Origin of the sequence: Tistrella mobilis KA081020-065 (genome assembly GCF_000264455.2) — a bacterium.
GTDB classification, from domain to species: Bacteria; Pseudomonadota; Alphaproteobacteria; order Tistrellales; family Tistrellaceae; genus Tistrella; species Tistrella mobilis.
The window spans coordinates 625,001-682,671 of sequence record NC_017958.1 but is presented as its reverse complement, the minus strand read 5'-3'; the positions used below and the strand labels follow the sequence as shown (position 1 = coordinate 682,671).

Annotated in this window: 45 protein-coding genes and 2 tRNA genes (2 of these 47 running past the window's edge); 21 read left to right on the top strand and 26 right to left on the bottom strand. The window is 68.5% G+C overall.

The features are described from left to right. Positions 1-1,363, bottom strand: the 5' portion of a protein-coding gene (locus TMO_RS26820) for an SDR family NAD(P)-dependent oxidoreductase (RefSeq protein ID WP_014748202.1). Its footprint begins 4,028 nt before the window's first position; the window shows 1,363 of its 5,391 coding nt (coding positions 1-1,363); the start codon lies at positions 1,361-1,363; its stop codon lies off the left edge, out of view. Continuing rightward, on the bottom strand, positions 1,360-7,731 hold the full coding sequence (locus TMO_RS26815) for a non-ribosomal peptide synthetase (protein WP_014748201.1): 6,372 nt from the start codon (positions 7,729-7,731) through the stop codon (positions 1,360-1,362). Before TMO_RS26815 ends, TMO_RS26820 begins: the two co-directional genes overlap by 4 nt. Positions 7,732-8,071: 340 nt before the next feature. Between TMO_RS26815 and TMO_RS26810 the strand changes: the two genes are divergently transcribed. From TMO_RS26810 to TMO_RS30050, 7 genes are all read left to right on the top strand, one after another. Then, positions 8,072-9,205 carry an efflux RND transporter periplasmic adaptor subunit gene (locus TMO_RS26810; protein ID WP_014748200.1) on the top strand — a complete coding sequence of 378 codons (1,134 nt, stop codon included), beginning with the start codon at positions 8,072-8,074 and terminating at the stop codon, positions 9,203-9,205. Next, the gene (locus TMO_RS32725) at positions 9,205-9,357 is read left to right on the top strand and encodes an efflux RND transporter permease subunit (protein WP_145978463.1); all 153 of its coding nucleotides are present in this window, start codon (positions 9,205-9,207) and stop codon (positions 9,355-9,357) included. The genes TMO_RS26810 and TMO_RS32725 overlap by 1 nt, the downstream gene beginning before the upstream one ends. Beyond that, positions 9,335-12,298 (top strand): efflux RND transporter permease subunit, encoded by a 2,964-nt coding sequence (locus tag TMO_RS26805; protein ID WP_014748199.1) that lies wholly within the window; start codon positions 9,335-9,337, stop codon positions 12,296-12,298. The genes TMO_RS32725 and TMO_RS26805 overlap by 23 nt, the downstream gene beginning before the upstream one ends. A 250-nt stretch (positions 12,299-12,548) precedes the next feature. Beyond that, positions 12,549-13,121, top strand: coding sequence for a YcjF family protein (locus TMO_RS26800; protein ID WP_014748198.1), 573 nt, complete (start codon positions 12,549-12,551; stop codon positions 13,119-13,121). A 123-nt stretch (positions 13,122-13,244) separates the two neighbouring features. Next, on the top strand, positions 13,245-13,457 hold the full coding sequence (locus tag TMO_RS26795) for a hypothetical protein (RefSeq protein ID WP_014748197.1): 213 nt from the start codon (positions 13,245-13,247) through the stop codon (positions 13,455-13,457). A 109-nt stretch (positions 13,458-13,566) separates the two neighbouring features. After that, a complete protein-coding gene (locus TMO_RS26790; RefSeq protein WP_014748196.1) occupies positions 13,567-15,249 on the top strand; it encodes a cyclic peptide export ABC transporter in 1,683 nt (560 codons plus the stop codon). Then, positions 15,246-16,697, top strand: coding sequence for a prohibitin family protein (locus tag TMO_RS30050; protein WP_014748195.1), 1,452 nt, complete (start codon positions 15,246-15,248; stop codon positions 16,695-16,697). Before TMO_RS26790 ends, TMO_RS30050 begins: the two co-directional genes overlap by 4 nt. A gap of 3 nt (positions 16,698-16,700) precedes the next feature. On the opposite strand, the gene TMO_RS26780 is transcribed toward TMO_RS30050, so the two are convergent. The 3 genes from TMO_RS26780 to TMO_RS26770 form a co-directional block, all read right to left on the bottom strand. Beyond that, positions 16,701-17,486, bottom strand: a complete 786-nt coding sequence (locus tag TMO_RS26780; protein WP_014748194.1) for a thioesterase II family protein — start codon at positions 17,484-17,486, stop codon at positions 16,701-16,703. Between the two features lie 82 nt (positions 17,487-17,568). Then, positions 17,569-19,905, bottom strand: a complete 2,337-nt coding sequence (secD, locus tag TMO_RS26775) for a protein translocase subunit SecD (RefSeq protein ID WP_014748193.1) — start codon at positions 19,903-19,905, stop codon at positions 17,569-17,571. Positions 19,906-20,042: 137 nt separating this feature from the next. After that, the gene (locus TMO_RS26770; protein ID WP_014748192.1) at positions 20,043-20,474 is read right to left on the bottom strand and encodes a hypothetical protein; all 432 of its coding nucleotides are present in this window, start codon (positions 20,472-20,474) and stop codon (positions 20,043-20,045) included. Positions 20,475-20,711: 237 nt separating this feature from the next. On the opposite strand from TMO_RS26770, the gene ybaL reads away from it, so the two are divergent. Next, positions 20,712-22,445, top strand: coding sequence for a YbaL family putative K(+) efflux transporter (ybaL, locus tag TMO_RS26765; protein WP_014748191.1), 1,734 nt, complete (start codon positions 20,712-20,714; stop codon positions 22,443-22,445). On the opposite strand, the gene TMO_RS30045 is transcribed toward ybaL, so the two are convergent. From TMO_RS30045 to TMO_RS26750, 3 genes are read right to left on the bottom strand one after another with little or no spacing between them, the layout of a single operon-like run. Continuing rightward, complete coding sequence (locus TMO_RS30045; RefSeq protein WP_051045633.1) at positions 22,363-23,223, bottom strand: 4'-phosphopantetheinyl transferase family protein; 861 nt, start codon at positions 23,221-23,223, stop codon at positions 22,363-22,365. The two genes, ybaL and TMO_RS30045, sit on opposite strands and share 83 nt — an antisense overlap. Continuing rightward, positions 23,210-26,308: an efflux RND transporter permease subunit gene (locus TMO_RS26755; protein WP_014748190.1), complete on the bottom strand. Its 3,099-nt coding sequence runs from the start codon at positions 26,306-26,308 to the stop codon at positions 23,210-23,212. The genes TMO_RS30045 and TMO_RS26755 overlap by 14 nt, the downstream gene beginning before the upstream one ends. 21 nt (positions 26,309-26,329) lie before the next feature. After that, positions 26,330-27,502: an efflux RND transporter periplasmic adaptor subunit gene (locus TMO_RS26750; protein ID WP_014748189.1), complete on the bottom strand. Its 1,173-nt coding sequence runs from the start codon at positions 27,500-27,502 to the stop codon at positions 26,330-26,332. A 307-nt stretch (positions 27,503-27,809) separates the two neighbouring features. Here TMO_RS26750 and TMO_RS26745 point away from each other — a divergent pair, with 307 nt between their 5' ends. The 5 genes from TMO_RS26745 to TMO_RS30040 all read left to right on the top strand — a co-directional run bounded on the left by TMO_RS26745 (position 27,810) and on the right by TMO_RS30040 (position 31,537). Further along, positions 27,810-28,142, top strand: coding sequence for a HesB/IscA family protein (locus TMO_RS26745; protein WP_014748188.1), 333 nt, complete (start codon positions 27,810-27,812; stop codon positions 28,140-28,142). Positions 28,143-28,392: 250 nt separating this feature from the next. Then, positions 28,393-28,725 carry a ferredoxin family 2Fe-2S iron-sulfur cluster binding protein gene (locus TMO_RS26740; protein ID WP_014748187.1) on the top strand — a complete coding sequence of 111 codons (333 nt, stop codon included), beginning with the start codon at positions 28,393-28,395 and terminating at the stop codon, positions 28,723-28,725. 163 nt (positions 28,726-28,888) lie between these two features. Then, entirely contained in the window at positions 28,889-29,611 is a 723-nt protein-coding gene (gene tenA / locus TMO_RS26735) for a thiaminase II (protein WP_014748186.1), read from the top strand. Positions 29,612-29,665: 54 nt separating this feature from the next. After that, entirely contained in the window at positions 29,666-30,820 is a 1,155-nt protein-coding gene (gene mnmA, locus TMO_RS26730; RefSeq protein WP_014748185.1) for a tRNA 2-thiouridine(34) synthase MnmA, read from the top strand. A 138-nt stretch (positions 30,821-30,958) separates the two neighbouring features. Further along, the gene (locus tag TMO_RS30040) at positions 30,959-31,537 is read left to right on the top strand and encodes a DUF2799 domain-containing protein (RefSeq protein ID WP_014748184.1); all 579 of its coding nucleotides are present in this window, start codon (positions 30,959-30,961) and stop codon (positions 31,535-31,537) included. Between the two features lie 4 nt (positions 31,538-31,541). Here the strand turns inward: TMO_RS30040 and TMO_RS26720 are convergent, their stop codons facing one another. The 4 genes from TMO_RS26720 to TMO_RS26705 form a co-directional block, all read right to left on the bottom strand. Continuing rightward, a complete protein-coding gene (locus tag TMO_RS26720) occupies positions 31,542-33,035 on the bottom strand; it encodes a tripartite tricarboxylate transporter permease (protein ID WP_014748183.1) in 1,494 nt (497 codons plus the stop codon). A gap of 15 nt (positions 33,036-33,050) precedes the next feature. After that, positions 33,051-33,488 carry a tripartite tricarboxylate transporter TctB family protein gene (locus TMO_RS26715; protein ID WP_014748182.1) on the bottom strand — a complete coding sequence of 146 codons (438 nt, stop codon included), beginning with the start codon at positions 33,486-33,488 and terminating at the stop codon, positions 33,051-33,053. Position 33,489: 1 nt separating this feature from the next. After that, on the bottom strand, positions 33,490-34,446 hold the full coding sequence (locus tag TMO_RS26710) for a Bug family tripartite tricarboxylate transporter substrate binding protein (RefSeq protein ID WP_014748181.1): 957 nt from the start codon (positions 34,444-34,446) through the stop codon (positions 33,490-33,492). Positions 34,447-34,560: 114 nt separating this feature from the next. After that, on the bottom strand, positions 34,561-35,292 hold the full coding sequence (locus tag TMO_RS26705; protein WP_014748180.1) for a GntR family transcriptional regulator: 732 nt from the start codon (positions 35,290-35,292) through the stop codon (positions 34,561-34,563). A gap of 87 nt (positions 35,293-35,379) precedes the next feature. Between TMO_RS26705 and TMO_RS26700 the strand changes: the two genes are divergently transcribed. Then, positions 35,380-36,198: an amidohydrolase family protein gene (locus TMO_RS26700; protein ID WP_014748179.1), complete on the top strand. Its 819-nt coding sequence runs from the start codon at positions 35,380-35,382 to the stop codon at positions 36,196-36,198. A gap of 76 nt (positions 36,199-36,274) precedes the next feature. After that, positions 36,275-36,349 (top strand) — tRNA-Met (locus tag TMO_RS26695). A gap of 211 nt (positions 36,350-36,560) precedes the next feature. On the opposite strand, the gene TMO_RS26690 is transcribed toward TMO_RS26695, so the two are convergent. The 4 genes from TMO_RS26690 to TMO_RS26675 form a co-directional block, all read right to left on the bottom strand. Beyond that, positions 36,561-36,893, bottom strand: coding sequence for a helix-turn-helix domain-containing protein (locus TMO_RS26690; RefSeq protein WP_228382372.1), 333 nt, complete (start codon positions 36,891-36,893; stop codon positions 36,561-36,563). 5 nt (positions 36,894-36,898) lie between these two features. Then, on the bottom strand, positions 36,899-37,168 hold the full coding sequence (locus tag TMO_RS26685; RefSeq protein WP_014748177.1) for a BrnT family toxin: 270 nt from the start codon (positions 37,166-37,168) through the stop codon (positions 36,899-36,901). Between the two features lie 338 nt (positions 37,169-37,506). Continuing rightward, a complete protein-coding gene (locus TMO_RS26680) occupies positions 37,507-37,839 on the bottom strand; it encodes a four-helix bundle copper-binding protein (protein WP_014748176.1) in 333 nt (110 codons plus the stop codon). Between the two features lie 81 nt (positions 37,840-37,920). Further along, the gene (locus tag TMO_RS26675) at positions 37,921-38,433 is read right to left on the bottom strand and encodes a MarR family winged helix-turn-helix transcriptional regulator (protein ID WP_014748175.1); all 513 of its coding nucleotides are present in this window, start codon (positions 38,431-38,433) and stop codon (positions 37,921-37,923) included. A gap of 215 nt (positions 38,434-38,648) precedes the next feature. On the opposite strand from TMO_RS26675, the gene TMO_RS26670 reads away from it, so the two are divergent. The 4 genes from TMO_RS26670 (at position 38,649) to TMO_RS26655 (ending at position 43,729) form a co-directional block, all read left to right on the top strand. Next, on the top strand, positions 38,649-39,881 hold the full coding sequence (locus TMO_RS26670; protein ID WP_014748174.1) for an ABC transporter substrate-binding protein: 1,233 nt from the start codon (positions 38,649-38,651) through the stop codon (positions 39,879-39,881). After that, positions 39,878-40,855 carry a hydrolase/carboxylic esterase gene (locus TMO_RS26665; protein ID WP_228382371.1) on the top strand — a complete coding sequence of 326 codons (978 nt, stop codon included), beginning with the start codon at positions 39,878-39,880 and terminating at the stop codon, positions 40,853-40,855. The genes TMO_RS26670 and TMO_RS26665 overlap by 4 nt, the downstream gene beginning before the upstream one ends. Before the next feature lie 324 nt (positions 40,856-41,179). Beyond that, entirely contained in the window at positions 41,180-42,883 is a 1,704-nt protein-coding gene (locus TMO_RS26660; protein WP_041607632.1) for an MFS transporter, read from the top strand. Between the two features lie 192 nt (positions 42,884-43,075). After that, the gene (locus TMO_RS26655) at positions 43,076-43,729 is read left to right on the top strand and encodes a response regulator transcription factor (RefSeq protein WP_014748171.1); all 654 of its coding nucleotides are present in this window, start codon (positions 43,076-43,078) and stop codon (positions 43,727-43,729) included. A gap of 18 nt (positions 43,730-43,747) precedes the next feature. On the opposite strand, the gene TMO_RS26650 is transcribed toward TMO_RS26655, so the two are convergent. Both TMO_RS26650 and TMO_RS26645 read right to left on the bottom strand, forming a co-directional pair. Continuing rightward, complete coding sequence (locus TMO_RS26650) at positions 43,748-47,245, bottom strand: PAS-domain containing protein (protein WP_041607630.1); 3,498 nt, start codon at positions 47,243-47,245, stop codon at positions 43,748-43,750. Positions 47,246-47,349: 104 nt separating this feature from the next. Next, positions 47,350-47,589 (bottom strand): diguanylate cyclase domain-containing protein, encoded by a 240-nt coding sequence (locus TMO_RS26645; protein WP_041607629.1) that lies wholly within the window; start codon positions 47,587-47,589, stop codon positions 47,350-47,352. A 104-nt stretch (positions 47,590-47,693) separates the two neighbouring features. Here TMO_RS26645 and TMO_RS26640 point away from each other — a divergent pair, with 104 nt between their 5' ends. Then, the gene (locus TMO_RS26640) at positions 47,694-48,440 is read left to right on the top strand and encodes an SDR family NAD(P)-dependent oxidoreductase (RefSeq protein WP_014748168.1); all 747 of its coding nucleotides are present in this window, start codon (positions 47,694-47,696) and stop codon (positions 48,438-48,440) included. Between the two features lie 15 nt (positions 48,441-48,455). On the opposite strand, the gene TMO_RS26635 is transcribed toward TMO_RS26640, so the two are convergent. The 7 genes from TMO_RS26635 to TMO_RS26605 form a co-directional block, all read right to left on the bottom strand. Continuing rightward, on the bottom strand, positions 48,456-48,953 hold the full coding sequence (locus tag TMO_RS26635; protein ID WP_014748167.1) for a cupin domain-containing protein: 498 nt from the start codon (positions 48,951-48,953) through the stop codon (positions 48,456-48,458). A 42-nt stretch (positions 48,954-48,995) separates the two neighbouring features. Then, entirely contained in the window at positions 48,996-50,297 is a 1,302-nt protein-coding gene (locus tag TMO_RS26630) for a DUF2254 domain-containing protein (RefSeq protein ID WP_187297878.1), read from the bottom strand. Beyond that, complete coding sequence (locus tag TMO_RS26625) at positions 50,294-50,764, bottom strand: DUF1850 domain-containing protein (protein ID WP_014748165.1); 471 nt, start codon at positions 50,762-50,764, stop codon at positions 50,294-50,296. The genes TMO_RS26630 and TMO_RS26625 overlap by 4 nt, the downstream gene beginning before the upstream one ends. Next, the gene (locus tag TMO_RS26620; protein WP_014748164.1) at positions 50,761-52,893 is read right to left on the bottom strand and encodes a TRAP transporter permease; all 2,133 of its coding nucleotides are present in this window, start codon (positions 52,891-52,893) and stop codon (positions 50,761-50,763) included. Before TMO_RS26620 ends, TMO_RS26625 begins: the two co-directional genes overlap by 4 nt. 100 nt (positions 52,894-52,993) lie before the next feature. Then, the gene (locus TMO_RS26615; RefSeq protein WP_041607627.1) at positions 52,994-53,971 is read right to left on the bottom strand and encodes a TAXI family TRAP transporter solute-binding subunit; all 978 of its coding nucleotides are present in this window, start codon (positions 53,969-53,971) and stop codon (positions 52,994-52,996) included. A 184-nt stretch (positions 53,972-54,155) separates the two neighbouring features. Continuing rightward, the gene (gene purU / locus TMO_RS26610) at positions 54,156-55,013 is read right to left on the bottom strand and encodes a formyltetrahydrofolate deformylase (RefSeq protein ID WP_014748162.1); all 858 of its coding nucleotides are present in this window, start codon (positions 55,011-55,013) and stop codon (positions 54,156-54,158) included. Between the two features lie 116 nt (positions 55,014-55,129). Continuing rightward, positions 55,130-55,205, bottom strand: a tRNA-Ala gene (locus tag TMO_RS26605). Between the two features lie 173 nt (positions 55,206-55,378). Here TMO_RS26605 and TMO_RS26600 point away from each other — a divergent pair. After that, positions 55,379-56,812, top strand: coding sequence for a sensor histidine kinase (locus TMO_RS26600; RefSeq protein WP_014748161.1), 1,434 nt, complete (start codon positions 55,379-55,381; stop codon positions 56,810-56,812). Between the two features lie 12 nt (positions 56,813-56,824). Here the strand turns inward: TMO_RS26600 and TMO_RS30035 are convergent, their stop codons facing one another. After that, a protein-coding gene (locus TMO_RS30035) for a sensor histidine kinase (protein ID WP_014748160.1) crosses the window boundary here: on the bottom strand, positions 56,825-57,671 show its end. It continues 980 nt past the right edge of the window; only the last 847 of its 1,827 coding nucleotides appear in the window; its start codon lies beyond the right edge, outside the window — the gene reads right to left on this strand; the stop codon is at positions 56,825-56,827.

Here is a 57,671-nt window from a genome sequence, read left to right as displayed (position 1 = left end):
CAGGCCGGAAGCCCAGCGATCCCGCCAGTCCGCCGGCAGGATCTTCGTGCGCCGTCAGATAGAGTGCGAAATCCAGCCGGTCGGCCGGCAGTGGCAGCGGCCGGAAGCGCAGGCCATGGGCGTCGGCCGCAGGCGCCGGCACGTTCAGGAAGCTGAAGGCGGCATCGATCGCCGGCCGGGCCCCGGCGCCATGGCGGCGGTCGATCGCTTCCATGATCTGGGCGAGGGTGATGCCGTCATGGGCCTGGGCGTCGATCACCGCGTCGCGGGTGCGGGTGAGCAGGGCGTCCACGCCCGGATCGTCGGCGGTGGCGAGCCGCAGCACCACCAGATCGGCGAATTCGCCGATCGTGCGGTCGAGCGCCGGATCGGGGCGGTTGGCGACCGCGACCGCGATCGTGGTGTCGCCCTGATCGGTGAACCGGCCGAGCACCGCGCCCCAGGCGGCGAGCAGGGCGGTGAAGACCGTGGCACCGGGCACGCGCCGGCTGAGACCGGCCAGGGCTTCGGCCTGGGCGGGGTTGATCCGGAAGGGCAGATGCCGGGCGGGGCCCGGCTCTCCCGGTCCGCCATCCAGCATCAGCCGTCGCGGTGCACCGGCCAGACGGTCGACCCATTGGTCGAGACGGCGGCGATGCGCTTCCCCGGCTGCCAGATCGGCCAGACGCCGGGCTTCGTCGAAGGCGGAACGCGCGGGCGGCGGTGCCGGCGGCCGGCCGGCCATCCGCCGGGCATAGGCGTCCTGGATCAGGGCGAGGCAAAGCCCGGCCGACCAGCCATCGGCCACGATGTGGTGCAGCACCACCCCCAGCCCATGCAGATCCGGCGCACAGCGAAACAGGCGGAAGCGGGCGAGTGGGCCGACGGCGAGATCGAAGCTTTCGTGGCCGAGGGCGAGGCCCGCCGCAACCAGGGCGGCATCGGCATCCTCCGCCGGTGCGATCTGGACGACCGGCAGTGCTTCGGCCGGTGCGGGGGCGGGCAGCACCTCCTGCACCGGGGCCCGGGCGGTTTTCAGGATCCGGCAGCGCAGCGCCGCCTGGGCGGTGACGATGTCCGAGACCGCCGCCGCCAGCCGGTCGGCATCGAGCGGACCATCGATGCGCAGCATCAGCGACATGGCCTGGGCATCGCCGGCCTCGTCTTCGGCCAGGAACAGAAAGCGCATCTGGGCGGGGGAAAGCGGGGCTTGTGCGCCGACCTCGGGCCATGTCTCCGCAGCGACGGCCGTTGCAGGTGCTGCCGGAGCCCCGTCGCGGGCCGCCAGACGCTGCTTCAGCGCCGCGCGCTGGGCGGGGCTGAGGGCGGCCATGCGGTCAAGCAGGCTGCGGCCGGCAGGCGTATCGGGCGGGAGCGTGCTCATTGGGCGGCGGTATCCGGAAAGGTTTCGGCCTCGGGCCCATCTGTCCCGGGCCCATCTACCTCGGGCCCCTCTGCCCCGGTCAGGGCCTCGATTTCGGCCAGCAGGGCGGCGAGATCGTCATCTCCGGCCAGTGCCGCATCGGTCAGGGCGCCCAGGGCGGCGGCAAGCGTCGCCACGGTCGGGTTCTCGAACACGGTGCGCAGCGGCACCTCCACCGGCAGCGCCTCGTTCAGCCGGGCGAGCATGCGCACGGCCTTGAGCGAGTGGCCGCCAAGGGCGAAGAAGTCGTCACTGCGCGCGATGACCGGCCGGTCCAGCACCTCAGCCCAGATTTCCGCAATCAGGATCTCGACCGGGCTGGCCGGGGCATCGCTGCCGGCCGGGCGGTCGGCGTCGGGCAGCGGCCGGGCGGTCAGCGCCCGGCGGTCGAGCTTGCCCGAGGCGGTGAGCGGCAGGGCATCGGTTGCAACGAAGCGCGCCGGGATCATGTGGATCGGCAGATGCCGGGCGACATGGCGGCGGAGCACCTCGGCGGCAGGCAAAACGCTTCCCGGATGGCAGGTCAGCCAGGCGACCAGGGTCTCGCCGCCCTCGGCGCTCACCACCGTCACCCCGGCGCGGGCGATGGCGGGATGGGCGCTCAACACCGCCTCGATCTCGCCCGGCTCGATCCGCTGGCCGCGGAGTTTCATCTGGGCATCGATCCGGCCCTGATAGCGCAGCCGGCCGCGGGCATCGACCAGCACCCGGTCGCCGGTCAGATAGCAGCGGGCACCGGGGCGGGGGGCCGCCGGGTCAGGACGGAAGGCGAGCGCGGTGCGCACCGGATCGCCGTGATAGCCGCGGCCGACGGTCTCGCCACCGATGGCGAGTTCGCCCGGCATGCCCGGCGGGACGGGACGGCCGGTGCGGTCGAGCACCATGAGATGCACACCGTCGATCGCCGCCCCCAGCGGCGCCGTGCCCGCCGCGGGCAGACCGTCCGCGACCCAGGCGGTGGCATCGATGCAGCATTCGGTGGGGCCGTAGAGGTTGATGATCGCGCAGCCGGACGGCAGCACGGTGCGCGCGGCGCGAATGGTGGGGGTACCCAGCGCTTCGCCGCCGATGAACAGCCGGCGCAGCTGCTGGCCGCGGGCGAGGGCGCCCGTGGCCGCCAGCGCATCGACCAGAGTCGGGGTTGCCTGAAGAATGGTGATGCCATGGGCGTCGACCAGCCTGCCCAGGGTCTCGGGCGCGCGATGGCTGCCGGCAGGGGCCAGCACCAGCCGGGCGCCGGTCATCAGCGGTGCCTGGAACTCCCAGACCGAGGCGTCGAAGCCGGTGGGCGTCTTCTGAAGCACGGCATCTGCGGGGTCGAGCGGGAAGCTGCGGTTCATCCAGGCCATGTGCCGGGCGAGCGCGCGGTGCGGCACGGCCACCGGCTTGGGCGTGCCGGTGGAGCCCGAGGTGAACAGCAGATAGGCCAGCCGGTCGGGATGGCGGACGCCGGCCGGCAGCGGATGATCGCCGGCGGCGGCATCGATCCGGGCGGCGCCGTCGGCATCCAGCACCAGATCGGGGGCGGCGGTCGCCAGGATCAGCGCCCGGCGCGCCTCGGGCTCGTCCTCGTCGAGGGCAAGCCAGGCACCGCCGGCAATCGCCACCGCCAGCATCGACACCACCAGCTCGGCCCCGCGGGGATGGGCGAGGGCGACGATGCGATCGGGGCCGATGCCGGCCGCGACCAGCCCCGCCGCACGGCGGCGGGCGCGGGCTGCCAGTTCTGCGGCGGAAAGGCTGATGCCCGTGGCCGCATCGACCAGCGCGATCTGGCCGGGATCGGCGTCGAGACGGGCGAGGATGAGGTCGACGACATCGGATGCGGGCGCGGGGGGCGTCGGCACTGTCGGAACCGGGACTTCGAAGAGTTCCGGCAGACGCGCTGCCGGATGACGGGCGGCGGCGCGGATCAGGGCGATAAGCCGGTCGGCGATCAGGGCGATCGTCTCGGGCTCGAACAGCTCGGCGCGATAGTCGAAGCGCCAGGACATCGACCGGCCGGTCTCTTCGACCGAAAGCATCAGGTCGAATTTGGCGGCGGTGAAGGCGGGGGCAAGCCGGCTGACGGCAAGCCCCGGCAGTTCCAGCCGGCTGGCGCCGGCCAGCTGCCAGGCCAGCATCACCTGGAAGAGCGGTGTATGGGCCAGGCTGCGTTCGGGCGCGAAGGCATCGACCAGGCGCTCGAAGGGCAGGTCCGGATGGTCGAAGGCGGCGAGGCAGGTGGCGCGGGTGCGGGAGAGCAGGGCGGGAAGATCGGCCCCCCTCAGATCCAGCCTGAGCGGCAGGGTGTTGGTGAAGAAGCCGACCAGATCCTCCAGCCGCCGGTCCGGACGGTTGGTGACCGGCGTGCCGATCACGACCTCGTCCTGGCCGGCCATGCGGCCGAGCAGCAGGCCGAACAGGGCGGTCATGGCCATGAAGGGCGTGCAGCCGGCGCCTGCCGCAAGCCTGCGGAGATCCACCAGAAGATCATCAGGCAGGTCGCGGACAAGGCAGCCGCCGTCCGATGAGACCACCGGCGGCCGCGGCCGGTCGGTCGGCAGGTCCAGCACCGGCGGGTCGGTCAGCACCCCCCGCCAATGGTCGAGCTGGCGGCGGGCTTCGGCCTCGTTCAGGCGGCGGCGCTGCCAGTCGGCGACATCGGCATAGGTGAGCGCGGGCGCCGGCGGCAGATCGGGACCGGCGCCGATCCGGGCGGCATAAAGGGCGGTCAGCTCTTCCAGCACGATCTGCCCCGACCAGCCGTCGCCGGCGATGTGGTGCAGGTTGACCAGCAGGACATGGGCGTCATCGGCGAGCCGCAGCAGGGTCAGCCGCAGCAGCGGCGCCCGGGTCAGGTCGAAGGGCGTGGCTGCGTCGCGGGCGGCGGCCTCGGTCACCGCCGCATCGCGTGCCGCGGGATCGAGATCCCTGAGATCGCGGGTCGCGAGCACCAGCCGTGCCTCAGGGTCGACCCGCTGAAGCGGCACGCCGTCGGGGGCCGCGAAGCAGGTGCGCAGCATCGGATGGCGATCGGGCAGCACGGCCGCGGCCTCGGCAAAGGCTGCGACGTCGAGCGGGCCGTCGATGCGGACCGCCATCGCCATATTGTAGGCGACGGCGCCATCCGGCCACTGGGCCAGAAACCAGATCCGCTCCTGCGCAGACGACAGCGGGCAGAGGCCGCTGGCCGGGACCGGCAGGATGTCGAGCACGGGGCCGGGGTCCGCAGGGGCATCCCGGCGCCGGGCGGCGACGAGTGCCGCCAGATCGTCGAGGCGGGGATGGTCGAACAGCTCTTCCAGGCCGATTTCGACATCGAACACCGCGCGCAGCCGCGTCGCCACCTGCATGGCCTTCAGCGAGTGGCCGCCAAGGGCGAAGAAATCATCGGCGGATCCGGGCATCGGCAGGTCGAGCACTTCGGCCCAGATCGCGGCGATTTCGGCCTGGAGCGGGCCGTCGAGGCGGGTGCGGGCGGCGGTGGCCGGTACCTCGTCGGCCATCGCCTTGCCAAGAGCCCGGCGGTCGAGCTTGCCTGAACGCGACAGCGGCAGCCGGTCGGCGGAGGTCACGATCGCAGGGTGGAGCACGGCGGGCAGGCGGGCCGCCAGATGGCGGCGCAGCTCGTCGGGGGCCGGGGCAGGATGGCCGGGGCGGAGCACGATGCAGGCGCCGAGCCGGGGAGCGGCGCCGTCGGTCGCCGGCAGCAGGGCTGCGCCCGCCTGGGCGATGGCGGGATGGACCATCAGCGCGGCTTCGATCTCGCCCGGTTCGATCCGCCGGCCGGCCAGCTTGATCTGGCCGTCGATCCGGCCCAGCGCCAGCAGGGCATCCCGTTCCGTGCGGCGGACGCGATCGCCGGTCAGATAGCGGCGGGCGCCCGGCGCCTTCGCCTCGGGGTCGGGGCGGAAGGCGAACGCGGTGCGCACCGGATCGCCGTGATAGCCACGGCCGACGGCCAGGCCGCCGATGGCGAGTTCACCGGCGACCCCCGGGCCGACCGGGTCGCCCGCGGCATCGATCACCTGCAGGCTGGCGCCGTCAACCGGATCGCCCAGCGGCGCCGCCCCCTGCAGATCCGCCGGGATGTCGGCGGCCGAGGCGTCGATACAGCATTCCGTAGGGCCGTAGAGATTGATCAGGACGGCATCGGCGGGCAGCGCTGCCCGGGCGGCGGCGATGGTCGCCGGGCCCAGGATCTCGCCGCCCGCGAACAGGCGGCGCAGCCGGCCGGCACGGGCGAGCGCCCCGCCTGCGGCCAGCGCGTCGATCAGGGTCGGCGTGGCCTGCAGGATGGTGGCGCCGTGATCTGCGCAAAGCCGCCCGATCATCTCAGGGTCGCGATGGCTGCCGGCTGGCGCCAGCACCAGCCGCGCACCGGCCATCAGCGGCGCCAGAAACTCCCAGATCGAGGCGTCGAAACCGGCCGGGGTCTTCTGCAGGACGACGTCGTCGGGGCCGAGCGGATAGCGCCGGCCCATCCAGGCCATGTGCATGGCCAGGGCGCGGTGCGGGACGGCGACGGGCTTGGGCGTGCCGGTCGAGCCCGAGGTGAACAGCAGATAGGCGAGCTGTTCGGGATGAACCGGCCATGCTGCCGGCCGGGCATCGGCGGCAACGGTCAGGTCGAGAGCGCGGGCCGACTGGTCGTCCAGCACCAGCAGGGGACGGGCCTGATCGAGCATCGTCGCCCGGCGGGCAGGGGGATCCTCGGGATCGAGCGGCAGCCAGGCGGCGCCTGCCATCGAGACCGCGAGCCGCGAGATCACCGCCTCGATCCCCGAAGGATGGGCAAGGCCGATCACGCTTTCGGGGCCGCCACCGGCGCGTTGAAGGGCGGCCGCGCGGCGGCCGGCGCAGGCGACGAGGGTCTGATAGTCCAGACGATCCCCGGTCGCGGCATCGACCACCGCGAGGGCTGCGGGGGTGGCGGCGGCCTGGGCCGCGATCGTATCGGCGAGCGGTGCGAGATCGCCCGGTCGTGGCGGCCGGCCGCAGCCCAGGCGTCTGAGCCGGACGAGGGTTTCGGTATCCGGCTGGTCGAGCCGGCCGAGGCTGGCCTGAGGCTGGTCGAGGAGCCTGCGGCAGAGCCGGTTGAAGCGGGCGATCAGGGCCGGGATGTCGTCGGCGGCGAAAACGTCGCTGCGCCAGTCCAGATCGACGGTGACGGCGGCACCGTCATGATAGTCGCGCACGAAGATCGAGAGCGGATGCGGCTCTCGCCCGGTGGAGAGGGTATGGGCGGTCGCCGTCACCGGGCCGAAGCGGGCGTCGTAGTCGTGCGGCTCGAAAGACAGGGTGAGATCGAAAGCGGGCGTGCCCCGGCCGCGCACCGCCGCCAGCATCGCCGCCTGTTCGGCAAAGGCGATGCTGCGATGGCGATAGGCGCTGCGCATCCTGCGGGCCAGAGCGGCTGCGACATCGAGCGGGCGGTCGGTGGCATCGATCGCAACGATGACCGGCTGCATGGTGGCGAACAGGCCGACGGCCGCCTTGTGGGCGGCGGTCGGCCTGTTGGCGACCGGCAGGCCGGCGACCAGAGCATCCCGCCCCGCCCGGCGGAGCAGGGCGGCAGAGGCCAGCACCAGAAGCAGCTGCGGCAGGCCGGCGCCGGCCTGTGCGGCAAGCCGGGCGAGGCCATCATAGACCCCGCGCTCCAGCCCGATCCGGGTTCGCCGGCCCGGCATGCCGGGCTCCGGCGGGGTGAGATCCGGCGGGCCGAGATCCGGGGGTGGCAGGGGCGGTACCGGGTTGAGCACCGGCGGGGCCGCTGCCAGAACCGTCGACCAGTGGTGCCGCGCCGACACGCCGTCGCCTGCAAGCGGATCACCGATCGCCAGCGGATCGCTGCCGGCGAGGCCGGGGACGCGGCCGGCAAGCAGCGAGGTGTATGCATGTGCGGCATCCTGCACGATCCGCGAGATCGCGTGGCCGTCGACGATCAGATGGTGATAGGTCTTGGTCCAGAAATGGCGGTCGGCGGTGAGGCGTATCAACCCCCACCTGAACAGGGGGGCGCCGGCCGGAAACATCCGGCGGAAATCCGCCGCCATCCAGGCGTTCGCAGCTGCCGCAGGATTTCCCTCCTGCGACAGATCGACGCTGACAGGTGACGAGAAGGTGTCTTGGTATGCGAGAAGACGAAAACCGTCTCCTTCGGGCACCGGTTGCATATGCAGGCCGGCATGTGCAGCCGCCACCGCCTTCAGTGCCGCGCCGAAGATATCGATATCCAGAGGACCACGGAGTTCAACATATCCACCGATGTGATATGAGCCCGGTCCGGTATTCAGCCGCTCATCCAGCCAGATGTTTTGATGTGCGATGAAATGTGGCGCGGTCATCGGCAGTCTTCATTCCGCTGGTGATCGAGCGATGATAGGCGCTGTCCTGGCGATGCAGCAACCTGCGAGGGGGTGTTCCGGTCGATGGTCGTTTATCGCCGGACGGCGCAGAGGTGAAGGCGGACGCAGATCCTGCTATCGATGACCATGGGATCCGGTGCGGTGCATTCTGCCACAGTTTCGGTGCCCATGAAGTTGCGCCCATTGGTAGGCCGGGAGATATTCCCGTGCAAGTGGATTTTTGGTTGCGGTCCGGTAGACAGGTGATGCCATGTCGTGTCACCCTCCATCCCGGACCAGTGACCGTTCGCGGTCTATTGCGCCGCAGCAGGGGAGTGGGATGAGGGCGAGAGGCTGGATCACGCTGGTGATCGTTGCAGGCCTGGCCGGTGCCGCCGGCTGGGCGTGGCAGGCCGGTCTCGTGCCCGGCGTGCCTGCGCCGGGGGCGACGAAAGGGCCGGCCGTGGCCGGAACCGCCGCCACGCCGCCCCAGCAGCCCCCGGCGGCGCCGGCGATGAAGGTGGGCGTGGCCAAGGCCGGCCGCGGCACGGCCTATGATCGCCTGATCACCTTCGGCACGGTGGAACCGGTGGCACGCATCGTGCTGTCGCCGCAATCCGGCGGCCATGTCGTCGCCGTGCTGTTCCGCGAGGGGGAGGCGGTGAAGCAGGGCCAGCCCCTGGTCCGGCTGGACCAGCGCGTGGCCGAGGCCGAGCTTGCAAGCGCCCGGGCGACCGCGGCGCTGGACGCCCAGAACCTGAAGCGCGACGAAGAACTGGGCCGCCGGGGCACCAAATCCCGCGCCGATATCGACCAGTCGCGGGCGGCGGTCGCGGCCTCGCGGGCGGCGCTGGAGGTGAAGCAGACCCAGCTCGACCTGCTCACCCTGCGCGCACCCATCGACGGCGTCGCCGGCACCCGCAAGATCGAGGTCGGCAGCTTTCTTTCCCCCGGTGAAGAGGCGCTGACGGTCGAGGATCGCTCTCGCCTGCGGGTGACGTTCCGGGTGTCGGAAAAACTTCTGCCCCGGCTGAAGACCGGCCTGCCGGTCACCCTCTCGTCCCAGAGCCTGGGCCCCGACCCCATCCAGGGGCGGGTGACGTTGGTCGATCCCTCGATCGAACCCGACAGCCGCAGCATCCTGCTCCGTGCCGAGCTGACCCAGGCCGAAATCGGCGGCCGGCCGATCCATCCGGGCCTGTTCGTCAATGTCGATCTCTTGCTCGACAGCCGCGAGGGCGCTGTACTGGTGCCGCGGCCGGCGGTGATGTCGTCGCTCTCGGGCGACTACGTCTATGTGGCCGACAACGGCAAGGCGATCCGCCGCCCGGTGACCATCGGTGCCGACGGCGATGGCGGCACGGTCGAGATTGTGACCGGGCTCGATGCGGGTACGCCGGTGATCGTGGAAGGCCAGTTCAAGGTCGAGGACGGCATGCGGATCGATCCGGTGCCGGCGGACGGGGGCGGCTGATGCTGATCTCCGACCTCTGCATCCGCCGGCCGGTCTTCGCGATCGTGATCAACCTGATCCTGGCGCTGCTGGGGCTTTATGCGCTCAACCATCTGTCCATCCGCCAGCTGCCGGCGATGGATTTCCCCTATGTCACCATCACCACCGTCTAGTCCGGGGGCGGCGGCCGAGCAGGTCGAGCGCCAGCTGACCACGCCGATCGAACAGGCGGTTTCGGGCATTTCGGGCGTGCAGCAGATCACCTCGCAGAGCCGCGCCGGCATGTCGCTGGTCCAGATCCAGTTCCGCCTGGGGCTGGACGGGCTGCTGCTCGCCAACGAGGTGCGCAACAAGGTGGCGCCGCTGACCGACACGCTGCCCCAGGCGGCGCGGGCGCCGGTGGTGGCGCAGCAATCGCTCGACGCCCAGCCGATCATGTTCCTGACGGTGGCGAGCGACAGCCATGATGCGCTGGAGATCAGCGATACCGCCAATCGCCTGCTGCTGCCGCGGATCGCGGCGCTGGACGGCGTGGCCCAGGCGACGCTGCTGGGTGAGCGGCGTTATGCCATCCGCATCGTGCTCGACCCGATCCGCCTGGCCTCTTACGGCATCACCATCGGCGATGTCCGGGCGGCGATCGTCGCCCAGAATGCCGACGTGCCCGGCGGCGAAATCCGCACCCGTACCGACCGCACCGATGTGGTGGTGGAAGGGGCGCTGTCGACCGCGGCCGAATTCGACCGGCTGGTGGTGCGCGCCGAGCCGGGCTATCTGGTTCGCATCTCCGATCTGGGCCGGGCGGAGGTGGGGCCGGAAAGCCTGGACAATGCCATCCGCTTCAACGGCCGCGATGTGGTGGCCGTCGGCATCGTGCCGCAGAGCACCGCCAATCCGCTCGACATCGCCAGGCTGGTGAAGGCCGAGCTGCCGGCCCTGCAGGCCGGCCTGCCCGGCGGTTTCCGGCTCGAGATCGCCTTTGACAGCACGATCTATATCGACGCTTCGGTGCACGAGGTGTTCGAGACGATCGCGATCGCCGTCGCCCTGGTGCTGGGCGTGGTGGTTATTTTCCTCGGCTCGCTGCGTTCCAGCGCCATCGCGCTGGTGACCATCCCGCTGTCGCTGCTGGGCACGCTGGGGCTGATGGCGGCGATGGATTTCAGTATCAACACCCTGACCCTGATGGCGGTGGTGCTGGCGATCGGCCTGGTGGTCGACGATGCGATCGTCGAGATCGAAAACGTCCAGCGCCATGTCGATGACGGGCTGGATGCCTTCACCGCATCCTTCCTGGGCAGCCGCGAGATCGGCTTCGCGGTGATCGCGACCACGCTGACGCTGGCGGCGGTCTTCGCGCCCATCGGCCTGGTCGGCGGCCAGATCGGCATGCTGTTCCGGGAATTCGCCTTCACTCTGGCGGGGGCCGTGCTGATCTCGGGCTTCATCGCCCGCACGCTGTCGCCGATGATGTGCGCGCGGCTGATCGGCGCACGGGCCGAACACGGCTATGCCCGCCGGGTGGAACGGGCGACCGAGGCGCTGGCCCGCGCCTATGCCCGGTTGCTGGGCTGGCTGCTGCACCGGCGCTGGCTGGTGCTGCTGGGGGTGATCGCCGCGCTTTATGTCGGCTTCTCGGCGACCAGCCGGCTGAACTTCGCCTTCGCGCCGGTCGAGGATCAGGGCTATATCCTGTTCGATATCGAGGCGCGCGGTACCTCGACTCTCGATCATCTTCAGGATCAGATCGCCCGGGTGGAGGCGGTGCTGAAAACCGTGCCCGAGGCGACCGGCGTCCTCACCCTGCTCGGCAGCCCCAAGCCGTCTGCGGCCAATGCCTATCTGCTGCTGAAGCCCTGGGGGGAGCGCAGCCGCAGCGCCACCGAAATCGGCGATGCGCTGAAGCCGCTGCTGGCGGCGATCCCGGGCCTGCGGATCGATGTTCTGCAGGTCAGCCCGCTGGGTGGCGGCGGCAGTTCGCGGCCGATCCAGCTGATGATCACCACCACCGGCAGCTATGACGATCTGGCCCGGACCATGGACCGGCTGGTGACGAAGGCGCGCGATCTGCCGTCGATCGCGGACCCGGCCTCCAGCCTGGAGCTGGACCGGCCGCAGCTGGAGGTGACGCTGGACCGCGACGGCGCGGGCGAGCAGGGGGTGACGGCAACCGCGCTCGGCGACACGCTGCAGGCGGCGCTTGGTGGCAACCCGGTTTCCACCTTCACCAACCGCGGCGAACTCTACAAGGTGATCATCGACCTGCCGCCCGAATGGCGGGGCCAGGTGGAGACGATCAACACGCTGGAAATCCGCGGCAAGAGCGTCGATCCGCTGCCGCTGCGCGATTTCGTGGAACTGCACCGCACAGTCGGCGCCGACACGCTGGAGCACACAGACGGGCTGCGCTCGGCCACCTTCACGGCGGCGGTCGCCCCCGGTCATCAGCTGGCCGAAGCCTTCCAGGCTCTGATGCCGCTGATGGGCGAGGTGCTGCAGCCTGGCATGAAGCCGGTGCTGGCCGGCGATGCCGCCAAGGCTTCGCAGGAAAGCGGCTCGGCCGGTCTGGTGCTGCTGCTGGCGCTGGTGTTCATCTTCTTCATGCTGAGCGCCCAGTTCGAAAGCTTCCGCGACCCGGTGATCGTGCTGGCCATCGCGCCGCTGGCGGTGGCGGGTGCGATCTTCACCCTGAGCGAGACCGGCGGCGGGCTGAACATCTACAGCTTCATCGGCTTCGTGACCCTGATCGGCCTGATCGCCAAGCACGGCATCCTGATCACCGAATTCGCCAATCAGCTGCGCGATGCCGGCCGCGACCGGACCGAGGCGGTGATCGAGGCGGCCGAAACCCGGCTCCGGCCGATCATCATGACCACGATCGCCACCGTGCTGGGCGCGGTGCCGCTGGCCATCGCCACCGGCGCCGGCGCCGGCGGGCGCCGCGAACTGGGCTGGGTGATCGTCGGCGGCATGACCTTTGGTACGTTCGTGTCGCTGTTCGTCATACCTGCGGTTTATACTCTGATCTCGCGGAAGCGGCGGAAGGTGCTGGTGGAACCGCCATCGCCCGATGCGCTGCTTCAGCAGAGATTGAAGGATCGGCCGGCCTCATGACCGCGCAGGGTGTGACAGCTCTGCCGGTGGAGGCCGGTCCGGAGGCGTACCGCCCGCGGAACCGGATGTCTCCGGGAATTCCGTTGGCGTTTCAGAGGAAGAATGGCAGGCTCTGCATGGATCAGCAGCAGGATACGGGCGACCCTGCCCGTACGGCGCTTTCCCATGACGGGCTGTCCTCCCTTCCCCTTTCGACCCACCGACCGATCCCGGCAAGACTGGTCCGGGCCCCTGGATGAGGATGCGATCGATGTCCACCGCCGAAGTGACGGCTGCTCCCGCCGAAGAGTACACCCCCGAGCTGCGCGCCGACGATGCGCGCGCGCTGGTCAAGCGTTGCGCGCTCTGGGGCGCGGGCGCCGGCCTGCTGCCTTTCCCCCTGCTCGACGTCGCTCTGGTCACGGGCGTGCAGGTGAAGATGATCTACGAGCTGTCGAAGCTCTATGACGTGCCGTTCAGCGAGAACCGCGCCAAGGCGATCATCGGCTCGCTGGCCAACACCGTCGTCCCCGGCACCGCCGCGGCCGGCCTGGTCGGTGGCGTCGCCAGCCTGGTGAAGTCGGTGCCGGTGGTCGGTACCGTCATCGGCCTCGCGGTTTCGCCCACCGTCTCCTATGCCGTGACCTATGCCATCGGCCGGGTGTTCATCCAGCACTTCGAGACCGGCGGCACGCTGCTGAACTTCAACCCGGATCAGCTGCGCGAGCACTTCAAGGCCGAATTCGAGGCCGCCAAGGCCGATGCGCCGTCCACCGTCGAGGCTGCCAAGGCCGCTGCCGACACCAAGACCGAGGCCAAGCCCGCCGCCACCAAGGCGTCGTGATTGCCGTCGACCACGATCGCCGTCTGCCTCCGTCACCGCATCTGCGGGGCGGGGCGGGCGGCGCCTGCCGCATGACGACCCACCAGGTCGTCCGACGACCAGTGCACCGAGAGGACCATCCCGATGCCGCCGACCATGGGCCTGCTGCTCCCCACCATCTATGTCGTGATGTCGGTGATGGTCGGGCTGTGCGGCGCCGGCCGCAAACCGGGGTTCGTCGTCTCGTTCCTGCTGTCGCTGCTGGTCACCCCCTTCGTGATGCTGCTGCTGCTCTATGCGACACGCCCGCGCGAGCCGGCACGCCCCGTGGTGGCGCGCAAGACGAAACGCCATTGAGCCGCAAGGTGCTGCGTCGCGGACCCGGCCGGGCACGCCGCGCTCCTCTTCCCGGGTCTGAGGCCCGGGCACGACTTTCCCGCCCAAGACCGAGTTCCGCCCGGTGACGATGCCCTTGATCGAGCTTATTCGCCGCGACCTGACGGCGAAGCCGGCGACCCTCCTGTTCATCGCCGCGCTCGCCGGTGTCAGCAATGCGCTGGTGATGGCGATCATCAACAATTCCGCCGGGCTCTACGAAGACGCGCTCGACCTGCGGACCGTGGCGCTGTTTGTGATCGTGGTGGCGATCTATGTGCTGAGCCAGCGCCGGATGATGCAGATCACCGCCACCGAGGTGGAGGAGATCATCCATCGTCAGCGCAGCAGCCTGATCGATGCGGTTTCGCGATCCGATCTTCTGCCGCTGGAACAGGTGGGGCGGGGCAACATCCTCGCCAGCGTCATCCGCGATACCCAGACGATATCCCAGGCCGCCAACCTGCTGGTGATCGCCGCACAGTCGGTGATTCTGGTCGGGCTGGCGATGATCTACATCTTCATCACCGACCGCACCGCCTTCTGGCTGAGCACCGGCTTCATCGCGATTGCGGTGTTTCTGGTCATCCGGCGGCTGATCGACCTGCGCAACCGGTATCCGGCTGCGATGATGAAGGAAAACCAGGTTTTCGAAAGCATGCGCGACGTGCTCGACGGCTTCAAGGAGGTGAAGCTGTCGTCGGCACGCCGCGATGCCCTGCTGCGCGACATGGCGCGGGTGTCGATCGAGGCCCGTGATGCCAAGGCCGATATGCAGGTGAAGTCGGGCAATGAATTCGTCTTCGGCCAGACGATGATCTTCCTGCTGCTGGGCCTGGTGGTGTTCGTGGTGCCGAGCTTCGGCAATACCGAGCCCGAGGCGGTGGTGCGCACGGCGACGGCGATCCTGTTCATCGTGGGCCCGCTCAGCATGGTGATTCAGGCCGTGCCTATGATGGCGATGGCCAATGCCGCCGCGGACAATCTGATGCGCATGGACCGGGTGCTGCGCGAGATCGTCGCCGCATCCGAGGTGGCCGCCACCCCGCCCCAGACCCTGACCTCGTTCGAGGAGATCCGGCTGGACGGGGTCGCCTTTGCCTATGCCCCGGTCGGCGGCGTGTCCTTCGGGGTGGGGCCGGTGGACCTGACCATCCGGTCGGGCGAGCTGATCTTCGTGACCGGCGGCAACGGCTCGGGCAAGTCGACCCTGATCCGCCTGCTGCTCGGCCTCTATCATGCCGACAGGGGCATGATCCGGCTGGATGGAAAACCGGTTACCCGCGGCTCTTTCGAAACCTATCGTTCGCTGTTTTCGGCGATCTACGCCGACTACCATCTCTTCCGCAGGCTCTATGGCATCGAACCGCCGGATGTGGCCGAGTTTGACGCGCTGGTGAAGCTGATGGAGATGGGCGGCAAGGTAGCGCTTCAGGGTGACCTGTTCGATACGATCGACCTGTCGAGCGGCCAGCGCAAGCGTCTGGCCCTGATGGTGTCGATGATCGAGGACCGGCCGGTGCTGGTGCTCGACGAATGGGCGGCGGATCAGGACCCGCAGTTCCGGCGCAAGTTCTACCGGGAACTGCTGCCGATGCTGAAAGCGCGCGGCAAGACGGTGATCGCCATCACCCATGACGACCGCTATTTCGACGTTGCCGACCGTCGGGTGGCGATGGAGGAGGGGCGCGTGGTCAGGATCGTCGACAACCGAGATGCCCGTATTGAAGACGACGCTCGTATTGAAGACGAAGATGGGGAGGACCCGGCATGACGGTCGCCGATATGGACATGACCGACGAGCCGGAGCGTCCCGGGCTGTTCGGCCGGATCGGCGGCTGGCTCCGCCGCCATCTCTGGTCGCTGACGCTCTCCGTGCTGATCTTTGGTGCGCTCGTCATCCTGTTCTGGCCGGCGATGTTCATCACCGTGCCGGCCGGTCATGCCGGGGTGGTCTGGCACCGTTTCAGCGGGACCGATGTCGAGAACCCCACGGGGGAAGGGCTGCAGGTGATCTGGCCCTGGGACCGGCTGGAGATCTATGACGTCCGCTTCCAGACCGTGACCCAGACCTATGATGCGATCACCGCAGACGGTCTGACGGTCGCGACCACCATTTCGTTCCGCTACCGGGTGAACCAGGAATATGTCGGCATCCTGCACAAGAATGTCGGCCCGGAATATCTGCACAAGATCATTATCCCGGAAGTCGGATCGGTGGCCCGGGCGCGCATCTCGCAGTACACGGCCGAGGATTTTTATTCGAACCTGCGCACCATCGTGCAGAACGAGATCTATGAAGGCGTGAAGTCGAATTTCCTGCGCGGCAACTATTACAGCCAACCCGGAATCGATCTGATCGAACTGCAGGACGTGCTGATCAAGGCGATCCATCTGCCCGAGCGGGTTGCCCAGGCGATCGAGCGCAAGGTCGAGCAGTATCAGCGTCAGCTGGAATATGATTACCGCCTGGCGACCGAGCAGAAGGAAGCCGAACGCAAGCGGATCGAAGGCGAAGGTATCCGCATGCTGTTCGATCGGGTCGGCGCCTCGGAAATTCCGGATTATCTCACCTGGCTCGGCATCAATGCCTCGGTGCAGCTCGCCCAGTCGACCAATGCCAAGGTGGTGGTGATCGGCAACAAGGATTCGGGTGGCATGCCGCTGATCCTGGGCGGCATCGACAGCAATGGCGCCCGCGCGGCGACGACGTCCGGCGCCACGGGCGCGCCCCAGGCTGCCGATGGCGGTGCCGGCCAGCCGGTCATCGTGGGCGACGTGGATACGGGCACGGCTGAGATCCGGCCGGTCGGTTCGGAACCGCTCAATCAGACAGGTGCGGCTCCCGCGCCGGCTGGCGGCCCGAAATCAGGGCCGCGCATGGATAGCGGCGAGAGCGAGGCGGTCGTCGAAGGCGTGCCCGCCGGCACCGCCTCGGTCGGCCGGGCCATGGTGCCGGAAACCACCACGCCCGAGCATCAGACGGCGCCGGCGACCCCGGTGCAGCCTGCCTCGCCCCAGCCGGCGCCCACCGCCGTGCGCCAGGGCTTCCTGCCGGGTGAGCCGGTGACCCTGGAACAGCTGAGCCGCTGGCTGGGCATCGGTGGCGGCACGGGTGCCGTGACCACGCCCTATGGGCCGGCGGGGTTCGGGCCCTATGGCGTCGTTCCTGAAACCGCCCCGCCCGTGGGCGGCGCCAGGGTCGCGGGCGCGGGGGGCTGAGCCTCAGACCATGCTGCGCGCGGCCAGCACGCGCGCAACCACCCAGGCAGGATCGGCCGCCAGGTAGAAATGCCCGCCCGGAAAGATCTCGCGCATGAAGCCGGCGGTGGTGAAATCCTGCCAGGCGGTCAGCCGTTCGGGGGCGGCATGAATGTCGTCGGCGCCACCCAGCGCCAGGATCGGGCAGGGCAGGCGCGGGCAGGCGGCAGGATCCGGGCGATATTCCGCGACCATCCGGAAATCGGCCCTGAGGGTCGGCAGGAACACGGCCATCAATTCGCGATCGGCGAGCAGGGCGGCGGGGATACCGTCATAGCGGGCGGCAAGTGCATCTGCGAAGCCGGCATCGTCCAGCCCGAGCAGATCGCCCAAGGTGCTGGATGAGCCGGGGGCGGTGCGGCCCGAGACGATCAGCGTGCGCGGTGCATGGGGCGAGGCCTCACCCACCAGCCGGGCGGCCAGTTCATAGCCGATCATCGCACCCATGCTGTGGCCGAAGATCAGGGTCGGTTTGGGCGCAAGACGGCCGAGGGCGGTGGCCAGCCCGTCGACCACCGGTGCCACCCGGTCGAGCGCCGGTTCGGGAAAACGGCTTTCGCGGCCCGGCAGCTGGGCGACCAGAAGCTCGACATCCGGGCCGGTGAACGCCTCCCAGGGGCGGAAGGCGCTGGCGCCGCCGCCGGCATGGGGGATGCAGAGCAGCCGCCAGGGCGCGGCGCTTCGGCCGGCGGGACCGGTGAGCCATCGATCCTGGCCGGGCTGGACCCAGCGCGAGGCGGTGGGCTGCATGAAACCCCTCCTTCGGTGTCGTCGGCATGGGCGGCCGCATCCGGGCCGGATGCGACCGCTATACCTCAGGAGGGATGACCTGTCATCCGGTGGTTGCGGTCGCTGCCTCCTCCGCGGTCAGGGCCGACCGGCTGCGCCGGCGCATCGGTTCGCCCAGGAACAGCAGGATGGGAGCTGCGATGAACACCGAGGACGATGCCGCGACCACGATGCCGAACACCATCGGCACGGCAAAACTCTCCACCGCGCTGCCGCCCCAGATCGCCAGCGGCAGCATGGCGAGAAAGGCGGTCGCCGAGGTGTAAAGGCTGCGGGTCAGCGTCTGATTGATCGAAAGATCGATCATCTCGCGCAGCGACAGCGTGCGGTGCAGGCGCAGGTTCTCGCGCATCCGGTCGTAGACCACGACCTTGTCGTTGACCGAATAGCCGATCAGGGTCAGCAGGGCGGCGATGGCGGTGAGGTTGAAATCGATGCCGGTAAGGGCGAAGAAGCCGATCGTTTTGGTGATGTCGAGCACCAGCGTCGCGATGGCCCCCACCGCAAAGGGCCATTCGAAGCGCCACCAGATGTAGACCATCATGGCGAGGCCGGCGAGCACCACCGCCAGCACGCCGGCGGTGGCAAGCTCGCCGCTGACTTTGGCCCCCACCACATCGACCCGCTCGATGCCGGCGGCGGGGTCGACATCCCGGATCGCCGTTTTGAGCGTTTCGACTGCTGTGGTCTGAGCGGCATCATCGCCGGGCTGACGCGCCACCCGGACCAGGACGCCGTCGCTGCCGGTCTGCTGGAGGGTAATCTCTCCCAACCCCAGCCCGTCCAGCCGCTCGCGCAGGCGGCCCGGATCGGCATGGGTCGCGGCCTCGATCTGGATGCCGCCCTTGAAGTCTACCCCGTAATTGAGCCCGGGCGAGAGGAACAGCCCGATCGAGGCGAGCGACAGCACGGCCGAGACCGCGATGCCAGCAAAGCGGGCGCGCATGAAGCGGATCCGGGTGTCGCCTTTCGGCATCAGCCGGATCAGCGGTTCGATTTCCAGCCTGGCCGTGGATGAGCGGAGCGCGCCGCGCCGGTCCAGGACCCAGGTCATGACGATCCTGACCACGGTGACCGCGGTGAACATCGAGATGAGGATGCCGAGCGCCATGGTGACGGCGAAACCGCGCACCGGGCCGCTGCCGAACTGGAACAGCAGCAGGGTGGCGATCAGGCTGGTGACGTTGGAATCGACGATGGTCGCATAGGCCCGTTTGAACCCGGCATCGAGGGCGGCCCGGGCATTGCGGCCGCGGCGGGTTTCCTCGCGGATGCGCTCGTTGATCAGCACATTGGCGTCGACCGCAAGCCCGAGGCCCAGGATGATGCCGGCAATTCCCGGCAGGGTGAGGGTGGCGCCGAGTGCCGAGAGCGCACCCAGGGTCAGGGCGACGTTGAGCAGCAGGGCCAGGTTCGCGATCATCCCCCAACCACGATAGAGCACCACCATGAAGCCGCAGACCAGCGCGAAGCCGGCCAGGCCGGCAATGATGCCGGCACGGATCGCGTCTCCGCCCAGATCGGGGCCGACGCTGCGTTCCTCGATCACCTTGAGCGGGGCGGGCAGGGCGCCGGCGCGGAGCAGGGCCGAGAGCACGCCCGCCTCGGCCACCGAGAACCGGCCGCTGATCTGGCCCGCGCCGCCGGTGATCGGCTCGCGGATCACCGGGGCGCTCAGGATCCGGCCGTCGAGCACGATGGCGAAGGGGCGGCCGACATTCTGCGTCGTGATCTCGGCGAAGCGCCGGGCGCCGGCCTCGTCGAAGCGGAAATTGACCACCGGCTCGCCACTGCGTGGATCGAAGCCGGCATGGGCATCGGCCAGCCGGTCACCGTCGAGCGCGGGCTGCGCCTGAACCGCCAGCTTTCGCGGTGCGCCGCTGCCGTCGCGTTCGTCCTGCATGGGCAGCAACAGCGCGCCGGGTGCCGGGCGGGTTCCGGCGGCCGGCGGATCGGCCAGCATATGGAAGCCGAGTTTCGCCGTGCTGCCGAGCAGGGTGCGGATCCGGGCCGGATCCTGCACGCCGGGCAGTTGGACCATGATCCGGTCGTCGCCGACCCGTTGGACCGAGGGTTCGGCGACGCCGATCTGGTCGATGCGCGTGCGGACGATTTCGAGGCTCTGGGTCAGGGCGGCATTCAGCCGTTCGGCGCGCTCCGCCTCGGTCAGCCTGGGATCGTTGAGCAGGGCGGAGGCGTCGACCTCCAGCACCAGCTGCGACCCGCCGCGGAGATCGAGGCCGAGGGTGACGGCTTTCGACGGCAGCCAGCCGGGCAGTGCTGCCCTCTGGTCGGGGTTAAGCAGGTTGGGCAGGGCTGCGGACAGCCCCGCCAGAATGATCAGGGCATAGGTCAGGATCAGCCAGCGCGATGTGCGCATTCAACCGGTCTCCATAGGGGCCCGCACGGCCGCACCGGGGCGGCCGCGCGCAGTGGCGCCGGCATCCGCCAGATCCGGAGGGACGGGATGTCTCGATGATGTGGAGATGTCGGTGATATGCGGGCCGCGGCGGCCGGTCAGACGGCAGCGATGCGGCCCCGGCCCGCAGGCGGGGCGCGGACGGCGGGGCGGGTGAAGCGGCGGGGCCGTATCCGATCCTGCGGTTCTGCCACAAGGTGCCGGCGCCGGGGGGCGAGGCGGTGGCCGGGGATGGGGACGGCCGGTGGGGGAAGGGCCGATCCGCCCGCGGCGGGCAAGCCCATGGGCTGGCGGCCGTGATCGGCCAGAAGCACCGGCCCGGCATCGCGCGGCAGGATGAAGGGTGTGCCGGACCCCGTGGCGGTACCGATCGTGCCGGGCTGGCCGGCGGCATCCCGCGGGGCCGGCAGCTGCGGCACCGCACCCGCCACCGCGCCCGCCGTCCACAACAGGGCGAGCAGCGCCAGCAGCATCGGCAGCAGGCGCTGCCGGCCGGCAGCGTGCGGGCCATGCGGGAGGGGCTGGGGCATACGGGGGCGGCCTTCGTGGACGGGGCAGACTCTCCGCAAAAATCGGGTGAGGTTCTTGAACCGTCAAGGGCTGCGCCATATACCGGGATGAGCGGCTTTCATCCGCGGCTCCCCGTCACCCTGATCCCTTCCTTCAACCTTCGTGGCCGATGACGCATGTCTGCGTCTGGTGTTTCACGGCCCGATTTCGCCTGCCCCTCATTCTTCCGCTCAGCTTTTCCGGAGACCCGGCCGCGCATGCATCACGACCTGCCCCTCGTCACCACCATCGTCGCCGGTCTGGGCCTCGCCTTCGTGCTGGGGGCGATCGCCCAGCGGCTGAAGATTTCGCCGCTGGTCGGCTATCTGCTGGCCGGCGTGGCGATCGGGCCGGCGACGCCGGGCTATGTCGCCGATCAGAAGCTGGTGCCGCAACTGGCCGAACTTGGGGTGATCCTGCTGATGTTCGGGGTGGGGCTGCACTTCTCGGTCAAGGATCTGATGTCGGTGCGGCGGATCTCTCTGCCCGGTGCCGTTGCCCAGATGGGGCTGGCGACGCTGCTCGGGCTGGGGATGGCGCTGACGCTCGGCTGGACGATCACGGCCGGTCTGGTCTTCGGCCTCGCATTGTCGGTGGCAAGCACCGTGGTGCTGCTGCGGGCGCTTCAGGAGCGCCGGCTGATCGAGACCGAACGCGGCCGGATCGCCGTGGGCTGGCTGATCGTCGAGGATCTGGCGATGGTGCTGGCCCTGGTGCTGGTGCCGGCCTTCGGTGCCCTGATGACCGCCGAGGGCCGCGGCGCGCCGTCGCTCCCGGAGATCGCGGCCACGGTGGCGATCACGCTGGGTAAGGTGGTGGTCTTCGTGGCCGTGATGCTGCTGATCGGCCGGCGCGTTGTGCCCTGGGTGCTGCACCAGGTGGCGCATATGGGCTCACGCGAGCTGTTCCGGCTGTGCGTCCTGGCCCTGGCCCTGGGGGTCGCCTTCGCCGCCTCGGAGATTTTCGGGGCCTCCTTTGCCCTCGGCGCCTTCTTTGCCGGGCTGGTGCTGAGCGAATCGACCCTGTCCCATCGGGCGGCGGAGGAATCGCTGCCGCTGCGCGATGCCTTCGCGGTGCTGTTCTTCGTCTCGGTCGGCATGCTGTTCGATCCGGCGATCCTGATCGAGGACCCCCTGCCGGTGGCGGCGACGCTGGTCATCATCGTCCTGGGCAAGTCGCTGGCCGCCTATGGCATCGTGCGGGCCTTCGGCCATGGCCGGGGTACGGCGCTGACCATTTCGGCCAGCCTTGCCCAGATCGGCGAGTTCTCGTTCATCCTGGCGGCGCTGGGCGTGTCCCAGGGGCTGATGCCGGCCGAGGGGCAGGATTTCATTCTGGCGGGGGCCATCCTGTCGATCCTGATCAACCCGCTGCTCTTCCGGGCGATCGACATCTGGCGCGCGCGGACCGAACCGATGCTGCCGCCGGCCCGGCCCGAAGATGCGCCCGACCTGCCGCCGGTGCCGACGACGCTGGCCGATCATGCGGTGGTGGTGGGCTATGGCCAGGTCGGCCGGCGGATCTGTGCCGAACTCGAAGCGCGCGATCTGCCGTTTCTGGTGATCGAGGATCTGCCCGGCCGCACCGCCGATCTGGCGAAGCGCGGCATCGAATGCGTCCAGGGCAATGCCGCGGCGCCCGACATTCTGAAGGCCGCCAATCTGGCGGGGGCGCGGATGATGTTCGTGATGATCTCGCGCAGTTTCGAGGCCGGCCAGGTGGTCGGCCAGGCGCTGGCGGCCAATCCCGGGCTGATCGTGGTCGCCCGGGCCGAGGATGACGATCAGGCCGCCTATCTGGCGGCACAGGGCCATTTGGAGGTGGTGACCGATCCCGAAGAGATCGCCCGCAGCATGATCCTGCGCGCTTTCAGCCGGCGGCTTGCAGATGAAGCCGGGGCAGCATCGCCGCTGTCACCCGGTGCAGCCGCCAGCGGGGCCGGGGCTGCCTGACGGGCGCGAGCAGGGCGCCCGCCAGATGCAGGCCCCCGCGCCCGTCTGCAGGCGGCAGTTCCCGATGGCTCAGATGCCAGGTGAGGCCCATGGGCGGGGCGGGATCGCGGGCTTCGATATCGGGCAGCAGCCCCTCGGCCGGCCAGCCGGCGGGAAAGCGGATGCTGAAGCCCGAGAGTTTCTGCGACAGCCCCTGGCCTGTGGTCTTGATCACCGCTTCCTTGAGCGTCCAGAGGGTGAGGAAGCGGCGGGCACGGTCTGCCGCCGTGGGCAGGGCTTCGAGTGCTGCCGCCTCATCTTCCGCGAAGAAGCTACGGGCAATGCGGGCATCGTAATCGCCCAGCCGGTCGGCGGCCTCGACATCGACGCCGAGATCGGTGGCAGCGCAGGCCGGATCGGTGGTGACCGCCACCGCCACCGCCTCGCGGGTGTGCGACAGGTTGAAGCGCAGCGCCGGCCGGCCGTCGGCCAGAACGGGCATCTGCCCGGCCGCCAGTTCGGGCTTGCCGCGGGCACCGGCGGTGAAGCGGAGCCGGGCCGGGGCGATACCGGTCCGCACCGCCAGCACCGAGCGGACCAGGGCATGGGCGGCGATATAGGTCCGGCGGTCGCGGTCGAAATGAAAGCGCGCGGCCCGCGCCCGCTCCTCGTCGTCGAGAAGCGGGGCGAGTCGGGCGGCGACCTCCGGATCGGTGGCATCAAGGGTCATGACCAGAAGGTCGACCCCGGGGCCACCGTCGGGCTGGCCAATGGGGGCCGGATCGTCAGTGGGCAACATGGCCCTGGGCTCCCTCGGCGGCGAGTTCGGCATCGCTCGGCGCCTCGACGATCGGCTTCATGTCGCGGCGGCTGATATAGGTATAGACCGTCGGGATCACGAACAGGGTGAAGAAGGTGCCGACCAGCAGGCCGCCGACGATCACCCAGCCGATATCCTGGCGGCTTTCGGCGCCGGCGCCAGTGGCGAGTGCCAGCGGCACCGTGCCCAGCACCATCGCACCGGTGGTCATCAGGATCGGGCGCAGGCGCTGCACCGCCGCCTCGACCACCGCATCGCTGCGCGACAGGCCCTCGCGCCGGATCTGGTTCGAGAATTCGACGATCAGGATACCGTGCTTGGTGATCAGGCCGATCAGGGTGACCACGCCGACCTGGCTGTAGATGTTGAAGGTGCCGCCCGAGAGGTACAGCGCCAGAAGGCCGCCGGTGATCGAGAGCGGCACGGTCAGCATGATGATGAACGGGTCGCGCCAGCTTTCGAACTGGGCGGCAAGCACCAGGAAGATGAAGCCGAGCGCCAGCACGAAGGTCATCACCAGGCTGGAGGCGCTGTCGCGGAATTCGCGGCTCTGGCCCGACAGGTCGGTGGTCGCCTGACCGCCCAGTTCCTCCCGCGCGACCTGGTCGAGGAAGGTGAGGGCGTCACCCAGCGCATAGCCCGGCGCCAGATTGGCATCGACCGTGACCGAGCGCAGCTGGTTGAAGTGGTTCAGCCCCTGCGGCGCCACGGTCTCGGTCACCTTGACCAGGTTCGAGAGCTGGACCATGTCGCCGGTGGCCGAGCGGACATAGATCGCGCTCAGATCCGACGGCGTCGCCCGGTAGCGATCATCCAGGCGGATGATCACGTCATACTGGTCGCCATGCAGCTTGAAGCGGGTGACCTGACGCCCGCCGAGGGCGGTTTCCAGCGTCCGGCCGATCACGTCGACGCCGATGCCGAGATCGGCGGCCTTGGCCCGGTCGACCGAGACGGTCAGCTGCGGCCGGTTGAGCTTGAGGTCGGTTTCGACATTCTGCAGCCCGGGGTTCTGCATCGCCCGCGCGACGATCTTGTCGACCAGCGCGCCCAGCTGTTCATAGGGCAGCGAGGACTGGACCACGAACTGCACCGGCTTTTCGCCGATTTCCTGGCCGAGCGGGGCGGGCGGGATCGGGAAGGCCATCACACCCGGAAGGCCACCGAACATCGAGGGCATCACCGAGGCTGCAATCTCGGAGGCGCTGCGTTCGCGATCCGCCCAGTTCTTGAGCTTCACGAAGCTGATGCCCTGCGATTTCAGCGGGAAGCCGGCAACCACGAAATAGGTCTCGGCCTCGGGGATGCCGGCATAGATGCCCTCCAGCCCGCGGGCATAGCGCTCGGTATAGTCGAGCGTCGCGCCCTCGGGGCCGATCAGGAAGCCGATCAGGAAACCCTGATCCTCGTAGGGGGCCAGCTCTTCCGGCAGGGCCTTGAGCAGGAAGAAGCTGCCGCTCGCAACGCCCAGACCGATCAGCAGGATCAGCGGCCGGACCTTGAGCGCGCCCTTGAGCGTTGCCCGATAGCCGCGGGTCAGGCCGTTCAGGAAACCCTCGATGATCCGGTAGAACAGGCCGTGGCTGGTCTGGTGCTTCAGCAGCACGCCGCACATCATCGGCGTCAGCGTCAGCGCCACGAAGCCCGAGATCAGCACGGCGCCGGCCAGGGTGAGGGCGAATTCGGTGAACAGCCGGCCGGTGGTGCCGGTCTGGAAGGCGATCGGCATGTAGACAGCGGCAAGCGTGATGGTCATTGCGATGACTGCGAAGGCGATCTCGCGGCTGCCCTTGAAGGCCGCGCGCATCGGCGACATGCCCGCCTCGATATGGCGGAAGATGTTCTCCAGCATCACGATCGCGTCGTCGACCACCAGGCCGATGGCGAGCACCAGCGACAGCAGGGTCAGCGTGTTGATGGTGAAGCCCAGCAGATACATCATGAAGAAGGCGCCGATCAGCGAGACCGGAATGGTCACCAGCGGCACCAGCGTCGCGCGCAGCGAGCGCAGGAACAGGAAGATGATCAGGATGACCAGCACCACCGCCTCGATGATGGTGTCGTAGACATTGTTGATCGATTCCTGAATGAAGACCGAGCTGTCATAGGCGACGTCGACCCGCATGCCCTCGGGCAGGTTCTCGATGATCTCGGGGATGCGCGTGCGTACCGCCGCCGAGACGTCGAGCGGGTTGGCGGTCGCCTGTTTGACCACACCCATCGCCACGGCGGGCTTGCCGTTGAAGCGGGCGGCGCTGTCTTCCGCCTCGGCACCGATGAAGGCCTGGCCGACATCGGAGAGGTGGATCTGATGGCCGTCGCGCTCGGCGAGCACGATGGCGTTGAACTGTTCGGGGCGCTGCAGATCGGTTTCCGAGAGCACGGTGAATTCGCGCTCGGCGCTTTCGATCGTGCCGGCCGGGATTTCGACATTCTGGGCGGCCAGCGCCGCCTCGATCTCCTGGATCGTCAGTCCGTAGCCGGCGACGCGGATCGGGTCGAGCGCGATGCGCATCGAATAGCGCCGCTCACCGAAGATCATCACCTGAGACACGCCGGTCAGGATCTGGAGCTGGTCCTTGACGTAGCGGTCGGCATAGTCCGACAGCTCCAGCGGCGAATGCCGGTCGGACGAGAAGGCGAGATAGATGATCGGCTGGGCGTCGGCCTCGACCTTCTCGATGATCGGCTCGTCGATTTCGTCGGGCAGCTGGCCGCGGACGCGCGCCACGCGGTCGCGGACATCGGCGGCCGCATCGCTCGGATCGCGGTCCAGCTTGAAGCGCAGGGTGATCTGGCTCTGCTGCTGGCGGCTGATCGAGGTGATGTAGTCGATCCCCTCGATGCCCGACAGGCTGTCTTCCAGGATCTGGGTGATCTGGCTTTCCATGATCTGGGCGCTGGCGCCCGGATAGGTGGTCTCGACATTCACGACCGGCGGGTCGATGTTGGGATATTCGCGGACCGACAGCCGGTCATAGGCGACCAGGCCCAGCAGCAGGACCACGAAGCTCAGCACGGTCGCGAAGACCGGTCGCTGGATGCAGATATCGGAGAGTTTCATAAGGCTCTGTCCTCTCCGCGATCAGCCGCCGGACGCCGGGGCAGCGGCAGCCGGGGCGGCGGCATCCGATCCGGAGGCGCCGGCACCGGGGGCGGGCTCGGCGAAAGGATCGGCGCCGGTCGGCAGCGGCATCACCGGCATGCCCGGGCCGATCTTGATCTGACCCGCGGTGATGATCAGGTCGCCATCGGCGAGACCCTTGGTCACCCCCACTTCGCCCACGCGCCGCGCACCGATGGTGACCGGCTGCGGCGTCGCCTTGCCGTCGACGATCTTGTAGACGAAAGGCCCGTCACGGCCGGGCACGATGGCCTGTTCGGGAATGATCAGCGCATCGCCGATTTCGTTCAGCACCGCGGTGATGCGCGCGAACATGCCGGGTTTGAGCCGGCCGTCGGCATTGTCGATCTCGGCGCGCACCGCCAGGCTGCGGCCGCCCGGGTCGAGCCTGGGGTCGATTGCCGCCACCCGGGCGGGGAAGCGCTCGCCGGGGAAGGCCTCCACCTCCACCGTCACCGCCGTCCCGGGATGGACCGAGCCCGCGAAACGTTCGGGCAGGCGGAACACCGCCCGGATCGGGTCGATGTCGTCCAGCGTGGTCAGGGTCTGGCCGGGCGAGACATAGGCGCCCAGATCGACCTGACGGAAACCGGCGATGCCGTCGAAGGGGGCCGTGATCACGGTCTTTTCCAGCTGCACCTTTGCCGATTGCACCTGGGCCTGCGTGATCAGCAGCTCAGCCTCGGCTTCGTCACTGGCACGGGCCGTGCCGGCGCCGCGGCGGGCAAGGTCGCGGGCGCGTTCGGCATTGCGGCGGTTGACCTCGATCGAGGCCTGGGCCTCGGCCAGCACGGTGCGGGCGATGGCGTCGTCCAGGCGGAACAGCACCTGGCCGGCCTTCACCCTGGCACCATCGGCCACCTCGATCGCCGACAGCCGGCCGGTGATTTCCGAGGCGACGTCGATCGCCTGTACCGCCTCCAGCCCGCCGGCGACGGTGATGGTCTCGGCGAACGGTTCCAGCCGGGCCTTGGCTGCTTCGACCGGCATGCCCTGCGGAGCGCCCTGGGCAAAGGCCGCTCCGATGCCCGGCACCGGCAGCATGGTCAGAAGCGCGGCTGCCAGGACGGGAATGGCCGCGGCGGCGGGACGGGCACGAAGTGGCCTGCGGATCGGGTGGCGTCGGTCGGTCATGTGGCTTCGGTCCCGGTCGTGCCGGCCGTTGCGCGGCAGAACTGCCGCGTCGGCCGGTATTGGTGCGGTGATGCTGGCGGGCGGACGGAATGATCCGCAGCTGAATGCAGCCTGGAATGCCGATGAGGCATGGCCCCTCTGCCGGAGATGGGGATCTTGCCCTCTTTCATCCGGCGGGCGAGCGATTATGTTAGAGTTCAAAGGCCGCGTCGCCCGGAATCCGTCGGGGGCGAAGGTCAGACGGTCCGGAACGTATCGGTTTCGTTCGCGGCCGTCGCATGCAGGTCACAGCAAGGAGGTCCAGCCGATGCCCATGCCGGCACTGCGCATTACCGATGCCGCCGCCGACAGGCTGCGCGGTCTGATGGCCGACAAGGAGGGTGTGGTCGGCATCCGGGTGGGCGTGAAGACCGCCGGGTGTTCGGGGCTCGCCTATACCATGGAAATGGCCGATGACGTCGCCAAGCATGACGAGGTGATCGAGGAGAAGGGCGTCCGCATCCTGATCGATCCCAAGGCGATCCTGTTCCTGATCGGCACCGAGATGGATTGGGAAGAGGACAAGCTTCAGGCCGGTTTCGTATTCCGGAACCCGAACGAGAAGGGTCGCTGCGGCTGCGGCGAGAGCTTCCACGTCTGATCGCCTTCCTGCCGGACGGCGCTTAGCACAAGTTGAGTTGAGAACGGATCATTCACTACAGGTTGAATATCCGGAAGATCCGGCATAGTCTGGCGATGGTCGCAGGCGCAAGTGCCCGCGGGCTCGGAGAGTTTCGGGCTTGCCCTCGGCGATGGAATGCGGTTCAACGAAGCCGAGCGAGCTTGCCGCCGCGGGCGTGGAGCCCGTCCGGGTCCGTGCGGCGGACACGAGGGACGAGAGAAGAAACGCGATGCCCAAGATCACCTTCATCGAGCGTGACGGCAACCGCCGCGAAGTCGAGGCGCCCGTCGGCCTGTCGATCCTCGAGATCGCCCACCGCAACAGTATCGACATCGAGGGCGCCTGCGAGGGTTCGCTGGCCTGCTCCACCTGCCATGTGATCGTGGCACCCGAGGATTTCGAGCGTCTGCCCGACGCGGCGGAAGAGGAAGAGGACATGCTCGACCTCGCCTGGGGGCTGACCAAGACCTCGCGCCTCGGCTGCCAGATCATCATCACCGAAGAGCTGGACGGCCTGACCGTCTCGCTGCCGACGGAAGTCCACAACGCGCTGATCGACTGATCGGGACCGCGCGTTCTGGCATTCGATATCTTGAGGACGCCGCCGGTTCTGCCGGCGGCGTTTTCGCATGGCCGGGATGTCCAGTCCGGGGCTGGCCAGCCGTGGCTGGCGCAGCTAGTCTGCGGGCCCTGCCTCCTGCCGCACCGCCCAGAGGAGATCCGGAATGCTCGACGACCTGCCGGCCGGCCATGGCCTGTTCGCCGAAGACGGGCTGATCGCCCGGCTGCGCGATCTGACCCGCACCGACTGGGAGGCCTATATCGGCCATGATTTCGTGCGCGGGCTGAGCCGGGGCGACCTGCCGCGGCCGGCCTTCCGGCATTATCTGATCCAGGACTATCTGTTCCTGATCCAGTTCGCACGGGCCTATGCGCTCGCCGCCTTCAAGGCCGAGACGCTGGACGACATGCGCGCCGCGGCCGAGACCCTGCGCGGGCTGACCGATACCGAGATGAAGCTGCATGTCCGGACCTGCGCCGGCTGGGGGCTGACGGAAGCGCAGATGGCGGCGACGCCCGAGGATCTGCCGACCATCGCCTATACCCGCTTCGTGATCGATGCCGGGCTGAAGGGCGACCTGCTCGACCTGCTGGTGGCGTTGTCGCCCTGCGTGGTCGGTTATGGCGAGATCGGGCTGCGCCTGAAGGCGGCGGCGGTGGCACTGCCCGAAGGCGACGCGTATCGCGACTGGATCGAGGCCTATTCGGGTGACGAGTATCTGGCGATCGCCCGGGCCGCCGCCGACCAGATCGACCGGGTCTGGCGCGAGCGCGGCGCCGAGGCGCGGCTGCCAGCCCTGACCGGACTTTTCGCCGCTGCCGGCCGCCTGGAAGCCGCGTTCTGGCAAATGGGACTGGACGCGGCCGCCCGCGCGACCGACATCTGAAGGCATGCGGCGGCCTCCTGCCGTCCGATACCGGCTCAAGGAAAGACACGTCAGATGAACAGCCTCGGCCTCGACAAGCCCGCCGCCGCCACGCGGGTGGTGGTCGCCATGTCGGGCGGCGTCGACAGCTCGGTGACGGCCGCGATGCTGAAGGCCGAGGGCTATGACGTCGTCGGTGTCACCCTGCAGCTTTATGATCACGGCATGGCGGTGGAAAAGGCGGGCGCCTGCTGTGCCGGCCGCGACATCCGCGATGCCCGGGCAGTGGCGGAAAAGCTCGGCATCCCGCATTACGTGCTGAATTACGAGCAGCGCTTCCGCACTGCGGTGATCGATGATTTCGCAGAGAGCTATCTGGCCGGCGAGACGCCGATCCCCTGCGTGCGCTGCAACGAGCGGGTGAAGTTCCGCGACCTGCTCGACACAGCCCTCGACCTGGATGCCGACCTGCTGGTCACCGGCCATTACGCCCGGCTGACCACGGGCGCCGATGGCGGGCCGGCCCTGCTGCGCGGCCGCGACCCGGCCCGCGACCAGAGCTATTTCCTGTTCGCGATCACCAAGCAACGGCTCGCCCGGCTGCGCTTCCCGCTGGGCGACATGGAAAAGCCGAAGGTGCGGGCGCTTGCCGCCGAATACGGTCTGGTGGTTGCCGCCAAGCCCGACAGCCAGGACATCTGCTTCGTGCCGTCTGGCCGCTATGCCGAAACCGTGCGCAAGCTCGCCCCGGCCGCCGAGGCCCCGGGCGAGATCGTCCATGCGGTGACCGGCGAGGTGCTGGGCGCGCATGAAGGCGTCTATCGCTACACCATCGGCCAGCGCCGCGGGCTGAAGCTCGATCGCGGCGGCCCTGAGCCGCTTTATGTGGTGCGGCTGGATGCGGTGCGCCGGCGGGTGATCGTGGGGCCGGGCCATCTTCTGGGCCACCACGAGGTGGCGGTGCATGACGTGCACTGGCTGGGCGAGGGCGATCTGCCGCCGGCAGAGGGGCTGCGCATCCAGGCGCGGATCCGCTCGACCGTCGAGCCGGCAGCGGCCCGGCTGACGGTGACGGCCGATGCGGCGGGCGGGCTGACGGCCCGGGTGGTATTCGACGACCCGCAGCGTGCGGTGGCCCCGGGCCAGGCCTGTGTGTTCTATCAGGGGGACCGGGTGCTGGGCGGCGGCTGGATCACCGGCGCTGTCGACAGGCAGGTCGCTGCCGCCTGACGGCAGGTTGACAGCGGTTTGCCCCCGGGCGGCCGGGCAGGTGCCGGGCATCGGATGCGGTGCTATAAGCGCGCTGCGGGCCCTGCCGCCCGCGACCGGCCCCGGTCGGGGGACGATGCCCTGGAAGACGCTGCACCGATGATGAATGCCCGGACTTTCTTCACCCCCGCCAGGCTGATCAGGCGCTGCCTGATCCTGCTTGCCCTGCTGGCCGCCCCGCTGGTCGTGTCTGCCTGCGCCAGCATGAGCGAGGATGAGTGCCGCGTGGCCGACTGGCAGCGCACCGGCTATGCCGACGGCGCCGCCGGCGAGGATCAGGACACGATCGCAAGCTATACCAGCGACTGCGCCAAGGCGGGTGTGCGCCCGAATGCCGCCGCCTGGCGGGCCGGCTGGGATCAGGGCATCAAGACCTATTGCACCCCGGCCCGCGGCTGGGAAGAGGGCGTGGACGGCAATTCCTGGAAGAGCGATGTCTGCCGCGGCCAGCCGCAGGGTGCCGCCTTCGAGCGGGCGCTTCGTGATGGTCTGAAGGTGTCGGAAACCCGGCGCGACATCCAGAACAACGACTTCCGGATCAACGAGCTGGAGCGCAAGCTCCAGAAGGCGCAGAAGGATGACGAGCGTCGCAGCCTGCGCGACCAGATCCGCAATCTCGACCGCCAGCAGTCGACCCTGCGTGATCTTCTGTCGCGTCAGGAGAAGCTGAAGCCCTGAGGCGTCAACGGTCGCTGCGGCGTGTGGGCTTCAGGCGCCGCAGCAGCGGCCAGAGAATGAAGCCCACGGTCGCCGCGGCGATGATCATCGACAGCGGGCTCGACACCAGGTGCAGGGGGTCGCCACGTCCGATCAGCAGGGCGCGGCGCACCCCCTGTTCCGCCATCGGGCCCAGGATCATGCCGAGCACGATGGGGGCGAGCGGCACCTCCAGCTTCTCCAGCAGATAGCCGGCAAGGCCTGCGCCGAACATCAGCCAGAGATCCACCACCCGGCCGTTGATGACATAGACGCCCACCGCCATCAGCACCAGGATGGTCGGCACCAGCATCACCCCCGGCAGGCGCTGGACCTGGGCGAAGACCCGCGTGGCTGCGGCGCCGCCCACCAGCAGGATCAGCACCGAGGTGATCAGCATCTGCACCATGAAGCCGCCGACCAGATCCGGCGCCTGGTGGAAGAGCTGCGGGCCCGGCTGCAGGCCGTGGATCAGCAGCGCGCCCAGCACCAGGGCCGCCACCACATTGCCCGGAATGCCCAGGGTGAGCGCCGGGATCATCGAGGCGGCATTGTCGGCATTGTTGCCGCATTCGGCCGCCGCCACGCCCTCGGGCGCGCCCTTGCCGAAACGGTCGGGGTCGCGGGCGCGGTTCTTGGCCGCGTTGTAGGACAGAAAGGCGGCGATGTTGCCGCCGGCGCCGGGCAGAATGCCGACCGCGATGCCGATCAGCGACGAGCGGATCCAGGTCGGCACCAGGGCCAGCACCTCGGCGCGGCCGAGCCGGACGCGGGCGAGGCGGAGCGCGCTGGCCGGCAGGCCCTTGAGATCCGCGGCCTCTGCCAGCTGCAGCACCGGCGGCAGGGCGTAGAGGCCGACCAGGATCACGATCAGGTCCAGCCCGCCCAGCAGCCAGGGCTGATCGAAGGTGAAGCGCGAGCTGCCCGAAAGCTGGTCGAGCCCGACCGTTCCCAGCAGCAGCCCCAGCACCGAGGCGATGAGGCCCTTCAGCGCGTCGCGCCCGACCATCACGCCGACCGAGGCCATGCCGAACATGGCGATCCAGAAATATTCCGCCGGGCCGAAATAGAGCGTGCCGCGGGCAAGCAGCGGGCCGAGCGTCATCAGCGCGATCGCCGAGGCGGTGCCGCCGATGGCAGAGGACCAGCAGGCGATCTTGAGCGCCTTGGCCGCCTCGCCCCGCTCCGCCATCGGGAAGCCGTCGAAGGTGGTGGCGATGGCGGCAGGGGTGCCGGGGATGCGCAGCAGGATCGCCGGGATCGCGCCGCCATACATGGAGCCGTTATAGATGCCGGCGACCATGCCAAGTGCCACCAGCGGGTCCATGGAATAGGTGAGCGGCAGCAGCAGGGCGATGGCCATGACCGGGTTCAGCCCCGGCAGCGCCCCGATGAACACACCGAGCAGCGAGGCGCCGAGCATGGCGAGCAGCGGGCCGGCCGCGAACACGCCCGACAGGATCTGGAGGATGATGTCCATGGGGGTGCGGAAACCTCAGCCGGGGCGGAACCAGATTTCGGGCGGCAGCGGCTTGTTCAGCACCATCGAGAACACCAGCCAGACCGCTGCGGTGAAGATGATGGTGCCAAGCGCGACCAGCACCGGCCGGCGCAGGCCGAGCGCCACGGGCATGGTCGCGACCGCGAGCGCCGAGGCGGTGTAGAAGCCGAGCACCGGCACGAGTGCCAGATAGGCGGCGCCCATGGCGCTGGTGCCGATCAGCCTGGGGGCGTGGATGGCCAGCGGGCGCGGCTTCCGGCTGCCCCGGACCGCCGCACGGACGGCCAGGGCCAGACCAAGCGCTGCAAGCACGATCCCGAGTGCCAGGGGATAGTGGCCCGAGGCGCCGCGATAGCCTGAGGCCTCGAGGCCCGCGAACCCGCCGAGGGCGGCGAGGACGAGGCCGAGGACGACGTCCTGCCGCCGCTCCATCTCAGTTGCCCAGGCCCAGCGCCTTGGCCACACGGGCAAGGGCGTCGTATTCGCCCTGCAGCCGGGCCGCCAGCGCCTCACCCGTTACGACATTGGGGATCTCGCCGCGGGTGGCCAGAAACGCGACATATTCAGGCGTGTTCACCGCCTCCTGGATCGCCTTGGTCAGGGTCTCGACCGTGGCCGGATCCATGTCCTTCGGGCCCATGATCGCCCGCCAGAGCAGGGTCTCTTCACTGCCGAGACCCAGAGAGGCGAGGCCGGCGGCATCGGGCAGGGCCGCGACCGGGGCGGCCGAGGTGACGATCAGGCACTTGGCCTCTCCCGACTGGACGTAAGGGATGACCGGCGAGATCGAGCCGCCATAGATGTCGACATGGCCGCCCAGGAAGTTCTGCAGGGTTTCACCGGCGCCGCCGAAGGGGATGGCCACCGCCTTCACGCCCTTGGCCTGGAAGATCCGCTCGGCGGCGAGCTGCATGGTGCCGCCGATGCCGTCATTGCCATAGGTGTATTTGTCTGGATGGGCGGCCAGTTCCGCCAGGAAGTCGGCGCCGGTCGCGGCCGGGAAATCCGCCTTGACGCAGAGCGTATAGGCGGTTTCCGAGGTCGAGGCGATCGGCGTGAAGCTGGCCGCGTCATAGGCGACCTTCTGCACCTGCGGCACCGTGGTCAGCGGGCTGTTCCAGGTGGCGAGTAGGGCATAGCCGTCGGGCTTGGCGCGCAGGAACTGGGTGGCGCCGACCGCGCCGCCGCCGCCAGCCACGTTCAGGATGGCGATGCTGGTGCCGAGCTTCTCTTCCAGGATGGTGGCGAGCTTGCGGGCGGCGGTGTCGGTGCCGCCGCCGGCGGGCGCCGGCACCGTCATCTCGATCGGCCGTTCGGGATAGGCAGCGACGGCGAGCGAGGTGGTGGCGAGCAGGCCGGCCATGACGGCCGTGGTCACGAGCGTCTTCATTGTCGTCCCTCCCTGGACGTTGGTCTTCTCTGTGGCGGCTTCCGGATATGTCCGGCCGGGCCTGCACCGCGGGCGCATCCGCGGGCAGGCGTCTGCGGCGGGGGAACCGGCGGGTCAGCCGATCCGGCTGCGGTAGCGGAAATTCAGGGCGTCGCCGCGGGCGATCCGCCATTCGACGGCGGTGCCGTCGATGGTGAAGGCAGTGCGCTCGATACAGGCCACGGGCGCGCCTTCGGCAATGCCGAGCAGGGCGGCCGTGGTGGCGTCGGCCTGGCCGAAGCTCACATCATCGATCGCGCGCGCCACGAAGACCCCGAAGCGGTCGTAATAGACGGGGTAGAGCAGGGGGCCGAGTTCGCCCGCGGGCAGGCTTTCCAACCCCTCGAAACGATCGGCGCGGATATAGATCTCCTCGGCCAGGATCGGCCGGCCCGAGAGCGAGCGGACGCGTTCGATGCGGATGGTATCGGCTGTGCTCAGAATCGCCGCGACCGCATCCGGTGCCGTCATCCGCACCCGGGTGATCAGCTGGCTTTTCGGAATGCTGCGGGCATCTTCGCCCGGGCCCTGCATCTGGAAGAAGCGGAACAGCGTCGCGTCGAAGGCGGGCTTGCGCAGATAGGTTCCCGAGCCCTGGCGGCGCTCCAGCAGGCCTTCATCGACCAGCTGCTGCACGGCCTTGCGCACGGTGCCCACCGACAGCCGGTGATCGCGGGCGAGCGCGTTTTCCGACGGCAGCGCACGGTCGGGGCCCCATTCCCCGGCGGCGATGCGGGCCGCCAGCTCGTCACGCAGGCGCAGATAGGCCGGCAGCCGCTCATCGGACGGCATGGACTGTTTCAGCATCGGTCTGGTCTCCCTCTGCCTTCCTGCCTAAACCCTTTGACCCCTCAGGTCAACCAGTTCTATATAGAACTATATGATGGAGGCGAGATGATCGGTTTCGATGCGCATGTTCATGTCTACGACCAGGTGGCGGCCGTCGGCCGCGTGCGCTATCTGCCCGACCGGCCGGCGCCCTTGGTGGACTGGCTCGATCTGCTGGCGGCGCATGGCCTGAAGGGCGGGGTGATCGTTCAGGTCAGCTTCCTCGGGACCGACAACCGCATGATGCTGGACGCGCTGGAACGGCTGGACCGCAGCCGCTTCGCCGGGGTGGCCGTGGTCGAGACGAACACACCCGCGGCTGGTTTGAAAGCTCTGGCGGCAGCCGGCATCCGTGGCCTGCGCTGGAACCTGGTGGCGGGCGCCTCCGTGCCCGACCCGGCCGATCCGGAGGTGCGGCGCTTTCTGGGGGGCATGCGCGATGCCGGGCTGCATCTGGAAATCCAGCTGGAAAGCAGCCGTCTGGCGCCGGTTCTGGCGCCGCTCGCCATGGCGGTGGACGGGCTGGTGATCGACCATCTGGGCCTGCCCGAGGCGGCGGACCCGGCCGTCGAGCCCTGGTTTCAGGCCCTGGCCGCCCTGCCGTCGGATCACGGGGTTCATGTCAAGGCGAGCGCGCCCTATCGCAGCCGGGTGGCGGTGGACGGCCATGTTGCCTGGCTGGCGCAGCGGCTTGGCCCCGACCGCATCCTTTGGGGCAGCGACTGGCCCCATACCCGCCACGAGGCCCGGGCGGCGTATCGCGGCCTGCGCGACCGCCTGCCGCCCATCCTCGACGACGCGGCCGCCGCGGCCCGCCTCTACGGCCTGACCGCCACGACCGCGATCGGGGACCAGCCTGCCAAAAACCGTCACACCGCCCCTTGACAACCCGCCCGCCGATCCGCTATTTCACGCCCACCTGAGCGGCGGCGCCGAAGACGAACCGGCACCAACGCATTGCGGCGGGGTAGCTCAGTGGTAGAGCAGGGGACTCATAAGCCCTTGGTCGGGGGTTCAAATCCCTCCCTCGCTACCAATCGGATCACACTTCCGGTGTGATCGGAAAAAGGTCTGACCGGCTTGTCTGCTGGTCAGGCCTTTTTCTTTTTGATCCGACAGGCCGGCGAGGGTTCGATATTCTCATCTCGGACCCGGAGGCGGCGAGGTGATGTTGCCGTATGCCCGGCGCAGGGTCACTGACTCGGGAGCATCTGCGATCCCGCAAGAACCTTCGGCGAGAGTACAGGTCACGCAGACTGCCGGAGAGCGCGCAGGGCCGCTTCGGGTTCGCGTTGCAGGATGATCATCAGGGCACGCCCGGCCGGATCTGGCGCCGTCCGGGCCTGTTCCCAGTTGCGCAGGGTCCCCAGAGGGATATGCAGGGCGTCCGCGAACTGCTTCTGGGTCATGCCCAACCGGCGGCGGACGTCGCGTGGGTTCAGGAAACGGAGGGTGTCGAGAGGGGCGTCCGGATCCTGTCCGTCTTCGATCATATGCCGGCGGAGGTCGGCTTCGGTGGTGGCATCTATCTTCGCCTGATCCACCTCGGCAGGTCGAGACATGATCTCGTCCAGCGTCATGCGGGTTATGGCCATAGCGACTGCTCCCTTCTGGTGGCGAGGCGGGCGGAGATGATCCGGATCGTGTCACCCCTCATGGTGTAGACAATGCAATAAAGTCGGCCGTCGACCATACCCAGGGCGCAGATGCGGTCCTCACCATAGGTGAAGCGGTCATCGAGCCATTCGACGACGTGGCCGGAGAAGATCCTGGCGGCCTGGTCAAAACCAAAGCCACGATCTCGCAGGTTCTTCTTGTGCTTGGCGTCGTCCCACTCAAACCGCGTGCGCCACATTATACGCTCTGAGCGTAGTTGCCGTTAGTGGGAAGTTGATCAGTGTCAGGGAATGGTTCAAAGGGGGCAGAATGTGCTCTTGTATCACTTTGAATACTCGCAAAAATTGTATATATTAAATTGATAATATGAAAGCGATTACTTTCTATTATCACAAGTTAACGAAGATATAAATTTAGATCACGTCGAAAAAATTGACCAGATGAATCAGCAGAAGTCCGATGCAAAATTTCGGCACTGCTGCTGATTGACGGTGAAGGAGCCCGGACAGCAGAAACCGCCCGGGCCTTCTTCATCTCTGAACGATATTTATCTCACCTGGCGAGATGACGTGATCCTCACGCCGCCATCGCCAGACACCGCTCGGCGCAATGGCGGCAGGCTGCGGCGCAGGCCTCCATGCCGTCCAGGTCGTTGCAGCTGCGGGCGCATTCCTGGCAGATCTCGGCGCATTCGCGGCAGACATGGCGGTGGTGGCGGGTGCCGGTCAGCATGAAATGCGCCGAGGTGCGGCAGATTTCCGCGCAGGCCATCATCAGGCGGAAATGTTCGGGCGCGACATGGCGGCCGCCGCTTTCCAGGCAATGGCCCATGCCCGTGCCCAGGCAGGACTGGTAGCAGGCGAGACAGGCATCGATGCAGCGCTGCATCTCAGGGGTGATCCGGGTCATCGGGGGGCTCCGTTGCAGGTTGCGGTTTGGGGGAGCAACCGGCGCCGTCGCCATCGGTTCCGGAGGATGCGGGCTGCGGGGTCACCGCCAGACCGGCAGCTCCGCCGTCAGCCGGGTCAGCAGATGGTCGAGCTGCGCGCGTTCCTCGGGGCTCAGCACCGCCAGCATTTCGGCCTCGCGGGCCTGAAACAACGGCATCAGCCGGGCGTAGAGGGCGCGGCCGGTCTCCGTCAGGTGCAGGAGCGCGCGTCGGGCATCCTCCGGGTCGGGGCCGCGGGTGATCAGGCCCTTGGCCTCCAGCAGGGCGGCGCCGCGGCTGACATTGTTGCGCGGCTGTTCGGTGAAATCGCAGATGTCGCGCGGGTTCAGCCCGTCCTGGTGGCTGAGACAGATCAGGATCGTCCATTCCGGGCGGGTCAGCCCGTGTTCCTGCTCGATCCGGCGCAGCAGCGGTGCCCGGTAGAAATTGGTCAGGAACGCCAGGCGATAGGCCTGGCGGATCGGCACCGTGTCGAACAGACCGAAGAGTTTCAGATCGCGGACGAGGGGGGCCGTCTCCTCCATGTCGGCGGGGGTCTTCGGCGGACGGGGCAAGGGCGGGCCTCCTGGTGGCAGCCTGGTCTGGCGGGGGTTTACAATTCGTCCCATATGGGAGGATTATGCTCCCCATGGCATCAGCGCTCCGCACGATAGCAGATCGGCGACCCGGCGCGAGATGCCCGACCACACAAGCCGAGCACACAAGAACGGGCCGGGCCTCTGCGCCCTGAAGCCCGCGGCGCCATGGCGCCGGAGCGGGAGGAAACCAGATGCGGAACAAGAGCAAGGCGGCCGGCGGCCGCCTGGCGGTGGTCCTGGCCGTGGTGGCGGGACTGATGGCCGTGGCCGGGCAGGCCGCGGCGGATGAGATGAAGCCGATCCGGATCGGCGTGCTGACCGATCTCGGCGGCGTGACCGCCGATGCGACCGGCAAGGGCTCGGTCGAGGCGGCGCGGCTGGCGGTCGAAGACATGGGCGGCAAGGTTGCCGGCCGCCCGGTCGAGGTGATCTCGGCCGATCATCAGCACAAAACCGATCTCGGCTCGTCGATTGCGCGCGAATGGTTCGATCAGGCCGGGGTCGACGTGATCGTCGACGTGCCCAATTCGGCCGTGGCGCTGGCGGTGCAGGAAATCGCCCGCGAAAAGAAGAAGATGGTGCTGTTCTCGGGCGCCGGCACCCCGGCGCTGACCGGCAAGTCCTGCTCACCCTATGGCGTGCACTGGACCTACGACACCTATGCCCTGTCCCGGGGCACGGCCGGAGCGGTGGTGAAGGCCGGCGGCGACAGCTGGTTCATGATCGCCTCGGATTACGCCTTCGGCCATCAGCTCGCCCGCGATGCAGCCGCCGTTGTCACCGGAGCCGGCGGCCAGGTGGTGGGCGAGGTGTTTCATCCGCTGGCCACGCCCGATTTCTCGTCCTACCTGCTGCAGGCCCAGGCCTCGGGGGCGAAGGTGGTGGGCATCGCCAATGCCGGCGGCGATACGATCAACACCATCAAACAGGCCGGGGAATTCGGTCTGGTCGCGGGCGGCCAGAAGCTGGCGGCCCTGATCCTGATGCTGTCGGACATCCACGGGCTGGGGCTGCAGGCGGCGCAGGGCACCTATCTCACCACGCCGTCCTACTGGGATGTCGACGACCGCGCGCGGGCGCTGTCGAAGCGCTATATGGAGCGGGTGGGCGCCATGCCCGGCATGCTTCAGGCCGGCGTCTATGGCGAGGTGCTGCACTATCTGAAGGCGGTGGATGCCGTGGGTGGCACCGATGCCGATGCGGTTTCGGCGAAGATGCGCGCGCTGCCGATCGACGATCCCTACAGCCGCAATGCCCGGCTGCGCGAAGATGGCCGGGTGGTGCGCGACATGTATCTGGCCCGTGTGAAGGCACCGGCCGAATCCAAAGGCCCCTGGGACTATCTCGACATCGTGGCGACCATCCCCGGCGACCAGCTGGTCTGGCCGCTGTCGGAAAGCGCCTGCCCGCTGGTGGCGAAGTGACCGAGGCCCGAGGCCACGAGATGGATCTCGCCTGCTTCCGCAGCTTTCGCTGCGGCGGCGGGCGGGTCGTCACCCGGGATGCAGCACCCGAGCGGATCAATTTCTCGGCCGATACCCCGGATTTCATCCATGATCCCAATGGCGCGGTCTTCGCCGATCAGGCCTATGTCCAGAGTTTCGTGCCGCGCAACGCCCGGCCGGGCGCGCTGCCGCTGGTGCTGGTTCATGGCGGTGCGCTGACCGGATCGATGTGGGAGACGACACCCGATGGCCGGCCCGGCTGGCTGACCCGTTTCGTTCAGGCCGGGTTCACCACCCATGTCGTTGACGGGGTGGAGCGCGGCCGCGCCGGGTGGTGTGCGGTGGAGGGGCACTGGGCCGGCCGTGCGATCATGCGCACCGATGAACAGGCCTGGACGCTCTATCGGCTGGGCGCTGCTGCGGATATGGCGGCGCGCCGCCCCTTTCCGGGGCAACGCTTCCCGCTGGCAGGTTTCGACGACCTCTGCCGCAACCATGTGCCGCGCTGGCTGTCGACGGCGCCCCAGGCGCTGGCGGCGTTGATCGCGGTGATCGAAACCGTCGGCCCCTGCATCCTGGTCGGGCACAGCCAGGGCGGCTGGTTCACCCATGCCGCCGCGACCGCGCGCCCCGACCTCGTCCGCGGCTGTATCGGCATCGAACCGTCAGGCATGCCGGCCCTGCCCGAGGGCTGGTCGCCCCTGGGCCCCGATGGCCGACCGCAGCGGCGCCTGCTGATGCTGGGCGATTTCGTCGAGGAGACGCCGTTCTGGGCGGATCTGGCCGCCACCACCCGCAGCCATGTGGATCAGCTGAGGGCGGCCGGAGTTGCGGCAACCCTGATGGATCTGCCGGCCATGGGCATCCGCGGCAATTCGCACATGCCGATGATGGACGACAATTCCGACACACTTGCCGGGCTTCTGGTCGACTGGATCGATGCCGGCGCCTGAGCGGGCGTGACACAATCGCCGGGTGAATGCTCAGGCAGGCAGCTTGTGCGCTGCGGTGCGACGATATGTTGCGGCGCACAAAAATTCTTCTTTCATTTCAATGCCCTGTATCAGATCTCACCCCGACCAAGGTCGGGGCTGCGTCCTTCGGCCGCGCGGCGCATCGTTCCATCATCGACCGGCCTGACGGGCGATGGGGAAGATCGAAGCATCCGGGTCCGCGGGAACGGCCCTGCTTCAGGATCGGCGTCAGGCAGCGTCTTCCAACGCAGAAAACGTCTGAGCAACGCCACGTTGCAGGGAGGATACATGGCCAACATATCCATGGCGGATACGGGCAAGGCCGCACCCATGACCAGCAAGGAGAAGAAGGTTATCTTCGCCTCCTCGCTGGGAACCGTGTTTGAGTGGTACGATTTCTATCTCTATGGCTCGCTCGCCGCGATCATCGCCAAACAGTTCTTTTCGGGCGTGAACGAGACGGCGGCCTACATCTTCGCGCTGCTCGCCTTCGCCGCCGGCTTCGCCGTGCGTCCCTTCGGTGCGCTGGTCTTCGGCCGCCTGGGTGACCTGATCGGCCGCAAATACACCTTCCTCGTCACCATCCTGATCATGGGTGCCTCGACCTTCATCGTGGGCATCCTGCCGAACTATGCCACGATCGGCATGGCAGCACCGGTGATCCTGATCATCCTGCGCCTGCTGCAGGGTCTGGCGCTGGGCGGCGAATACGGCGGGGCCGCGACCTATGTCGCGGAACATGCCCCCAACGGCCGCCGCGGTGCCTATACCGCCTGGATCCAGACCACGGCGACGCTGGGCCTGTTCCTGTCGCTGCTGGTCATCCTGGGCTGCCGCCTGTCGATGTCGGCCGAGGCCTTCGAAAGCTGGGGCTGGCGCATTCCCTTCGTGATCTCGATCGTGCTGCTCGGCGTGTCGGTCTGGATCCGGATGATGCTGAACGAAAGCCCGGTCTTCCAGAAGATGAAGGAAGAGGGCAAGCATTCGAAGGCGCCGCTGACCGAGGCTTTCGGCAACTGGAAGAACCTCAAGATCGTCCTGCTGGCGCTGTTCGGCCTGGTCGCCGGTCAGGCGGTGGTCTGGTACACCGGCCAGTTCTATGCCCTGTTCTTCCTGCAGCAGACCCTGAAGATCGATCCCCAGGACGCCAACCTGATGATCGCCGCCGCCCTGCTGCTGGGCACCCCCTTCTTCGTGATCTTCGGCAGCCTGTCGGACCGCATCGGCCGCAAGCCGATCATCATGGTCGGCCTGGCGCTGGCGATTGTGACCTATTTCCCGATCTTCAAGGGCCTGACCCATTACGGCAATCCGGCGCTGGAACAGGCCGTGGCCAGCGCGCCGATCGTGGTCTATGCCGATCCGGAGAGCTGCAGCTTCCAGTTCAACCCGGTCGGCACGTCCAAATTCACCAGCAGCTGCGACATCGCCAAGTCGGCCCTGGTGAAGAAGGGCGCGCCCTATAGCAACGAGGCCGCCCCCGCCGGCACCATCGCCCAGGTCCGCGTCGGCGATGTGGTGATCGACAGCTACGATGCATCGGGCGCCACGGGGAAGACCGAGGTCAACCTGCATGGTGGCGGCAGCCACGCCGCCCCGGTCGACCCGCAGTCCGCCGGCGCCGCCTTCAACAAGGCGCTTGGCGATGCCATGACCGCGGCCGGCTACCCCGCCAAGGCCGATCCGGCCCGGGTCAACCATGTGATGCTGATCGTGCTGCTGACCGTGCTGGTCATCTACGTGACCATGGTCTATGGCCCGATCGCGGCGATGCTGGTCGAGATGTTCCCGACCCGGATCCGCTACACCTCGATGTCGCTGCCTTATCACATCGGCAATGGCTGGTTCGGCGGCTTCCTGCCCACCACCAGCTTCGCCATCGTGGCGGCTACCGGCGACATCTATTCGGGCCTCTGGTACCCGATCGTCATCGCGGCGGCGACCCTGGTGATCGGCGTGCTCTTCGTCCGGGACACGAAGTCTGTGGACATCTACCAGCACGATTGAGCGGCGCAACATACAGCCCAAGGGTGCGTGCTGCACCCGCGAATGGGGTATCATGAAACGGGCAGCTTCGGCTGCCCGTTTCAATTCATATGCAGACCGGCCTTGCGTCGGACAGAAACTTGCGCATGATCCTGCCTCATAAGGGTACGGCCAACGCAGCCGGATGCCCGGGACCCGAGGGGAGGGCGGGACATGTCGTATCGGATCCTGATCGCCGACGATCATCCGCTGATGCGGGCGGCACTCTGCCAGGCGGTGGCCGACAGCCTGCCCGGTAGCGAGACCATGCAAGCCTCGGATTTCTCGACGGTCGAGACGGCGCTGGCCCATGACGACGCGGTGGACTGCGTGCTTCTGGACCTGCACATGCCGGGTATGAACGGGCTGATCGGGCTTATGCTGCTGCGCAACGAACATCCCGCCATCCCGGTGATCGTGGTCTCTGCGATGGAGGATGCGGCCACCATCCGCCGCGCGATGCAGTACGGCGCCTCGGGCTTCGTGCCGAAATCGGCCCCAGTCGACCGGCTGGGTGCCGCGATCCGGGCGGTGATCGAGGGCCAGATCTGGCAGCCGGACACCGACGAAGCCGACACGGCCGAGGATGTCGACGTCGCCGACCGCATCGCCGGCCTGACCCCTCAGCAGCTGCGCGTGCTGGCCGGCATTGCCGAAGGCAAGCTCAACAAGCAGATCGCCTATGAAATGGGCGTGGTCGAAACCACGGTGAAGGCCCATGTCACGGTGATCCTGCGTCGCCTGGGCGTGGTGAGCCGCACCCAGGCCGCCATTCTGGCCGGCCGGCTGGCGCTGCATGCGACCGAGGTCGAGACGGCGGGCAGCTGACATCACCCGTAGCCGAGGTCATTCGGCGGCCCGGCTTCTTCCCTTCGCGACCATATGCGCGATCAGCGCCCTGAGTGCGCCCGGGCGCAGCGGCTTATAGGCGATGCGGCAGTCGGCCGCCTCGGCCGCACGCCGGACGGCATCGCTGCGGTCGGCGGTGATGACGGCGGCGGGCAAGTCTGCGCCAAAGCGGGTGCGCAGGCCGGCGAGCACGTCGAGACCGCTCAGGCCGTGGTCCAGGTGATAATCGGTCAGCACGATGTCGGGGCGCCGATCGCCGAGTGCCGAGAGGGCGGCTTCGGCAGTTGTGCCCCAGATCACCTCGCAGGACCAGCCGCCGAGCAGGGCGGTCATGGCTTCCGCGATCGCGGGCTCGTTTTCGATGCACAGCACCAGCGTACCGTCGAAGCCGCCGCCGCGGGTCTCTGGTGCCACGCGCCGCGCCAGGGCGCGGCTTTCGCTCACCGGCAGCTCGACCGAGAAACAGCTGCCGCGGCCGGGGGTGGAACGCAGCCCGACCCGGTGGCCGAGGATCGCCGCCAGCCGCTCGACGATCGACAGGCCCAGCCCCAGCCCCTTGTCGCGGTCCCCCGGCCCGCCGTCGAGCTGGCGGAATTCCTGGAAGATCTCGGCCTGTTTTTCAGGCGGGATGCCGGGGCCGGTGTCGTGGACCTCGATCCGCAGCCGGTCGCCCAGCTGCCGGCAGCCGACCAGAACCCGGCCGCTGCGGGTATAGCGCAGCGCATTGCCGATCAGGTTCTGCAAAATCCGGCGCAGCAGCACGGCATCGGTCTCGACGGTGACCGAGCAGGGGACGTGAACCAGTTTCAGCCCGTGGCGGGCGGCGACCACGACCATTTCGCCGATCAGCGGCCGCAGCACCTCGTCGACCACCACCGCGCCGCGGCTGGGCTTGACCACGCCGGTATCGAGCCGTGTGATGTCGAGCAGGTCGCCTAACAGCTGCTCGACCGAGCGGAGTGCTGCATCGGCCTGACCGACCAGCGGATCATTGCCGCGGTCGCGGGCGGCGGAGATGAACAGCCGGGCGGCGTGCAGCGGCTGGAGCAGATCATGGCTGACCGCCGCCAGCAGGCGGGTCTTGGCACGGTTGGCGCGGTCGGCCTCGGCCTTGGCGTCGGCGAGATCGGCGGTGCGTTCGGCGATGCCGCGCTCCAGCCCCTCATTGGCTTCGCGCAGCGCTTCGGCGGCACGATGGCGTTCGGTTACATCGTTGAACACGGCGACGAAGCCGCCATCGGGCAGCGGGTTGGAGGTAACCTCCAGCACCGTGCCGTCGGGGCGGATGCGCTGATACATGTCGGGCCGGCCGCGCAGATCGGGATCGTACCGGCGCAGCAGGGTGACGATCTCGCGGTCATGGCTGAATTCGCCACGGGCATGGAGATGGTCGACAATGTCGGACAAGGGCGTGCCGACGGTGATCAGGCTTTCCGGGACGTCGAGCATGTCGAGGAAGCGCCGGTTCCAGACCAGGATCCGGAAGTCGCGGTCGAAGGCGCAGATGCCCTTGCCGACATTTTCGATCGTCGAGCGCAGCAGGGTGTGCTGGTCGAGGATCGCGCGCGAGGCCTCGTCGATGATGCTGCGGGCGTCGGAACGCGACAGACGCCGGTCGGCGAGCAGGCTGGCCACCACCACCCGGGCCGAGGCCGAGCCGATGGCGCCGGCCAGCAGCCATTCGGTCGCCTGCACCGCTTCCTGGTCGATGCGCAGCGGCGGTGCGGCGTCGAAGCCGTCGGTATGAGGGTTGCGGGCCTGGGCGAGGTCGGCGAAGGCGGCATCGGCGCGCGTGCGGCCGACATAGCGTGCGGCCAGTTCGTGCAGATCGGCCAGGGTCGCGCCGCGCGGGTGCACCCGCCGTTCGCCCAGCTCGTGGCGCATGGAGACGAAACGTTCCGCCTGCCGCGCCTCCAGATCCGACTGGCGGGTGAACCGCGACACCGCCAGCAGCACCACGAGATTGAGCGCCAGGCTGGCCAGCGCCCCGCCCGAGAGCACGTCCAGATCATGCACGCTGGTGATGTCGTCGATGCTGATCCAGCCGGGCCGCAACAGAAGATCGTGCAGCAGGCTGCCGGCGACCACACCGGCCTCGGCGAAGGACGGTAGCAGCACGGTGGCGACCCAGGCGGCGAAGCCTGCGACCAGACCGGCGATGGCGCCGGCCTTGGTGACCTGGCGGAAGAACAGGCCGAGCAGCAGGGGCGGCGCGAATTGTGCGACGCCGGCAAAAGACACCAGGCCGAAGGTGACCAGCGGGAAGGTGCTGCCGAGCAGCAGGTAGTTGATATAGGCGAGCGCCAGGATGCCGATCACCGCCAGCCGGCGGGCCAGAAGCAGCATGCGGGTGGGGTTGTCCCTGAGCCGGCGGGAGCCGGGACGCAGTGCCATCAGCGCCGGCACGATCAGATCGTTGCAGACCATGGTACTGAGCGCAACCGCGCCGACCACGATCATGCCGGTGGCGGCCGACAACCCGCCGATGAAGGCGAGCAGGGCGAGGCCGGGCTCTCCCATCGCCAGCGGCACGGTCACCAGGAAGGTGTCGGCATTGACATCGGCACCGGCGAAGAGCAGCAGCCCCGCCATCGCGACCGGCACCACGAACAGGTTGATCGCGATCAGATAGGCCGGGAACAGCCAGGCCGCGGTGCGGATGTCGCCGACATGGGTGTTCTCGACCACCGCGACATGAAACTGGCGCGGCAGGCAGAGGATGGCGAAGCCCGACAGCAGGGTCATCGCCCACCAGCTGAGACCAAGCCGCGGTTCCAGCATATGGGCGAGTGCCGGGTCGGCAAGCGCGGTGCCGACCAGAGAGACCGGCCCGCCCGCCACCACCACGGTGATCGCGGCGCCGACGATCAGGGCGGCGGCCAGCTTGACCAGGGATTCGGCCGAAATCGCACTCATCAACCCCGGATGATGCTCGTTGGCATGGATGGTGCGCACGCCGAAGAGAATGGCGAAGGCGGCCATGATCACGGTGACCAGCAGGGTGGTCCGCCCGGGCAGGTCGGGCATGACCGTGCCGGCGAAGGGGTTTCCGGCCAGGGCCTCGAAACTGATGGTGATCGCCTTGAGCTGCAGGGCGAAATAGGGCAGCACCACGACCACCGCGATCGCGGTGACCAGCGCTGCCAGCACCCGGCTTTTGCCGTAGCGCGCCGAGATGAAATCGGAAATCGACACGACGTTCTCGGCCTTGGCCACCCGCACCATCTTGGCGAGGATCGGCCAGCCGAGACCGATCATCAGGATCGGGCCGACATAGATCGACAGGAAATCGAAGCCGCCGGTGGCCGCGCGGCCGATGGCGCCATAGAAGGTCCACGAGGTGCAGTAGACCGCAAGGCTGAGGGCGTAGAGCAGAGGCGCGCGACGTGCGGCCGTGCCGCCGCGGCGCGCCGCCACGCGATCGCCCTGCCAGGCGATGGCGAACAGGACGGCGAGATAGCCCAGCGACAGGGCGAGCACGAGCCAGCTGTCCATGATCCGCCGCGGGCGGCCTCCTCCCCCTCACATATCCGGTCCGGCATCTGACGTCCGGGTTTATCGGGGCAGTGTCCCGCGACCGTGGTCCGCGATCAAGCCCGCTACCGCCTTGCGGTCACCACCCGGTTGCGGCCGGCGGCCTTGGCGGCATAAAGCGCCCGATCGGCCAGGGCGATCAGCTCCGCGCGAGCGATGTCGTCACGGCCCGAACCGGGCGGGCAGGGGGCGATCCCGATGCTGATGGTGACCGGCCGCAGCCGGGCGATGTCGCAACGCAGCCGCATCGCCTGGACGCCAGGTCGGTCTTCCGCGTCGGGGTTGACCTGTTTCACCACGGTCATCATCCTGCACAGACACCGTAACAAGCGAAGCCTGTCACGGCTGCGGTGAAAGATCCGTTCACGCCGGCCGGTTCCGGACCAACCGCCCCTTCAGGAGATCGCTCATGACCTTCGACGGCCGTATCGCCCTCGTTACGGGTGCCGGATCCGGTATCGGTGCCGCCATTGCGCGCCGGCTTGGTGCAGGCGGTGCCCGGATCGCGCTTGCCGACCTGAAGGCGGATGCGGCCGAAGCCCTGGCGGCGGAGTTGCGCGATGCCGGTGTCGAGGTGGCGGCCTTTGCGGTCGACGTGGCCGATCCCGATGCGGTGGCAGGTCTGGTCGCCGATGTCGTGACCCGCTTCGGCGGCCTGCATCTGGCGGTCAACAATGCCGGCATCGGCGGTGCCGAAGGACCGGTCGGCGCCTACAGCATCGCCGGCTGGCGCCGGGTGATCGACGTCAACCTGAACGGGGTCTTCTATGCCATGCATGCCGAGATCCCGGCGATGCTGGCGGCCGGCGGCGGGGCCATCGTCAACATGGCCTCGATCCTGGGGTTGAACGGTTTTGCCGGCTCCGCCGCCTATGTCGCCGCCAAGCATGGGGTGATCGGGCTGACCAAGACGGCGGCGGTCGAATATTCGGCGCAGGGCGTGCGGGTGAACGCGGTCTGCCCCGGCTTCATCGACACGCCGCTGATCGCCCATGTCGAGCCCGAAGCGCGCCGGCATCTGGTCCGGCAGCATCCGATCGGCCGGCTGGGCACGCCGGAAGAGGTGGCGGCGCTCACCTGCTTCCTGCTGTCGGACGAGGCCGGCTTCGTCACCGGCAGCGCCCATCTGGTCGATGGCGGCTGGTCGGCGGTCTGATCAGGCTTTGGTGGTTCAGCTGCGGTGGATGGGATCGATCCACTTCACCGCTTCCGGCTTTTCCACCGGCTCGATGTCGAGATTAACCACCACCGGCTCCTGGTCCGAGCGGACGAGCACGCATTCCAGCGGCTCGTCGGCCGCGGCGTTGATTTCCTGGTGGGGCACATAGGGCGGCACATAGATGAAGTCGCCGGGCCCCGCCTCGGCGGTGAACTGCAGCCGGTCACCCCAGCGCATGCGGGCGCGGCCGCGGACGACATAGATCACGCTTTCCAGCGCGCCGTGATGATGGGCGCCGGTCTTGGCGTCGGGCTGGATGGTGACGGTGCCGGCCCAGATCTTGTTGGCACCGGTGCGGGCATGGTTGATGGCGGTGGCGCGCGACATGCCCGGCGTCTGGGCGGTGTTCGGGTCCAGCTGGTCGCCGGCGATGACCTGCACGCCGGTATGGCGCCAGTCGTCGCCAGAGCTGTGATTTGGGCCGTGATCATGATCGTGGGGGGCGCTCATTCGTACTGCCTTTCAGGAGACGGGGGGAAGCCGGTGTCGGGGTCACGGGATGGCGGCAAGGGCCGCATCCGCCCGATCCCGATCATGGATGGTGGCAAGGGCTGCCGCCGCATGGGCATGGGCCCTGATCGCGGCGGCGCGGGCGACATCGGCATCGGCCTCGGTCTGCGCATTGCGCACGATCGCCTCCAGCACCTGCAGCAGATGACAGGAAACCTCCACCGCGTCGGCGCCGCAACGGGCGATGCGCATCAGGGCCCGGTCGAGAACCAGATCCAGCGGCAGCGGCGGCAGCACCACATGGGCCGCACCGCGCCCCAGCCCTTCGGTATCGGCGGGGGCATCGGCATCGGCGGGCCGGGCGACCAGCCCGGTCAGCAGGGATTCCAGCCGGTCCAGGCAGATGATGGCCGTCTCCGGATCGTTGATGCCGGGCGACAGCGCCCGGCAGGCGGTTTCGCACAGCAGTTCCAGGCAGAGCAGGGGGTCCTGTTCTTCTGTGCGGTCGCGGCCTATGTCGAAACAGCCGATCAGGATATTGCGAAGGGCCTCGTCGATCGGGCGGCCGTCATGGGGGCGGATCATCGCCATCGGCTTCTGCGGGTGCATGGCCGTGCCGGGCCTGTGGCAGATGATCACCGACAGCCGGTGCGCTTCGGCAGCGCCGGCCAGACGGGCGACGTCGATCAGACGCAGATGTCCGGTCAGGCGCGGATAGAGCGGCACCAGACCCGGTCCGTTCAGCGCCGGCATCGCGGCCGGCTGAAGCCGCAGCCCATAGGCCGGTGTGGCCCGGTAGGTCTCGATCGCCTGGTCGCCGGTCCGGAAGATGCGGTCGATCATGCTCGACAGCTTCAGAAGATCGGCGATGTGGTGGAACCAGAGCACCATGCGGTAGAGGGCGAGGCAGAGCGTGAGCAGCCCGCCCGCGCCGATCAACAGCCGCGCACCGTCGCCATCGCGGCCGAGACCCAGAACCACCACGCCCGTCACCGCATAGACGAAGCCGCCGATGAAGGCGGCCAGCGCCCGATGGGTCATGCGGTCGGACATCAGCCCCGGCAGGGCCCTGGGCGAGGCCTGGCCGGCGGCGGCGTTCAGCACCACCATCAGCACCGACAGCGTGACGGTGGCGATGGTGAGCAGGCTGCCGCCGCCCATCTTCAGCAGTTCGACGATGGTGTCCTTGTCGGGAATCGGCAGATCGTCCATGCCTGACAGCAGCGGCCCGCCGATGATGGCAAGCACCACCCAGAAGCCCGCGAGTGCCGAGGCCAGGGCCGGCTGGAACCACAGCGTCTGGCGCAGCCGTGTCCAGATCCGCTGGCGCAGACCCTCCATCATCTTGCGGTTCCCGCCTCCGGTGCTGTCATGTCGACCGATGATAGCGCATCGCCCGGACATGGGAACAGGCGCACCGGCCGGTCGCGTGCGGCGGGTGCCAGATCGAACAGGCTGCGGCAGCTGCCGGCGATACAGATCTCGTGCGGCCCGGTCATGGTGGAGTTGGCGAGCGTCAGCGCCTCCTGCGGCGGCAGATGCGGGGTGTAGACCCAGTGGCCGTCGATCAGCCGGGCATCATCGGGCGGTTCCATGCCGGCGCCGCTGCCCTCTATCGCGGCCTCGCCGGCATGCAGGCGGCCGTCCTGGCCGATGATCCAATCCTCGCGCCAGCGGATGCGCTCCACCGAATGGGTCCAGGCGAGGGTGAAGCGGTCGAGCGCGGCATCGGGATCGGCCGGCAGACGGGTGAGCGGCGGGCCGCCCGCGGCCAGTGCAATGCACAGGCCGAGGGTGGCCGCGGTGGTCATGATGCAGCACGCCGCGCCATGTGGCGGCGCAGCAGATGCTGGCCGACGACCAGGGCGGCGAGGGCGAGACCCAGTTCATCGGTGACCGGCAGGGCCGCAACCAGCATGAAAGCGGCGACGGCGGCGAGCAGCCGTTCCCACCAGGCAAGCGGTCCGGCCAGGAAGCCGATGCTGGCGGCCCCCCACAGCCCCATCGAGATCACCGCCTTGAGGACGATATAGCCGACCGCCGGCCAGTAGCCGATCGCCTGGGCCATCGGACCGCCATCCTGAAGCATCAGCGCCGGGGTGTAGACCGCCATGAACGGAACCACGAAACCGGCGATGGCGATGCGCAGACAGTTCACGCCGATCTTGAGCCCGCTCGCCTTGGCAATGGGCGAGGCCGCGAAGGCCGCCAGCGCCACCGGTGGCGTCAAATCGGCCATGATGCCGAAATAGAACACGAACATGTGGCTGACGATCAGCGGCACGCCCAGTTCCAGCAGTGCCGGCCCGACCAGCGACGAGGTGATGATGTAGTTGGGGATGGTCGGAATGCCCATGCCCAGCACAAGGCAGGTGAGCATGGTCAGCACCAGCGACAGGAACAGGCTCTGATCGCCGACTTCGATGATCACCCGGGCGAAGTTGGTGGCGAGGCCGGTCAGGGTCATCACGCCGATGATCGTGCCGACCAGCGCGCAGGCGATGCCGACGCCCAGGGCATTGCGGGCGCCGTCGGCCAGGGCCTGGACCATCATGTCGACCGTGGAGCGGAGCCCCTTGATCGCCAGGCAGACCACCACCAGCGCCAGGATCACCACCGCGATGACGTCGATGCCCCAGTGGAAGAAGCCGGCGGTGGCAAGGCCGATCGCCACCCAGAACAGGATGCGGAGCGGCATGGCCGGCAGCAGGCCCGAGATCGGCGCGCCCAGGATCAGCACCGCGGTCAGCGCCAGCCCCACCGTGCCCGCAAACAGCGGAGTGTAGCCGGCGAAGAGCAGGTAGACCAGGATGGCCAGCGGGATGATCAGGTGCCAGCGCGCCTTCACTGCCGCCAGTGGATCCGGCAGTTCCGCGCGCGGCAGGCCGGAAAGGTTCAGGCGGCCGGCTTCCAGATGCACCATCCAGAGCACGGTGGTGAAATAGAGCAGGGCCGGGATCAGCGCCGCTTCGACCACGTCGATATAGGGGACGTTCAGCGTCTCGGCCATGATGAAGGCCACCGCGCCCATCACCGGCGGCATGATCTGGCCGCCCATGCTCGACGTCGCTTCGACCGCACCGGCAAAGGCGGGGCGATAGCCGAACCGCTTCATCAGCGGGATGGTGAACTGGCCGGTGGTCACCACATTGGCGACGCCCGAGCCGTTGATCGTGCCCATCAGCGCGGACGAGACCACCGCCACTTTGGCCGGGCCGCCGCGGGCGCCGCCGACGGTGCCCATGGCGACGTCCGAGAACAGCATGATCATGCCGGCGCGTTCCAGGAAGGCGCCGAACAGGATGAACAGGAAAATATAGGTCGACGAGACTAGGATCGGGATGCCGAAGATGCCTTCGGTGCCGAGGAACATCTGGTCGACCACCTGATCGAAACCGTAGCCGCGATGATTGAGCGGCGAGGGCAGCAGATGCCCGAAGATCGCATAGGACAGGAACAGCGCGCAGATGATCGGCAGCGCGATGCCCATCGCCCGGCGGGCGGCTTCGAAGACCAGCAGGACCATTGCGCAGCCGAGCACGATGTCGGTCATCGACGGATCGCCGGCGCGCAGCAGGATGTCGGTTTCGAAGATCCAGTGATAGAGGCCGAGCGCGAAGCCGACGATGCCGAGGCCGAGATCGATCCAGCGCAGCGCCGACCCTTTCGGCCGGTGCGCGGCGGTGATCATGAAGCCCAGAAGCAGCAGGAAGCCGACATGGATCGAGCGGACCACCAGGCTCGACAGCGGCGTATAGGCGGCGGTGTAGATCTGGAAGGCCGAGAAGATTACGGCGACCAGGAAAATGGCCCGGCCGAGGCCCTGGGTCCGGTCGGGCAGGGGCGCATGCATCGGCCCCGCCTCGAAGCTGTGATCCTGGAGGTGGTCATGGCCCTGATGCCGGGCCTCGTCGGCGGGCCGGACGGTCGATGCGGTCATGTGCGTGGATGTCCCGAGACAGGCGTGTCGACACGGGAAGCCGGCCGGGAACTGCATGCCTTGGCATGCATGAATCGCCGGCCGGCCGCCTCGGGTTCCGTCACTTCAGGACGCCGGCCTCGCGATAATAGGCCTCGGCACCCGGGTGCAGCGGGATGGGCAGACCCTTGGTCGCGCCATCCAGTGAGATCGCCTTGGCGGCGGCATGGGCCGCGACCATGGTGTCGAGATGGGTGAACATCTGCTTCGCCATCTCGTGGGCCAGCGCATCCGGCACCTCGGCATGGGTCACCAGGATGTTGCGGATGGCCACCGCCGGCACCGCCTCGGTCTGGCCGTCATAGGTGCCGGCCGGGATTTCGGTCGCCTGATAGGCGGCATCGCCGATCTTCTCCACCACATCCGCGGGCACGGCCACGATGGTGATCGGCACGCTGGTGGCGAGGTCGCGGATCGAGGCGACGCCCAGGCCGGCCGACTGCAGGGTGGCGTCGATCTGACGGTTCTTCATCAGCTCGACCGATTCGCCGAAGGGCAGGTATTCCACCTTGCCCAGATCGTCATAGCTGAGACCGGCCGCCCCCAGAATGGCGCGGGCATTCAGCTCGGTGCCCGAGCGCGGCGCGCCGACCGAGATGCGCTTGCCCTTCAGATCGGCGAGCGTCTTGATGCCGCTGTCCTGGCTGGCCACGATCTGAACATAGTTGGGATAGATGGCGGCGATGGCGCGCAGCTTGTCGAGCTTGCCCTTGAAACCGGCTTCGGTGTCGCCCGCCCAGGCGAGGCCCACCGAATCACCCAGCGCGAAACCGATCTCGCCGCGGCCGGCCTGAAGCAGGTTCAGGTTCTCGACCGACGCCTTGGTCGACTGCACCGAGGTGCGGGCGTCCGGGATGTTGTCGGCGTAGATCTTGGAGAGTGCCACGCCCAGCGGGTAGTACACGCCGCTGGTACCGCCGGTGAGCACGTTGACGAACTGTTCGGCCTTGGCCGCCACCGGTGCCGCAATGGTGATCGCGGCGGCCATTGCCAGCCCCGCCAGCTTTCGTGCGCCGGCGCGCTTGCCCAGAGAAATCATGGATGTCGTTACCCCCGTATTGCCGCTGTTTCCGGCATTCATCCGGCCCTCCGCCTCCCCAGGCGGAGCGTCCCGACCTCTGCGGGACCGGCCGTTGGTTCTGCCAGTTTAGCCGGGTGGGGGTGACCCGCGGCAAGCAAAAGCTGCATGCGTCACACAGCCTGCGGTACCGCGGGGCGTTTGTTCAGCGGAAGACCACCGTCTTGTGGTGATTGATCAGCACCCGGCGCTCCACGTGCCACTGTACGGCGCGCGCCAGGACAACCGTCTCGATGTCGCGGCCGATGGTCACCAGTTCTTCGGCCGTGTGGGTGTGATCCACCCGTTCCACCGCCTGTTCGATGATCGGGCCCTCGTCCAGATCCGTCGTCACGTAGTGGGCGGTGGCGCCGATCAGCTTCACGCCGCGGGCATGGGCCTGATGATAGGGCCGGGCTCCCTTGAAGCCCGGCAGGAAGCTGTGATGGATATTGATGCAGCGGCCGGACAGCGCCTGGCAGAGCGTCGGACTCAGGATCTGCATGTAGCGGGCCAGCACCACCAGCTCGACATCCAGCGTGCGGATCAGGTCGAGCAGGGCGCGTTCCTGGTCCGCCTTGGTCGCGGCGGTCACCGGCAGGTGGTGGAAGGGCACGTTGTGCCAGTCGGCCAGATGGCGCAGGCTGTCGTGATTGCCCATCACGCCTGCCACCTCGATCGGGAGCAGGCCGCTGTGCCAGCGGTGCAGCAGGTCGTTCAGGCAGTGGCCCGCCTTGGTCACGCAGATCAGCACCCGCGGCCGGCGGCGCAGATCGTGCAGCGTCCAGCGCATGGCGAACCGGCGCGCAACCTCGGCGAAGCGCACCCCCAGCGCACCATCGCCATCGCCCGGGACCGACAGCACCACCCGCATGAAGAAGGTCTGGGTTTCCGGGTCGCCGTACTGGGCGCTCTCGTTGATGAACACGCCTTCCCCGGACAGGAAGCCGGACACGGCCGCCACAAGGCCCACGATGTCGGGGCAGGTGATGGTCAGGACGTGGGTGGGGCTGGGCACGGGCATGGCGTGGTCGGGCTCCGTTCGGGGACGGCGTGGGGCAGGGACGGCGGGGGCAGACACGAAAAAGGCCGGCCGCGTGTGCGGTCGGCCCCTGCTGAGACATTCTGACGCGACGGAATTGGTGGAGCCGAGGGGGATCGAACCCCTGACCCCCTGCTTGCAAAGCAGGTGCTCTCCCAGCTGAGCTACGGCCCCGGGATCCCGTATGCGGTCGACGCGGTTTGTACTGCCTGTGGCGGCGCGTTGCAAGCGCTGATGATGCGGCCACGCTCGGTGCTTGACCCCGCGGCTTCGAGCGGGTGGAGTTGAGGGCGGACGGTCACGAATGACAACAAGCAGGACCGCCGCAGCAGAATGAGGGATCGCCCGTGGAGCAGTGGGACAAGGAATCCGGCGGAGGCCTCACCCGCGGGCTGATCGCGCTCGGGATCGCCGCGGCTGCCGTGGCGCTTGCCGTGGGCAGTGGCATGATCACGCCCGGCCCGGCTGCTGTAGCCGCCATGCTGCTCGGCCTCGGCGCCATGATCGTGGTTCTGGCCATGCTGGTCCGGCGGGAGCGGTCCATCGCCCGGCGCCATCTGGCTCGGGCCGAGGCGGCGGAACGGGTGCGTCGGACAAGCGAGGCGCGCCTGCTCGACGCCCTGAATTCCATGACCGACGCCCTGCTGCTCTGCGGGCCGGATGACCGCTATATCATCAGCAACATCCGCTATCAGGAGATGCTGGGCGCAGGTGCCCCGCAACTCGCGCCAGGCATGGCCTTCGAGGCCCTGATCCGTGACGTTCTGGAGCGCGGCATCATCGATACCATGGGGGAGACGGCCGAGGCCTGGGGCCGGCGCCGGCGCGAGATGCGCGCCCGCGGGCGTGGCCGGTTCGAGATACGCATGGCGGACGGCCGCTGGCTGATGGTGCGCGAAAGCCCGACGCATGACGGCGGGCTGCTGTCGCTCTATTCCGACGTAACCGCGATCAAGGCGCGTGAAGCGGCGCTTGCTGCCGCCCGTGATGCGGCCGAACGGGCTAACAAGGTCAAGACCGATTTCCTGGCCAATGTCAGCCACGAGCTTCGCACGCCGCTGAACGCCGTGATCGGCTTCACCGACATGCTGCTGATGGGCTATGCAGGCCCGGTGTCGGACCGGCAGCGCGAATACATGGGCGATATCCGCGACAGCGCCACCCATCTGCTGAGCGTCATCAACGACATCCTGGATCTGAGCCGCGCCGAGGCGGCGGCCCTGCCGCTCGATCCCCGGCCGCTGGATCTCGCCCGGCTGCTGCGCTCCACCGTGCGCATGCTGCAGCCCAAGGCAGATCAGGGCGGGTTGACGCTGTCGCTCGATGTTGACCCGCCGGCCTTGCCTGCCGTGGTTGACGAGGTCCGCATCCGGCAGGTGATCGTCAACCTGCTCTCCAATGCGATCAAGTTCACCGAGCCGGGCGGCTGGGTGACGATCACCGCGCGGCGGATGGTGGATGTCGGGCAGGAAGGGGCTGGGCCGGAAGGGGCTGGGCACGAGGGGAGCGGTCAAGAGGGAGGCGGCGGGATACGGATCGAGATCGCGGATGATGGCATCGGCATGCCCCCCGGCGAGATCGAGCGGGCTTTCGAGCCCTTCGTTCAGCTCGATGCCGGCTTCTCGCGCCGCTTCGAAGGGACGGGGCTGGGGCTGCCGCTGGCCCGCCGGCTGGTCGAGGCCCATGGCGGGCGGCTGAACCTGTTCAGCGAGCCGGGGCAGGGGACGCAGGCGGTGATCCTGCTGCCGTTGCCCGCAGAGAGCGGGCGGGAAGAGAGCTGAGCGGGGGCGCGCTCAGCGCGCGGCGATCCGCAGCCGCGTTGCCGATGCCGCCTCGGGTTCGGCACTGGCGAGCGGCAGCCAGATCCGGGCTTCCGTGCCGAGGCCGGGGGCGGAGTTCAGGCTCAACTGCCCGTCATGGGCCTCGACGAATCGCCGGGCGAGCGGCAGGCCCAGCCCGGCGCCTTCGTAACGGCGGGCCAGGCTGCTGTCGATCTGCACGAAGGGCTGCTGCACCCGTTCGATCTGTTCGGGAGCGATGCCGATACCTGTATCCGCGATGCTCACCTCGACCCCGGCGATCGGGCTGCCTTCCGGATGGGGCAGGGTGGTGTTGCGCAGGCTGACGGTGATATGGCCGCCTGCCGGCGTGAACTTTATCGCATTCGACAGCAGTGCATCGATCGCACGGCGCAGCAGGCGCCGGTCGCCGCGGATCGCGCCATGTACCGGCAGATCCAGCTCCAGCCGGGCCAGTGTGACATCGGCCTCGCGGGCGGCGCGTTCGGCGTCGGTGACCGCAGCTGCGACCAGCCGGTCCAGGTCCAGCGGTGCCGCCTTCAGCCCGTCGCGATCGGCGCGCACCATTTCCAGGATGTCGTCGATCAGCGACAGCAGACGGTTGCCGCCGTCGCGGACATGGCCCAGATATTCGCGCTGCCGCTCGTTCAGCGGGCCGGCCGCCCCCTGCATGACCATATCGGTGAAGCCGATGACCGCGTTGAGCGGCGTCTTGAATTCATGGCTCATATTGGCCAGAAATTCGGTCTTGGCCCGGCTGGCCGCCTCGGCTGCATGCATGGCGGTTGCAAGGTCGCGCTCGCGCCGCTTCAGCGACGTGATGTCCGACATCACGAAGACC

Excerpts from the sequence above, each read along its gene's own strand:
- TMO_RS26815 (WP_014748201.1), bottom strand. The coding sequence starts at position 7,731 with ATGACCGCGCCACATTTCATCGCACATCAAAACATCTGGCTGGATGAG.
- TMO_RS26810 (WP_014748200.1), top strand. The coding sequence starts at position 8,072 with ATGAGGGCGAGAGGCTGGATCACGCTGGTGATCGTTGCAGGCCTGGCC.
- TMO_RS32725 (WP_145978463.1), top strand. The coding sequence starts at position 9,205 with ATGCTGATCTCCGACCTCTGCATCCGCCGGCCGGTCTTCGCGATCGTG.
- TMO_RS26805 (WP_014748199.1), top strand. The coding sequence starts at position 9,335 with ATGTCACCATCACCACCGTCTAGTCCGGGGGCGGCGGCCGAGCAGGTC.
- TMO_RS26800 (WP_014748198.1), top strand. The coding sequence starts at position 12,549 with ATGTCCACCGCCGAAGTGACGGCTGCTCCCGCCGAAGAGTACACCCCC.
- TMO_RS26795 (WP_014748197.1), top strand. The coding sequence starts at position 13,245 with ATGCCGCCGACCATGGGCCTGCTGCTCCCCACCATCTATGTCGTGATG.
- TMO_RS26790 (WP_014748196.1), top strand. The coding sequence starts at position 13,567 with ATGCCCTTGATCGAGCTTATTCGCCGCGACCTGACGGCGAAGCCGGCG.
- TMO_RS30050 (WP_014748195.1), top strand. The coding sequence starts at position 15,246 with ATGACGGTCGCCGATATGGACATGACCGACGAGCCGGAGCGTCCCGGG.
- TMO_RS26780 (WP_014748194.1), bottom strand. The coding sequence starts at position 17,486 with ATGCAGCCCACCGCCTCGCGCTGGGTCCAGCCCGGCCAGGATCGATGG.
- secD (WP_014748193.1), bottom strand. The coding sequence starts at position 19,905 with ATGCGCACATCGCGCTGGCTGATCCTGACCTATGCCCTGATCATTCTG.
- TMO_RS26770 (WP_014748192.1), bottom strand. The coding sequence starts at position 20,474 with ATGCCCCAGCCCCTCCCGCATGGCCCGCACGCTGCCGGCCGGCAGCGC.
- ybaL (WP_014748191.1), top strand. The coding sequence starts at position 20,712 with ATGCATCACGACCTGCCCCTCGTCACCACCATCGTCGCCGGTCTGGGC.
- TMO_RS30045 (WP_051045633.1), bottom strand. The coding sequence starts at position 23,223 with ATGTTGCCCACTGACGATCCGGCCCCCATTGGCCAGCCCGACGGTGGC.
- TMO_RS26755 (WP_014748190.1), bottom strand. The coding sequence starts at position 26,308 with ATGAAACTCTCCGATATCTGCATCCAGCGACCGGTCTTCGCGACCGTG.
- TMO_RS26750 (WP_014748189.1), bottom strand. The coding sequence starts at position 27,502 with ATGACCGACCGACGCCACCCGATCCGCAGGCCACTTCGTGCCCGTCCC.
- TMO_RS26745 (WP_014748188.1), top strand. The coding sequence starts at position 27,810 with ATGCCCATGCCGGCACTGCGCATTACCGATGCCGCCGCCGACAGGCTG.
- TMO_RS26740 (WP_014748187.1), top strand. The coding sequence starts at position 28,393 with ATGCCCAAGATCACCTTCATCGAGCGTGACGGCAACCGCCGCGAAGTC.
- tenA (WP_014748186.1), top strand. The coding sequence starts at position 28,889 with ATGCTCGACGACCTGCCGGCCGGCCATGGCCTGTTCGCCGAAGACGGG.
- mnmA (WP_014748185.1), top strand. The coding sequence starts at position 29,666 with ATGAACAGCCTCGGCCTCGACAAGCCCGCCGCCGCCACGCGGGTGGTG.
- TMO_RS30040 (WP_014748184.1), top strand. The coding sequence starts at position 30,959 with ATGATGAATGCCCGGACTTTCTTCACCCCCGCCAGGCTGATCAGGCGC.
- TMO_RS26720 (WP_014748183.1), bottom strand. The coding sequence starts at position 33,035 with ATGGACATCATCCTCCAGATCCTGTCGGGCGTGTTCGCGGCCGGCCCG.
- TMO_RS26715 (WP_014748182.1), bottom strand. The coding sequence starts at position 33,488 with ATGGAGCGGCGGCAGGACGTCGTCCTCGGCCTCGTCCTCGCCGCCCTC.
- TMO_RS26710 (WP_014748181.1), bottom strand. The coding sequence starts at position 34,446 with ATGAAGACGCTCGTGACCACGGCCGTCATGGCCGGCCTGCTCGCCACC.
- TMO_RS26705 (WP_014748180.1), bottom strand. The coding sequence starts at position 35,292 with ATGCTGAAACAGTCCATGCCGTCCGATGAGCGGCTGCCGGCCTATCTG.
- TMO_RS26700 (WP_014748179.1), top strand. The coding sequence starts at position 35,380 with ATGATCGGTTTCGATGCGCATGTTCATGTCTACGACCAGGTGGCGGCC.
- TMO_RS26690 (WP_228382372.1), bottom strand. The coding sequence starts at position 36,893 with ATGACGCTGGACGAGATCATGTCTCGACCTGCCGAGGTGGATCAGGCG.
- TMO_RS26685 (WP_014748177.1), bottom strand. The coding sequence starts at position 37,168 with ATGTGGCGCACGCGGTTTGAGTGGGACGACGCCAAGCACAAGAAGAAC.
- TMO_RS26680 (WP_014748176.1), bottom strand. The coding sequence starts at position 37,839 with ATGACCCGGATCACCCCTGAGATGCAGCGCTGCATCGATGCCTGTCTC.
- TMO_RS26670 (WP_014748174.1), top strand. The coding sequence starts at position 38,649 with ATGCGGAACAAGAGCAAGGCGGCCGGCGGCCGCCTGGCGGTGGTCCTG.
- TMO_RS26660 (WP_041607632.1), top strand. The coding sequence starts at position 41,180 with ATGGCGGATACGGGCAAGGCCGCACCCATGACCAGCAAGGAGAAGAAG.
- TMO_RS26655 (WP_014748171.1), top strand. The coding sequence starts at position 43,076 with ATGTCGTATCGGATCCTGATCGCCGACGATCATCCGCTGATGCGGGCG.
- TMO_RS26650 (WP_041607630.1), bottom strand. The coding sequence starts at position 47,245 with ATGGACAGCTGGCTCGTGCTCGCCCTGTCGCTGGGCTATCTCGCCGTC.
- TMO_RS26645 (WP_041607629.1), bottom strand. The coding sequence starts at position 47,589 with ATGACCGTGGTGAAACAGGTCAACCCCGACGCGGAAGACCGACCTGGC.
- TMO_RS26640 (WP_014748168.1), top strand. The coding sequence starts at position 47,694 with ATGACCTTCGACGGCCGTATCGCCCTCGTTACGGGTGCCGGATCCGGT.
- TMO_RS26635 (WP_014748167.1), bottom strand. The coding sequence starts at position 48,953 with ATGAGCGCCCCCCACGATCATGATCACGGCCCAAATCACAGCTCTGGC.
- TMO_RS26630 (WP_187297878.1), bottom strand. The coding sequence starts at position 50,297 with ATGATGGAGGGTCTGCGCCAGCGGATCTGGACACGGCTGCGCCAGACG.
- TMO_RS26625 (WP_014748165.1), bottom strand. The coding sequence starts at position 50,764 with ATGACCACCGCGGCCACCCTCGGCCTGTGCATTGCACTGGCCGCGGGC.
- TMO_RS26620 (WP_014748164.1), bottom strand. The coding sequence starts at position 52,893 with ATGACCGCATCGACCGTCCGGCCCGCCGACGAGGCCCGGCATCAGGGC.
- TMO_RS26615 (WP_041607627.1), bottom strand. The coding sequence starts at position 53,971 with ATGATTTCTCTGGGCAAGCGCGCCGGCGCACGAAAGCTGGCGGGGCTG.
- purU (WP_014748162.1), bottom strand. The coding sequence starts at position 55,013 with ATGCCCGTGCCCAGCCCCACCCACGTCCTGACCATCACCTGCCCCGAC.